This is a genomic window from Bradyrhizobium sp. URHC0002 (assembly GCF_054059515.1).
This window is the reverse complement of the sequence record NZ_JBSSCF010000001.1, coordinates 2,508,425-2,564,428: the sequence shown is the minus strand read 5'-3', so window position 1 is coordinate 2,564,428 and position 56,004 is coordinate 2,508,425. Positions and strand designations below refer to the sequence as shown.

The 56,004-nt window shown below is 62.4% G+C and carries 51 protein-coding genes, 1 tRNA gene and 3 pseudogenes (1 of these 55 running past the window's edge); 30 read left to right on the top strand and 25 right to left on the bottom strand.

Features of this window, described 5'->3' with window-relative positions:
- Window positions 1-14: 14 nt before the first annotated feature.
- Window positions 15-809, bottom strand: a complete 795-nt coding sequence (locus ACVWVY_RS12295) for a lytic murein transglycosylase (RefSeq protein WP_456626616.1) — start codon at window positions 807-809, stop codon at window positions 15-17.
- Between the two features lie 221 nt (window positions 810-1,030).
- Here ACVWVY_RS12295 and ACVWVY_RS12290 point away from each other — a divergent pair, with 221 nt between their 5' ends.
- The 3 genes from ACVWVY_RS12290 to ACVWVY_RS12280 all read left to right on the top strand — a co-directional run bounded on the left by ACVWVY_RS12290 (window position 1,031) and on the right by ACVWVY_RS12280 (window position 4,151).
- The gene (locus tag ACVWVY_RS12290) at window positions 1,031-1,975 is read left to right on the top strand and encodes an OmpA family protein (RefSeq protein ID WP_456626615.1); all 945 of its coding nucleotides are present in this window, start codon (window positions 1,031-1,033) and stop codon (window positions 1,973-1,975) included.
- A gap of 85 nt (window positions 1,976-2,060) precedes the next feature.
- Complete coding sequence (locus ACVWVY_RS12285) at window positions 2,061-2,510, top strand: SixA phosphatase family protein (protein WP_456626614.1); 450 nt, start codon at window positions 2,061-2,063, stop codon at window positions 2,508-2,510.
- A gap of 72 nt (window positions 2,511-2,582) precedes the next feature.
- Window positions 2,583-4,151 (top strand): hypothetical protein, encoded by a 1,569-nt coding sequence (locus ACVWVY_RS12280; protein WP_456626613.1) that lies wholly within the window; start codon window positions 2,583-2,585, stop codon window positions 4,149-4,151.
- Here ACVWVY_RS12280 and ACVWVY_RS12275 read toward each other — a convergent pair.
- Window positions 4,114-5,082 (bottom strand): DUF817 domain-containing protein, encoded by a 969-nt coding sequence (locus ACVWVY_RS12275; protein WP_456626612.1) that lies wholly within the window; start codon window positions 5,080-5,082, stop codon window positions 4,114-4,116. The two genes, ACVWVY_RS12280 and ACVWVY_RS12275, sit on opposite strands and share 38 nt — an antisense overlap.
- A 131-nt stretch (window positions 5,083-5,213) precedes the next feature.
- Here ACVWVY_RS12275 and ACVWVY_RS12270 point away from each other — a divergent pair, with 131 nt between their 5' ends.
- Window positions 5,214-5,450 (top strand): hypothetical protein, encoded by a 237-nt coding sequence (locus ACVWVY_RS12270; RefSeq protein ID WP_456626611.1) that lies wholly within the window; start codon window positions 5,214-5,216, stop codon window positions 5,448-5,450.
- Between the two features lie 210 nt (window positions 5,451-5,660).
- Here the strand turns inward: ACVWVY_RS12270 and rpoD are convergent, their stop codons facing one another.
- Window positions 5,661-7,790 carry an RNA polymerase sigma factor RpoD gene (gene rpoD / locus ACVWVY_RS12265; protein ID WP_456626610.1) on the bottom strand — a complete coding sequence of 710 codons (2,130 nt, stop codon included), beginning with the start codon at window positions 7,788-7,790 and terminating at the stop codon, window positions 5,661-5,663.
- Between the two features lie 394 nt (window positions 7,791-8,184).
- Window positions 8,185-10,194, bottom strand: a complete 2,010-nt coding sequence (gene dnaG, locus ACVWVY_RS12260; RefSeq protein ID WP_456626609.1) for a DNA primase — start codon at window positions 10,192-10,194, stop codon at window positions 8,185-8,187.
- 184 nt (window positions 10,195-10,378) lie between these two features.
- Between dnaG and ACVWVY_RS12255 the strand changes: the two genes are divergently transcribed.
- Window positions 10,379-10,945 (top strand): chlorite dismutase family protein, encoded by a 567-nt coding sequence (locus ACVWVY_RS12255; RefSeq protein WP_456626608.1) that lies wholly within the window; start codon window positions 10,379-10,381, stop codon window positions 10,943-10,945.
- Here the strand turns inward: ACVWVY_RS12255 and ACVWVY_RS12250 are convergent.
- A pseudogene (locus ACVWVY_RS12250) lies at window positions 10,942-11,113 on the bottom strand (transposase); the annotation flags it as partial. The gene ACVWVY_RS12255 and the pseudogene ACVWVY_RS12250 sit on opposite strands and share 4 nt — an antisense overlap.
- A gap of 366 nt (window positions 11,114-11,479) precedes the next feature.
- Here ACVWVY_RS12250 and ACVWVY_RS12245 point away from each other — a divergent pair.
- Both ACVWVY_RS12245 and ACVWVY_RS12240 read left to right on the top strand, forming a co-directional pair.
- Window positions 11,480-12,010, top strand: coding sequence for a TetR family transcriptional regulator C-terminal domain-containing protein (locus ACVWVY_RS12245; RefSeq protein WP_456626607.1), 531 nt, complete (start codon window positions 11,480-11,482; stop codon window positions 12,008-12,010).
- A 112-nt stretch (window positions 12,011-12,122) separates the two neighbouring features.
- Complete coding sequence (locus ACVWVY_RS12240; RefSeq protein ID WP_456626606.1) at window positions 12,123-12,941, top strand: alpha/beta fold hydrolase; 819 nt, start codon at window positions 12,123-12,125, stop codon at window positions 12,939-12,941.
- Window positions 12,942-13,253: 312 nt separating this feature from the next.
- Here the strand turns inward: ACVWVY_RS12240 and ACVWVY_RS12235 are convergent, their stop codons facing one another.
- A complete protein-coding gene (locus tag ACVWVY_RS12235) occupies window positions 13,254-14,807 on the bottom strand; it encodes a winged helix-turn-helix domain-containing protein (protein WP_456626605.1) in 1,554 nt (517 codons plus the stop codon).
- 176 nt (window positions 14,808-14,983) lie between these two features.
- Between ACVWVY_RS12235 and ACVWVY_RS12230 the strand changes: the two genes are divergently transcribed.
- Together ACVWVY_RS12230 and ACVWVY_RS12225 are read left to right on the top strand one after the other, a co-directional pair.
- Window positions 14,984-16,561, top strand: a complete 1,578-nt coding sequence (locus ACVWVY_RS12230; protein WP_456626604.1) for a tetratricopeptide repeat protein — start codon at window positions 14,984-14,986, stop codon at window positions 16,559-16,561.
- Window positions 16,562-16,592: 31 nt separating this feature from the next.
- Window positions 16,593-16,973 (top strand): hypothetical protein, encoded by a 381-nt coding sequence (locus ACVWVY_RS12225; protein ID WP_456626603.1) that lies wholly within the window; start codon window positions 16,593-16,595, stop codon window positions 16,971-16,973.
- A gap of 51 nt (window positions 16,974-17,024) precedes the next feature.
- Here the strand turns inward: ACVWVY_RS12225 and ACVWVY_RS12220 are convergent, their stop codons facing one another.
- The 3 genes from ACVWVY_RS12220 to ACVWVY_RS12210 form a co-directional block, all read right to left on the bottom strand.
- On the bottom strand, window positions 17,025-17,435 hold the full coding sequence (locus ACVWVY_RS12220; protein WP_456626602.1) for a gamma-glutamylcyclotransferase family protein: 411 nt from the start codon (window positions 17,433-17,435) through the stop codon (window positions 17,025-17,027).
- A gap of 127 nt (window positions 17,436-17,562) precedes the next feature.
- Window positions 17,563-18,375: a transglutaminase-like domain-containing protein gene (locus tag ACVWVY_RS12215; RefSeq protein WP_456626601.1), complete on the bottom strand. Its 813-nt coding sequence runs from the start codon at window positions 18,373-18,375 to the stop codon at window positions 17,563-17,565.
- Between the two features lie 2 nt (window positions 18,376-18,377).
- Window positions 18,378-19,289 carry a transglutaminase family protein gene (locus ACVWVY_RS12210; RefSeq protein WP_456626600.1) on the bottom strand — a complete coding sequence of 304 codons (912 nt, stop codon included), beginning with the start codon at window positions 19,287-19,289 and terminating at the stop codon, window positions 18,378-18,380.
- 102 nt (window positions 19,290-19,391) lie between these two features.
- On the opposite strand from ACVWVY_RS12210, the gene ACVWVY_RS12205 reads away from it, so the two are divergent.
- Window positions 19,392-20,189: an N-formylglutamate amidohydrolase gene (locus tag ACVWVY_RS12205; RefSeq protein WP_456626599.1), complete on the top strand. Its 798-nt coding sequence runs from the start codon at window positions 19,392-19,394 to the stop codon at window positions 20,187-20,189.
- 128 nt (window positions 20,190-20,317) lie between these two features.
- On the opposite strand, the gene ACVWVY_RS12200 is transcribed toward ACVWVY_RS12205, so the two are convergent.
- The 4 genes and pseudogenes from ACVWVY_RS12200 to ACVWVY_RS12185 all read right to left on the bottom strand — a co-directional run bounded on the left by ACVWVY_RS12200 (window position 20,318) and on the right by ACVWVY_RS12185 (window position 24,146).
- On the bottom strand, window positions 20,318-21,295 hold the full coding sequence (locus tag ACVWVY_RS12200) for a DUF3592 domain-containing protein (RefSeq protein ID WP_456626598.1): 978 nt from the start codon (window positions 21,293-21,295) through the stop codon (window positions 20,318-20,320).
- 69 nt (window positions 21,296-21,364) lie between these two features.
- Entirely contained in the window at window positions 21,365-21,982 is a 618-nt protein-coding gene (locus tag ACVWVY_RS12195) for a LysE family translocator (protein WP_456626597.1), read from the bottom strand.
- Between the two features lie 153 nt (window positions 21,983-22,135).
- Entirely contained in the window at window positions 22,136-22,690 is a 555-nt protein-coding gene (locus tag ACVWVY_RS12190; RefSeq protein WP_456626596.1) for a hypothetical protein, read from the bottom strand.
- An 11-nt stretch (window positions 22,691-22,701) separates the two neighbouring features.
- Window positions 22,702-24,146 (bottom strand): annotated as a pseudogene (locus ACVWVY_RS12185) (LVIVD repeat-containing protein).
- A gap of 120 nt (window positions 24,147-24,266) precedes the next feature.
- On the opposite strand from ACVWVY_RS12185, the gene ACVWVY_RS12180 reads away from it, so the two are divergent.
- The 3 genes from ACVWVY_RS12180 (at window position 24,267) to ACVWVY_RS12170 (ending at window position 27,968) form a co-directional block, all read left to right on the top strand.
- Entirely contained in the window at window positions 24,267-24,581 is a 315-nt protein-coding gene (locus tag ACVWVY_RS12180; RefSeq protein WP_456626595.1) for an ArsR/SmtB family transcription factor, read from the top strand.
- Window positions 24,574-25,104 carry an SRPBCC family protein gene (locus ACVWVY_RS12175; protein WP_456626594.1) on the top strand — a complete coding sequence of 177 codons (531 nt, stop codon included), beginning with the start codon at window positions 24,574-24,576 and terminating at the stop codon, window positions 25,102-25,104. The genes ACVWVY_RS12180 and ACVWVY_RS12175 overlap by 8 nt, the downstream gene beginning before the upstream one ends.
- A 635-nt stretch (window positions 25,105-25,739) precedes the next feature.
- Window positions 25,740-27,968: an ATP-binding protein gene (locus tag ACVWVY_RS12170; RefSeq protein ID WP_456626593.1), complete on the top strand. Its 2,229-nt coding sequence runs from the start codon at window positions 25,740-25,742 to the stop codon at window positions 27,966-27,968.
- Between the two features lie 223 nt (window positions 27,969-28,191).
- On the opposite strand, the gene ACVWVY_RS12165 is transcribed toward ACVWVY_RS12170, so the two are convergent.
- From ACVWVY_RS12165 to folE, 6 genes and pseudogenes are all read right to left on the bottom strand, one after another.
- The gene (locus ACVWVY_RS12165) at window positions 28,192-28,635 is read right to left on the bottom strand and encodes a hypothetical protein (RefSeq protein ID WP_456626592.1); all 444 of its coding nucleotides are present in this window, start codon (window positions 28,633-28,635) and stop codon (window positions 28,192-28,194) included.
- Window positions 28,636-28,637: 2 nt separating this feature from the next.
- Window positions 28,638-29,006 carry a nuclear transport factor 2 family protein gene (locus ACVWVY_RS12160; RefSeq protein ID WP_456626591.1) on the bottom strand — a complete coding sequence of 123 codons (369 nt, stop codon included), beginning with the start codon at window positions 29,004-29,006 and terminating at the stop codon, window positions 28,638-28,640.
- Between the two features lie 84 nt (window positions 29,007-29,090).
- A complete protein-coding gene (locus ACVWVY_RS12155; RefSeq protein WP_456626590.1) occupies window positions 29,091-29,561 on the bottom strand; it encodes a MarR family transcriptional regulator in 471 nt (156 codons plus the stop codon).
- An 18-nt stretch (window positions 29,562-29,579) separates the two neighbouring features.
- Window positions 29,580-31,190, bottom strand: coding sequence for an acyl-CoA synthetase (locus tag ACVWVY_RS12150; protein WP_456626589.1), 1,611 nt, complete (start codon window positions 31,188-31,190; stop codon window positions 29,580-29,582).
- Window positions 31,191-31,333: 143 nt separating this feature from the next.
- On the bottom strand, window positions 31,334-32,860 hold the full coding sequence (locus ACVWVY_RS12145; protein ID WP_456626588.1) for an FAD-dependent oxidoreductase: 1,527 nt from the start codon (window positions 32,858-32,860) through the stop codon (window positions 31,334-31,336).
- 37 nt (window positions 32,861-32,897) lie between these two features.
- A pseudogene (gene folE / locus ACVWVY_RS12140) lies at window positions 32,898-33,516 on the bottom strand (GTP cyclohydrolase I FolE).
- 317 nt (window positions 33,517-33,833) lie between these two features.
- On the opposite strand from folE, the gene ACVWVY_RS12135 reads away from it, so the two are divergent.
- The gene (locus tag ACVWVY_RS12135) at window positions 33,834-34,538 is read left to right on the top strand and encodes a protein-L-isoaspartate(D-aspartate) O-methyltransferase (protein WP_456632180.1); all 705 of its coding nucleotides are present in this window, start codon (window positions 33,834-33,836) and stop codon (window positions 34,536-34,538) included.
- A gap of 222 nt (window positions 34,539-34,760) precedes the next feature.
- A complete protein-coding gene (locus tag ACVWVY_RS12130; protein WP_456626587.1) occupies window positions 34,761-36,491 on the top strand; it encodes a SulP family inorganic anion transporter in 1,731 nt (576 codons plus the stop codon).
- Between the two features lie 209 nt (window positions 36,492-36,700).
- Here the strand turns inward: ACVWVY_RS12130 and ACVWVY_RS12125 are convergent, their stop codons facing one another.
- The gene (locus tag ACVWVY_RS12125; RefSeq protein ID WP_456626586.1) at window positions 36,701-37,156 is read right to left on the bottom strand and encodes a GatB/YqeY domain-containing protein; all 456 of its coding nucleotides are present in this window, start codon (window positions 37,154-37,156) and stop codon (window positions 36,701-36,703) included.
- 81 nt (window positions 37,157-37,237) lie between these two features.
- Between ACVWVY_RS12125 and ACVWVY_RS12120 the strand changes: the two genes are divergently transcribed.
- The 6 genes from ACVWVY_RS12120 to ACVWVY_RS12095 all read left to right on the top strand — a co-directional run bounded on the left by ACVWVY_RS12120 (window position 37,238) and on the right by ACVWVY_RS12095 (window position 42,067).
- Window positions 37,238-37,618 (top strand): hypothetical protein, encoded by a 381-nt coding sequence (locus ACVWVY_RS12120; protein WP_456626585.1) that lies wholly within the window; start codon window positions 37,238-37,240, stop codon window positions 37,616-37,618.
- A gap of 182 nt (window positions 37,619-37,800) precedes the next feature.
- Window positions 37,801-38,991, top strand: a complete 1,191-nt coding sequence (gene carA, locus ACVWVY_RS12115) for a glutamine-hydrolyzing carbamoyl-phosphate synthase small subunit (RefSeq protein WP_456626584.1) — start codon at window positions 37,801-37,803, stop codon at window positions 38,989-38,991.
- 186 nt (window positions 38,992-39,177) lie between these two features.
- A complete protein-coding gene (locus tag ACVWVY_RS12110) occupies window positions 39,178-39,678 on the top strand; it encodes a PaaI family thioesterase (RefSeq protein WP_456626583.1) in 501 nt (166 codons plus the stop codon).
- Between the two features lie 136 nt (window positions 39,679-39,814).
- A complete protein-coding gene (locus ACVWVY_RS12105) occupies window positions 39,815-40,342 on the top strand; it encodes a hypothetical protein (protein ID WP_456626582.1) in 528 nt (175 codons plus the stop codon).
- 142 nt (window positions 40,343-40,484) lie between these two features.
- Window positions 40,485-41,711 (top strand): M4 family metallopeptidase, encoded by a 1,227-nt coding sequence (locus ACVWVY_RS12100; RefSeq protein ID WP_456626581.1) that lies wholly within the window; start codon window positions 40,485-40,487, stop codon window positions 41,709-41,711.
- A 56-nt stretch (window positions 41,712-41,767) separates the two neighbouring features.
- The gene (locus ACVWVY_RS12095; RefSeq protein ID WP_456626580.1) at window positions 41,768-42,067 is read left to right on the top strand and encodes a protealysin inhibitor emfourin; all 300 of its coding nucleotides are present in this window, start codon (window positions 41,768-41,770) and stop codon (window positions 42,065-42,067) included.
- A 23-nt stretch (window positions 42,068-42,090) separates the two neighbouring features.
- Here the strand turns inward: ACVWVY_RS12095 and ACVWVY_RS12090 are convergent, their stop codons facing one another.
- Together ACVWVY_RS12090 and ACVWVY_RS12085 are read right to left on the bottom strand one after the other, a co-directional pair.
- Window positions 42,091-42,393 (bottom strand): hypothetical protein, encoded by a 303-nt coding sequence (locus ACVWVY_RS12090; RefSeq protein ID WP_456626579.1) that lies wholly within the window; start codon window positions 42,391-42,393, stop codon window positions 42,091-42,093.
- Between the two features lie 202 nt (window positions 42,394-42,595).
- Window positions 42,596-43,405 carry an HlyD family secretion protein gene (locus ACVWVY_RS12085; RefSeq protein ID WP_456626578.1) on the bottom strand — a complete coding sequence of 270 codons (810 nt, stop codon included), beginning with the start codon at window positions 43,403-43,405 and terminating at the stop codon, window positions 42,596-42,598.
- Window positions 43,406-43,931: 526 nt separating this feature from the next.
- Here ACVWVY_RS12085 and ACVWVY_RS12080 point away from each other — a divergent pair.
- The 3 genes from ACVWVY_RS12080 (at window position 43,932) to ACVWVY_RS12070 (ending at window position 47,323) form a co-directional block, all read left to right on the top strand.
- Window positions 43,932-45,395 (top strand): DUF1254 domain-containing protein, encoded by a 1,464-nt coding sequence (locus tag ACVWVY_RS12080; protein WP_456626577.1) that lies wholly within the window; start codon window positions 43,932-43,934, stop codon window positions 45,393-45,395.
- Window positions 45,396-45,737: 342 nt separating this feature from the next.
- Window positions 45,738-46,760 (top strand): SphA family protein, encoded by a 1,023-nt coding sequence (locus ACVWVY_RS12075; protein ID WP_456632179.1) that lies wholly within the window; start codon window positions 45,738-45,740, stop codon window positions 46,758-46,760.
- A gap of 128 nt (window positions 46,761-46,888) precedes the next feature.
- A complete protein-coding gene (locus tag ACVWVY_RS12070) occupies window positions 46,889-47,323 on the top strand; it encodes a DUF2721 domain-containing protein (RefSeq protein WP_456626576.1) in 435 nt (144 codons plus the stop codon).
- Between the two features lie 84 nt (window positions 47,324-47,407).
- Here ACVWVY_RS12070 and ACVWVY_RS12065 read toward each other — a convergent pair whose 3' ends face one another.
- The gene (locus ACVWVY_RS12065) at window positions 47,408-47,716 is read right to left on the bottom strand and encodes a hypothetical protein (protein WP_456626575.1); all 309 of its coding nucleotides are present in this window, start codon (window positions 47,714-47,716) and stop codon (window positions 47,408-47,410) included.
- A gap of 171 nt (window positions 47,717-47,887) precedes the next feature.
- Window positions 47,888-48,421, bottom strand: a complete 534-nt coding sequence (locus ACVWVY_RS12060) for a Dps family protein (protein ID WP_456626574.1) — start codon at window positions 48,419-48,421, stop codon at window positions 47,888-47,890.
- Between the two features lie 122 nt (window positions 48,422-48,543).
- On the opposite strand from ACVWVY_RS12060, the gene ACVWVY_RS12055 reads away from it, so the two are divergent.
- On the top strand, window positions 48,544-49,248 hold the full coding sequence (locus ACVWVY_RS12055) for a class I SAM-dependent methyltransferase (protein WP_456626573.1): 705 nt from the start codon (window positions 48,544-48,546) through the stop codon (window positions 49,246-49,248).
- 82 nt (window positions 49,249-49,330) lie between these two features.
- Window positions 49,331-49,406: transfer RNA gene (locus tag ACVWVY_RS12050), tRNA-OTHER, on the top strand.
- A gap of 143 nt (window positions 49,407-49,549) precedes the next feature.
- On the opposite strand, the gene ACVWVY_RS12045 is transcribed toward ACVWVY_RS12050, so the two are convergent.
- Window positions 49,550-49,918 (bottom strand): ArsR/SmtB family transcription factor, encoded by a 369-nt coding sequence (locus ACVWVY_RS12045; RefSeq protein ID WP_456632178.1) that lies wholly within the window; start codon window positions 49,916-49,918, stop codon window positions 49,550-49,552.
- Window positions 49,919-50,027: 109 nt separating this feature from the next.
- Here ACVWVY_RS12045 and ACVWVY_RS12040 point away from each other — a divergent pair, with 109 nt between their 5' ends.
- The 4 genes from ACVWVY_RS12040 to ACVWVY_RS12025 all read left to right on the top strand — a co-directional run.
- On the top strand, window positions 50,028-51,200 hold the full coding sequence (locus ACVWVY_RS12040; protein WP_456626572.1) for an MFS transporter: 1,173 nt from the start codon (window positions 50,028-50,030) through the stop codon (window positions 51,198-51,200).
- A 138-nt stretch (window positions 51,201-51,338) separates the two neighbouring features.
- Window positions 51,339-54,803: a carbamoyl-phosphate synthase large subunit gene (carB, locus tag ACVWVY_RS12035; RefSeq protein ID WP_456626571.1), complete on the top strand. Its 3,465-nt coding sequence runs from the start codon at window positions 51,339-51,341 to the stop codon at window positions 54,801-54,803.
- Between the two features lie 218 nt (window positions 54,804-55,021).
- Window positions 55,022-55,495, top strand: a complete 474-nt coding sequence (gene greA, locus ACVWVY_RS12030) for a transcription elongation factor GreA (RefSeq protein WP_456626570.1) — start codon at window positions 55,022-55,024, stop codon at window positions 55,493-55,495.
- 368 nt (window positions 55,496-55,863) lie between these two features.
- On the top strand, window positions 55,864-56,004 hold the beginning of the coding sequence (locus ACVWVY_RS12025; RefSeq protein ID WP_456626569.1) for a DoxX family protein. It continues 270 nt past the right edge of the window; the window shows 141 of its 411 coding nt (coding positions 1-141); it begins with the start codon at window positions 55,864-55,866; its stop codon lies off the right edge, out of view.

Sequence of the window (56,004 nt, the reverse complement as noted above, 5' to 3'; positions counted from 1 at the left end):
ATGCCGGAGCGCCCCTACTCGCTGCCGCCGTCGATCTGGCGGCCCATCAGCGCGATGGCCTTCTGATAAACGCCCGCCGCATTCCAGGCCTGGATGGCGGCGAAGTTCGGCTCGCCCGGCTGGTAGCCCGCGCCGGTGCGCCAGCCATGGGCTTTCAGAAAATTCGCGGTCGAGGTCAGCGCGTTGGCGGAATTTTCGAGATTGCCGGTGCCATAGGCCAGAATGGCTTTGGGCATGAACTGCGTCTGGCCGACTTCGCCATGCATCGAGCCGCGCTGGCTGGCAGAGAGCGCGCCGCGGTCGATCAACTGCAGCGCCGCGTAAAGGTGCTCGGTGAAATAGGCCGAGCGCCGGCAGTCATAGGCGAGCGTCGCGATCGAGGCGAGCATGTTCTGGTTGCCGCGCTGGCTGCCGAACCCGGTCTCCATGCCCCAGATGGCGAGCAGCGGCCCCGGCGGCACGCCGTAGCGTTGCTGGATCGAAGCGAACAGCGCGCCCTGCGACGCCTTCAGCGAGCGGCCACGCGAGACGATCGTTGTCGCCCCGCGCTTGGCGAGAAACTGATCGAGCGAGAGATTGAAACTGCGCTGGCCGCGGTCGGCATTGATGGTGGCTTGCGCGTAGTTCGTCGCCATTAGGGCCTGGATGGTCGAGGCACCGACGCCCTTGGCCCGCGCTTCGCCGGCGAACTCTTGTTTCCAGGCGGCAAAACCGGCGGACGAGCTGCCGCATTGGGCGGCGTGTGCCTGGAAGTTGAGGCATCCGAACGTTGCCAGGGCGGCGCTGAAAGCAAATGCGATGCGGAGCATGGAAAAGCCATTCCTTAAGGGAGCACTGCAAGTAAGCATCGGCTTCTAGCACGTCCCTGGCCGTGCTTCGAGGGTTGCCGCCAGCGCACAGGGGCAGAATCTCCCCGAAAACGGCCATGATTGCGGCTCATTTGAACCGGACGAACTCCCGCCGCGACCCCTACCTGTCGTATTTCGTCCCGCCCCTCCCCTCGATCGTTCCTCGAACGAATGGATTTCCCATGAGCATGCCGCGCACACTGTTCAGGCCGATCTTCCTGCTGCTTGCGTTGTCGCTTGGCGCGATGGCGAGCGCTTCCGCGCAGACGCGCGATGTGGCCGGCGCAAAAGATTATCCCGGCATCGGGCGGTTCGGCGGCAGCGTCATCACGGGATATCAGGTGAAGGATTTTGACGCCGCGCGAATGCAAGGGGCGGCGTTCAAGGACGGCAAGCCTGCCGACGCGCGGCGGCTGGAAGGCCGCATCACCCGCATCGCCTATCGCACCAATCCCGGCCCCTCGATCCTGGAAGTGTCGCGCAACTTCGAAACCCAACTGGCGAAGGCCGGATTCGAGACGCTGCTTGCCTGCGACGTCGATGTCTGCGGCGGCATTCCGTTCTCGGAGGCCGTCGACGCGCTGCCGATCCCGCAGATGTGGGTGGACGGGTTCAACTATCACTATTTTGCGGGGCGCAAGGTGGACGGCGGCCGCGAGACCTATGCCAGTATCATCGTCAGCGAAAACAACCGCGATATCTACACGCAACTCGTCGTCGCCGAACTCGGCGCGATCGAGAACAAGATGGTGGACGCGGCTGTCATGGCCAAGGGCCTCCGCGAGACCGGCCGCATCGCGCTCTACGGGATCTATTTCGATACCGACAGGGCCGAGGTGAAGCCCGAAAGCCGCCCCACCCTCGAGCAGATCGCGAAGCTGCTGACCTCCCAGGTCGGACTCAGCGTCTTCATCGTCGGCCATACTGACAACCAGGGGCCCTACGCCTATAATCTCGACCTGTCGCGACGCCGCGCCGAGGCGATCGCCGCCGAGCTGGTGAAGAACTACGGCATCGGTGCGCCGCGGCTGCGCACCGCGGGGGTCGGACTGCTGGCGCCGGCCGGCTCCAACGCCACCGAGGCCGGCCGCGCGCTGAACCGACGCGTGGAGCTGGTGGCACCGTAACGGGAGGATCGAAGGCCCGTCGCGCTGCCACCGAACCGCATCGGCGGTAGCGTCCGGAAACGCCGCCTGACCATGGAGAGCTCCGATGATTGTCTTCGCGCTTCGCCACGCCGACCGCACATCCGCCGATGATCTATCGCCCGCAGGGGTCGAGCGATCGGAGCTGCTGGCGCGGATGCTTGGGGAAAGCGGCGTCCGAACCGCCTATTGCAGCGATGCGATCCGGACGCAGCGAACAGTGGAGCCGCTGCAGAAGTTGTTGGGCGCTGACCTTACACGCGTGGATGTGGTGGCCGACCCACGCGACATCCCGGCCCACGTGAATCGGGTCGTGGAACACGTGAAAACTCTGCCGGACAACGCCGTTGCTGTTGTAGTCGGTCACAGCAACACCGTTGGTCCGATCATCAAAGGCCTCACCGGCCGCACGATCGACCGCATCGAGGACCACGAGTTCGACAAGCTATTCGCGTTGTCTGTTGCCGCGAACGGCGCCGCAACCGTTGCGCCGCTGCGATATGGGAAGGCTACTTGAGACCTGCTCTCGAGCTTTGAAGCCGCGCGCGGGTACAAGCGTCCACTTTGGCCCCTCCAAGGGACAATGGCCATGACCAGGTCCAGTGGCTTCAAAGTCGGAATGGGAATTGCGATCGCCGCGCTGGCGGGAAGCCAGCAGGCGGCAGCGCAAGGGCCGACGCTTTCCGTGGACCCTTCACGACTGCCCCGTCTCGCGACCATCGATGCGCGTTTTCAATCGTACAATCTGGAGATGGTCGAGGTCACTGGTGGACGGTTCTGGAAACCCTACAGGGCCAGTGTCGCAGCGCCGTCAGTTCGCGGCGCCGATAATTCGGGGAATATCCCAGCGGGTGCGAATCCGGAGCTCTACGCGTATCGGGAGCCCATCGACTTGTCGAACGCCCGACTGCGCAGATTGGCTGCCGCGCTGGCCCCGGCCTATATGCGCGTCAGCGGCACCTGGGCCAACACGACATATTTCGCCGAAAGCGATGATGCGCCCGCCACGCCGCCCGGCGGATTCCGCGCGGTGCTCAGCCGCGAACGCTGGAAAGCCGTCATCGACTTTGCCCGCGCCGCCGGCGCCGAGATCGTGACCTCGATGGCGACGAGTCCCGGTGCCCGGGACGCCACAGGCCGATGGCAGAGCGATCAGGCGCGTCGCTTCTTCGCCTACACCAGATCCGTCGGTGGCAGGATTGCCGCCGCCGAGTTCATGAATGAGCCGACGCTGGCCGCGATGGGCGGTGCACCCAAAGGCTACGACGCGGCAGCTTACGGGCGGGACTTCAAGGCCTTTGTTGCGTTCATGAGAGCGAGCGAACCGGATGTGATGGTTCTGGGCCCCGGTTCGATCGGCGAGACATCAGCCACGCAATCCAGCGCCGATTACATCAGCGCGCGGGATCTGCTTGCAGCATCCGGGTCCGGCATCGACGCTTTTTCCTATCATCACTACGGCGCGGTCTCGCAACGATGCGCTCCGGGTCAGACCACGGCCGAGGCCGCGCTTTCGGAAGCATGGCTGGCGAGCACGGGCCGGACGCTCGCGTTCTATCAATCGCTCAGGGACGAGTTTGCGCCTGACAAGCCGATGTGGCTGACCGAAACCGCCGAGGCAGCTTGCGGCGGCAATCCCTGGGCTTCCACGTTCCTCGATACGTTCCGATATCTCGATCAGCTTGGCCGGCTTGCCAGGGCCGGCGTCCAGATGGTTGCGCACAACACGCTGGCTGCAAGCGATTACGGCCTGCTTGACGAAAAGACATTGCGGCCGCGGCCAAACTACTGGGCGGCGCTGCTTTGGCGCAGGCTCATGGGCACAATTGTTCTCGACGCCGGCGTGCACGATGGGATGCATCTCTACGCGCATTGCCGACGAGGCGCGCGAGGGGCTGTCACGCTGCTGGCCATCAATACCGACAGGACGGCCGTCGCGACCTTGCGATTGCCCGCGTCCAGCGAGCGTTACACGCTGTCGGCGGACGATCTGCAGAGCGCCGAGGTGAAGCTGAATGGAACGGCTTTGGAGCCTGGTCCCAATGACGAGCTTCCGCGGTTTGCCGCGGCGACATCGCCACCGGGTTCGGTCGAGATCGCGCCGACCACGATCACCTTCCTCACGGTCGCGGATGCCCAAAATCCGGCATGCGATTGAATTTTTGCCGGACACCGGGCGTACGCCCGTCCCCGCGCCTCTCCCGCGGCGCGTTGACCAGGCTCACCAGCGTGTAGCTGATGATCAGCAGCAGGAACCAGGAGCCGAACTTGTCGACGGACACCATCGACCAGCCGTGCCGCTGTGACGGGTAGAGCCAGGTTTTCGTGAACGTGCCGATGTTTTCCGAGAACCATATGAAAAGCGACACCAGAGCGAGCCCGAGCAACAGCGGCATCGAGCGATGGTGGTGCCAAATCCTGAAATAGACGCGGGTGCGGAAGAACAGCCAGCCGGCAACAGCGAACAGCAGCCAGCGCAGGTCTGGCATGAAGTGGTGGCTGAAGAAATTGACGTAGATCGCGACGCTGAGCACGGCCAGGCCGCGGCGCCGCGGATGATGGGAGAACTCGAAATCGAACAGCCGCCACGCGCGGCAGATATAGCTGCCGATGCAGGCATACATGAAGCCGGAGAACAGCGGCACGCCACTGACGCGGAAGAAATTCGGCTCCGGGTAAATCCAGGAGCCGGCCTGCGTCTTGAATATCTCCATCGCCGTTCCGACGAAATGATAGATCAGGATCACCTTTGCCTCGTCCGATGTCTCCAGTTTCCCTGCGAGCAGCGCGACCTGAACCGTGATCATGCAGAGAAACAGAAAGTCGTAACGCGGAAGCCACGCTGCCGCCGGATAGAACCGCCAGGTGGCGATCATCAGGAAAACAGCGATCCCGCCGAACAGGCAGGCCCAAGCCTGTTTCACGCCGAAGCGGAAAAATTCGTAGAGCGCCGAGGTCCAGCGGCCTCTCGCCATGATGCGGCCGAGCCGGTATTCGCCGGCGATGAAGCGGCGCAGCGGCGGCCAGATGGCAGCGGCGCTCGGCTGGGGTTTTGATGTGTCGGGGTTGCGGTCCGGGGGGCAATGCATGCCATCGACGATGGCGGCGGAACGCGGTGCAAAATTGGCTAATATTTGCAGATTCCGCTTAGGCCATGCGCTGTTCTTGCGCACCGCTATTTTGCTTTGACAACGTCGCCCTGATCGAAGAAAAGCCGCCCATGGCCAAGAAACCCGGGACCAATCCCAAAGGCGAATTTGCCTTCTTCAACGTCGTCTATGAAGACGACTCGCAACGCTCCAACCGGCGCGTACCTTCCGAGCTGCTCGGCGGGCTCGACGGCGACGAGCCGGCGCGCGGGTTCATCATGGAACAGGACCGCGAGATCGCCGAGAAATCCGGCCGCACGCCGCTGGCGATCAAGAGCATCAGCCGGGTTGGCGCGAAGAAGAAGTAGACATTGCACTCGGCTCTCTTCGCGTCATTGCCTGCGACAAACGCCAAGCGTTTGCCCAAGGGAGCGATAGCGACGAAGCAATCCATGCCTTCGCTTGCGACACCATGGATTGCTTCGCTGCGCTCGCAATGACGGGTTAGAGCCGGAACCAAAACAAAAAACGGCGGGCTCTTGCCCGCCGTTTGCTTTTGGATGGATGCCCGGTCTGGATCAGTTATCCAGGAAGCTCCGCAGCTTCCGCGACCGCGACGGATGCTTCAGCTTGCGCAGCGCCTTCGCCTCGATCTGACGAATACGCTCGCGCGTCACGCTGAACTGCTGGCCGACTTCTTCCAGCGTGTGATCCGTGTTCATGCCGATACCGAAGCGCATGCGGAGCACGCGTTCTTCGCGGGGCGTGAGCGAGGCCAGCACCCGCGTGGTGGTTTCGCGCAGGTTGGACTGGATCGCGGCATCGATCGGCAGGATCGCGTTCTTGTCCTCGATGAAATCGCCGAGGTGTGAATCTTCCTCGTCGCCCACCGGGGTCTCCAGCGAGAGCGGCTCTTTCGCGATCTTGAGAACTTTTCGGACCTTCTCCAGGGGCATGCCGAGCTTTTCGGCGAGCTCTTCGGGGGTCGGCTCGCGGCCGATCTCGTTGAGCATCTGGCGGCTGGTGCGCACGATCTTGTTGATCGTCTCGATCATGTGCACGGGGATGCGGATGGTGCGCGCCTGGTCGGCGATCGAGCGCGTGATCGCCTGCCGGATCCACCACGTGGCGTAGGTCGAGAACTTGTAGCCGCGGCGGTACTCGAACTTGTCGACCGCCTTCATCAACCCGATGTTGCCTTCCTGGATCAGGTCGAGGAACTGCAGGCCGCGGTTGGTGTATTTCTTGGCGATCGAGATCACGAGACGCAAGTTCGCCTCGACCATTTCCTTCTTGGCCTGGCGCGCCTCGCGCTCGCCCTTCTGCACGCCGTGCACGATCTTGCGGAATTCGCCGATCTCGAGCCCGGTGAGCGCGGCCAGCGACTGGATCTCGTGGCGCAGGTCCTTGATGCGGTCCTTCTCGTGATGGACGAAATTCTTCCAGCCTTTGGCGGAGAGTTTCGAGACACGGTTGAGCCAGCGCGGATCGAGCTCCGAGCCCTGATAGTTGCGCAGGAAGTCTTCGCGCGCGACGCCGTGGCTGTCACCCAAACGAAGCAGGCGGCCTTCGAACGAGACCAGCTTCTTGTTGATGTCGTAGAGCTGCTCGACCAGTGAATCGATGCGGGCCTGGTTGAGGCGCAGCGACTTCACCTCGACGATGATTTCGTCCTTCAGCTTCTTGTACTTGCGCTCCTGCGAGGGCGACAGCGACTCGCTCTGCAGCTGGTTCGCAATGTCCTGCTCCTGCAGGCGGCGCAGCTTCTTGTATTCGGAAGCGATCTTGTCAAAGGTTTCGACGACCTTCGGCTTCAGCTCGGCCTCGATGGCGGCGAGCGACATCTGGTTTTCGAACTCGTCGTCGTCCATGTCGCCTTCGGCGGCGGACTCGGCCGGATCCTTTTCCTCAGTCTCGGCACCGCCGGCGGGCGTGGCACGGAACGGGGTCGGCGACGGCGGGGCAGCGGGGGGCGCGACATGTGCGGGCGCTGCGGCAGCCGCGCCGTTGGCTGCCGGCAGCGGCTGGCCGTCGGGGCCGACGGGTGCTGCCAGCATCGCCGGGTTCATGTTGTTCTTGGCGTCGGGGCCGGCATAGGTGGCTTCGAGATCGATGATGTCGCGGAGGAAGATCTTTCCTTCGTTGAGTTCATCGCGCCAGATGATGATGGCCTGGAAGGTCAGCGGGCTTTCGCACAAGCCTGCGATCATCGCCTCGCGGCCGGCCTCGATGCGTTTGGCAATGGCGATTTCGCCTTCGCGCGACAGCAGTTCCACCGTGCCCATCTCGCGCAGATACATGCGGACGGGATCGTCGGTGCGCTCGCCGGGCTCGGACTTCTTGACTTCGGTGACGGCCTTCTGCGTGACCTCGACAAGCTCGTTGTCGGTGTCGTCGGCCTCGTCTTCCTTTTCCTCGTCGGCGTCGGCCTCTTCGGCTTCGGAGACGTTGATGCCCATGTCCGAGAGCATCGACATGATGTCCTCGATCTGCTCGGGCGAGGTAGTGTCGGAGGGCAGCACTTCGTTGAGCTGATCGAAGGTCACGAAGCCGCGCTTCTTGGCCTGCTTGATCATCTTCTTGACCGCGGCATCCGAGAGGTCAAGCAACGGCGACGGCGCGTCGGGGCTATCCTTCTCAGGGGCGTCCGCTGCCTTGTCGTCTTTTTCCTTGTCTTTAACCTGCAGCGTCTTTGCCTTGGTGGCCATTCATCAAGCTCCCGAAACGCGCTCGTGCGGGATAGCGCGCAACGCCACCCGCCTCTGAATTACTGAAGTCGTCGGCGGGATGTCTTTTGTTTGAAAAGCCAACCCGCTAGATCCTTAGCTTAGCGCGTGATCGTTTCGGAAAACCGGATATCCACTTTTCCGGATCACGCTCGTGCCCCTTGAGTATTCGCATGCGTAGGACGCGCAAAGGGCGGCGCAGACCGTCGCCACCCCTGTAACCCGCCATCGCCGGTGTTATGCCAATAGCCCTTGGGCGCAGTTAACGTAACCTTCGGACTATTAAGCTTCGCTTAACCCTGTTTTTGCCGCCAAACCATGGATTTGGCGAGTCTTTTTGCGGGCACGGCCGCCGCCGTCCGCATCATTTTTTTTATCACACGCTCTTTCGGAACCGGCCCGAAAGCTCGCCAAAACCCTCGATCAGGGCCTCCGTGCCGTCGAGCGACTCCAGCCGGAGGCTCACGTCCTTCAGCCATGCCATATTGGCGTCGGTGGGCTCCTCGCCCAACGCCAGCTCGGCATCCTTCTTCTCCCTAAGTAGGGCGTGCGTTTTCTGATGCAAGACAACGAGTTGCTGCCAGGTGGCCAAAACGTCTTCCCGCGCCGCGCCGGGCTTGGTGCCCCACACCGCCGAGGTCGTGATCGCCCGTTCAACCCTTTGAAGAATCTCGCTTAATCCGCGCGCTTCGAGATCGGCCCGCATTTTCTCGGCCTGCTCCTCGACGTCAGGGGAATGGTGATGGTCGTTGGCGAAGGCCGCAATGATGCCGGCGCGGAGCTTGTTGGCCTCGGGATGGGCCAGTTCCAGGGCGGCCACCTCCTCGAGATGGTCGTGCAGCAGCCAGGGGTGATTGATCAGGGACTGCAAAATCAGCGCCTCGCGGCGGGACATGGCGCTGCGCTGGCCGCGCATGATCGGGCTGGTCGCGAGCTGAGGACTGGCCGCCTGGTAGGGGCCGGACGAGATAGCAGGCGCCCCGCCCGCTCCCGGTCCGCGCCCGCCCCGGGGGGCGAATCGGCCGGCCTGGCCCGCTCCGCGCGGGGCAAACGTGCGGGGTGATTCGCCCCGCCCGGTCCGGAAATTACCCCGGCCGTAGCCGCCGCCCCCACCTTGCGGCGCAAAGGCGCGCTGCAGGCGATCGGCGAGATCGTCGCGATAATAGCGACGCACCACCTCGTCGCGGATGCCCTTGCTGAGTTCATTGATGCGGGCCTCGAGCGCGGCGCGCCGCTCAGGCGTGGCAAAGCTGCCGCCCTCGACCTCGCGCGACCAGAGCATGTCGACCAGCGGCCGCGCGGCTGAAATCACTTCCTCGATCGCAACGCGGCCGCCGGAGCGCGCGAGGTCGTCGGGGTCCTGGCCTTCGGGCAGCAGCGCAAAGCGCAGGCTCTTTCCCGGCAGCAGCGCCGGCAGCGCCAGGTCGGCAGCGCGATACGCCGCTTTCTGGCCGGCGCGGTCGCCGTCGAAACAGAGAATCGGCTCGTCCGCCATCTTCCACAATAGCGCGAGCTGGTTTTCGGTGAGCGCCGTGCCGAGCGGGGCGACAGCGCCGCCGAACCCTGCCGTGACCATGGCGATGACGTCGACATAGCCTTCGACCACGATCAGCGGCGAGCCGTTATGCGTCGCCTGCCGCGCGGTCGAGAGGTTGTAGAGATTGTCGCCCTTGTGAAACAGCGGCGTCTCCGGCGAGTTCAGATATTTTGCCGGAACGTCCTTTTCCAGCGCGCGGCCGCCGAAGGCGATGACGCGGCCGCGAACATCCGTGATCGGAAACATCACCCGGTCGCGGAAGCGGTCGAAGGGAACGGGCTTGTCCTCGCCCGCCACCAGCAGGCCGCCTTCCACCATGTCCTCGGTCGAAATGCCATGCGCGCCGAGATGCTCCTTCAGCGCGAAACGATCCGGCGGCGCATAGCCCAATCGAAACTGCAGCTGCGTCGCCGGCGTAATGCCGCGGTCGCCGAGATAGCCGCGCGCCTTGGCGCCGTTACGCGAGGCCAGCGTGTCGGCAAAGAATTTCGCCGTGAGCTCCATCACGTCATGCAGCGTCTTGCGGCGCTGCTCGTGCCGCGCGGCGTCCGGGGTCGCCGCCGGCAGCGCCATGCCCGCCATCGACGCCAGGCGCTCGACGGCTTCGGTGAAGCCGACGCCCTCGGTCTCCATCAAAAACGAGATGATGTCGCCGTGCTTGCCGGAGGAGAAGTCGTGGTAAAAGCCCTTCTGGTCGTTGACCGTGAACGAGGGCGACTTCTCCTGCTGGAACGGCGACAGCCCCTTGAACTCGCGCCCTGCCTTCTTCAGCTTGACGCGGCGGCCCACGACTTCCGAGACCGGAAGCCGGGCGCGCAGCTCTTCGAGGAATTGGGGCGTGAAGCGCATAAGGTGATTTGGACCTTGAGTCGTGAGGCGATTGCCAACCGACCATGGATATAGGGACGGGCCGGTAAAATACGAAGGTTATTCGGCTTCTCGCCGCTATTCACAGCTCCCAGGAGCGTCATTGCGCACCGGAGAATGACGGAGAGAGCTTGAACCCATCCCGGTTCCGCGCTTCCATCCCCCGATGTTCACGATTTTCCGAGGTGGCCAGAGCGGGGCTTGGCGGGTGACGCGGTGCGGGCCGGTCAGGGGCGCATCGCTGGCGCCGACGCCGGCGCTGTCGGTGGTGCATTCGCTGTCGATCGCGCTGCCGATCACGCCCTCGCCGACCTCCTGGCGGCTGGCCGGCGTCGCCAGCCACCTGCGCTACACCGAGCGCGACGAAAAGAAACGGCTGGATGCCGTTCAAGCCGAGATCGGCCGCCCCGAGGCGAGCCATGCCGCGCTGATCCCGATCAAGAAATCGGCGACGTGGTGGGAGCTCACGCAGGAGGAGCGGCGGCAGATTTTTGAGGACCGATCGCACCACATTGCGGCGAGCCTGAAATATCTGCCGGCGATCGCCCGAAAGCTCTATCACTGCCGCGATCTCGACGAGCCCTTCGACTTCCTGACCTGGTTCGAATACGCGCCCACTGAAGCGGATGCGTTCGAGGAACTGGTCCGCACGCTGCGCGCCACCGAGGAATGGCGCTTTGTCGAGCGCGAGGTGGATATCCGCGTGGAGCGCGAGCGGCTGGATGCGGGCTAGGCGGCGTGGACAAATTTGAGCCAGTATCTGCCAGTGGCGAGATGGATCATTCCGAGGAAACTGCTGGCCAGTTGGTCGTAGCGGGGTGGCGATGGCGCGGTTGACCTTCAGGTGACCGAACATGCGTTCGATGCGATTGCGCTGCTTGTAGAGCGCGCGGTCATGCTTTCTGTCCATGATCGATGAAAATCGAGCCAGCCGTTCTCAAAAAATATGAACCACTTATCGTCCATATCCTGGGGACGTGCCCAAGCCTGATCCTCTCGCCCTCGGCGTCCGAATACCGCAATGCAAGGTCAATTCGATCTTGCTGCGCTGGGAGGGGAAGCGTTTTCCAACAGGAACGTGTGGCAGCTTGCATGCCTCGTCTATCCGGTAGTTTCAGCGGTTGGAAACGCAGTTCAACCGGACGAACCGGTGCCCACCCCAAAAAAATGCTTGACGATAACAAGACGACCGGTCATATATTAACTCATGCCTAGACCAGCCAATCCTGAAACGCGATCGCGCCTCCTTGAAAAAGGGGGAGACCTTGTGAGCACCCGCGGCTTCAACGCCACGGGCGTGCAGGAGATCACCGCGGCAGCCGGCGTGCCCAAGGGTTCGTTCTATAATTACTTCGACAGCAAGGAAGCCTTCGCCGTCGCCGTATTGACCGAATATTGGGAGGCGGTTGTCGCTGAGCATGGGGCCATTTTGAATCAACGCCGGACGCCGCCCTTGTCGCGCATCGCACGCTATTTCGCCGGGCTTGCCGAGTTTCATGAGCGCCGCCGTTACGCGGTCGGCTGCCTGATCGGGAACATGGCACTGGAGGTCACGCCGACGAGCGAGGATGTGCGGATCAAGCTTGCGGCGATCTATCGCGAGTGGTCGGCCGCGCTCGCCTCATGCTTGCGGGAAGCGCAGGAGAAAGGGGAATTATCGGCCGGAAAGGATCCAGGGCAGCTTGCCGTCGCGCTGATTGACACGTTCGAAGGGGCGGTCATGCGGGCCAAGGTCGAACGTAGCCGGGCGCCCTTCGACAGCTTCGAGCGCTTTGTTTTGCCCTCTCTGCTGAGTTAAACATTTTGACCAATTAATAGACGACCGGTCATCTAATTTACCGGGATCATCGCTGGAACGCCGCGCCAGCGAGCGATGACTCTCATCCGCGGCTAACTAAAGGAACTGAACAATGCCCACGATCACTACTACAGACGGCGTAAACATCTTCTACAAGGACTGGGGCTCAGGCCAGCCGATCGTTTTCAGCCACGGCTGGCCGCTGTCGGCGGACGACTGGGACGCCCAGATGACCTTCTTCCTTCGCCACGGCTACCGGGTGATCGCCCACGACCGGCGCGGCCACGGCCGGTCCGACCAGCCCAGCACCGGCAACGACATGGACCACTGGGTTGCCGACCTCGCGGCTCTTACTGAACATCTCAACCTGCGCGACGCGATCCACATCGGCCACTCCACAGGTGGCGGTGAGGTGGCTCGCTATGTCGCTCGCCACCAGGAGCGCGTCGCGAAGGCGGCGCTGGTCGCTTCACTGACGCCGAACATGTACCGGAGCGAGGACAACCCGTCCGGTCAGCCGCCGGAGTGGTTCGAAGCGATCCGGGCAGGCGTGCTGGGCAACCGGTCGGAGTTCTACCGTTTCGTCCCTGAGAATCCGTTCTACGGCTACAACCGAGATGGGGCGAAGCCTTCGGAGGCGATCATTGCGAACTGGTGGCGCCAAGGCATGGCCGGCGGTGCCCTCGCTCATTACGCAACCGTCGACTCTTGGCTCGAAGACTATACCGAAGACCTCAAGAAGATCACCGTGCCGGTGCTGGTGATGCATGGCGAGGCTGATCAAGTCGTCCCGTTCGCAAGTTCAGTGCCGCGTGCGGTCGGCCTGCTTAAGAACGGGTCGCTGAAGACTTATCCCGGCTATCCCCATGGCATGCTCACCACGCATGCGGATGTCCTCAACCCCGACCTGCTCTCGTTCATCAGGTCTTGACGACATCTCTCATCCATTATCGCCTATGGTAGAGATTTAGGGGTGTATATTGAGGAGGGTTCGGGTTTCGCCGTAGTGACGAAGGAACGAACAAGAAGCTCAAACCCTCCTCGAAAATTCATCGGCCAAGGTCCCGATCGAAGCGACGGCCTGGGCAGCGTTGCTCGGCCTGGAGGTCCACTCCGTCGTCGGCCTCGCGCCTTGCTCCCTGCCGGCCCAGGGGGCGCTTGGGGGCTACCGTGGTATGCGGAATTTGTCCACACCGCCTAGGCTGAGGCCGCGCCTGATGTCCACTTCCGATCCTTACCGGACTCAGGTCTCGTTCAATCCCGCCTTCCGCATGCCCTCCAGGAATCGCTCCATCAATTCCGGAGTCTGGTAGGGCACGCTTGCCCGGATCCAATCGACCGAAAGCTGCGGTTGCTCGCGACGTACCGTGACAAGAAACGATCGCGCTTCGTCGATGCGCCCGGTTTGGGCCAGGCTCGCACAGCACAGCCGCTGTGCACCCTGAAACCCCGGACGGGACCGCAGCGCTTCTTCGGTATGCCGCAGAGCGTCCGCGTATCGCCCGGCGCCATAGTGCGCGACCGCAATCGCGCCGAAAAACAGCGCCATGTCCGGATCCAGCGGGCTGAGCCTGATCGCGTGTTCCACCTGCGCAATCGCCTCGCGGTCGTGCCCGGCAAACGCCAGCGACCGTCCGAGATCGCCGTGGGCTTTGGCGGAATTCGGATTGAGTTCGACCGCGCGGCGATAGGCTGCGATCGACTCTTCGGTGCGCCGCTCCATCATTCCCAAATAGCCGAGCGCGATCTGGCCCCAGGAATCACAGTCATCCAGGGCGACGGCGCGAATGGCGTGCTGTCGGCCGACCAGCAAACCATATTCGCGATCGATCCATCCCATATGCGCTGCAAACAACAGGCAAAGCGCCAGACGACTTTGCGCAGGTGCGTAGTCCGGATAGATCTCGACAGCCTTTCCGAGCCCTTTGATCGCCACTGCGTAGTCCGCCCGCGTCAGGCGCCACAGATAGGTTTGAGCGCGCGCCACCCGCTCCCAGGCCCCGAGATCATCCGATGACCGCGAGAGGGTGCGAATGCCTTCCGCGGCCAGCAGGCGGGGTTCGATCGCAGCCACCACGCTACGCGTGATTTCGTCCTGCATGGCGAAGATATCGCCAAGTTCGCGGTCGTACCGCTCTGCCCAGTGATGACCGCCGGTCACGGCGTCGACAAGCTGCGCATTGATGCGAATCCGCTTTCCGGCCCGGCGCACGCTGCCTTCCAGCACGTAACGCACGCCAAGCTCGCGCGCGACCTGCTTAATGTCGACCGCGCGGTTCTTGTAAACAAAGGTTGAGTTGCGCGCGATGACGAACAGCCAGTGGATCCGGGACAGATCGGTGATCAGGTCTTCCGAGATGCCGTCGGCGAAGTGCTCCTGATCCGGATCTTCGCTCATATTGGCGAACGGCAACACCGCGATCGACGGACGGTTGGGCAGTGACAGTGCGCGGGCCTCACTGTCGATGGCAGCATCATGCGGGGCTACCGACGTTTTGCCGACAAACCGATAGCCCCGGCGATGCAATGTCTCGATAAAGCGGGGATGCCTTGCATCGTCCTTCAGCGCGCGGCGAAGTTCCTGGATACAGGTCACCAGCGCCGCGTCCCCCACGTTGACCTCAGGCCAGACCGCGCCGAATAGCTGATCCTTGGTGATCACCTCGCCGGGGCGGTCGGCAATAAAGCTCAGCAATGCAAGCGCCTTGGGCGTCAGGTGAACGTTTCGGCCTCCCGACATCAACCCGCTCTGGGGCTCAAGCCGGTAGCGTCCGAACGTAAGTGTCCGCTCTGACATGCGTTTCTCCAACTTCGAAGGTAGCACAAACCTCCCATAGAAATCCCGTTTCTCGCTTATGACTTCCTGCCTGCTGGTTCCTACCCTTCATGGTTAGATCCAGGATTTTGCTCCGAACTGATGGGGCAATTCTCGACGGGCGGCCTGCTTCGAGGCGGCCGACAGGGAGGAGCGCGATGAGAACAGCCCTTGCAATTGCGGCGACGCTTTCGACCGGCATCCTGTTGGCGCATGCGCAGACCGACGCCGAAAAACTCGGCACCGTGAGTTTCGAAACGTCCTGCAATCCCGCGGCGCAGAAACTCTTTAACCAGGCAATGCTGTATCAGCACTCGTTCTGGTACCGCGCGTCGCAAAACGTATTCGAGGACGTGTTGAAGGCCGATCCCCAATGCGGCATCGCCTATTGGGGAATCGCGCTTAGCATGCTCTGGAATCCCCACGTCCCGACGCCTGCGAAAAATCTCGCCGATGGTGCCGCCATGATCGCCAAGGGCAAGAGCCTTGGCGCCGGGACGCAGCGTGAGCGTGACTATCTGGATGCGCTGGGCGTCATGTATGCCGACTTTGACAAAGTCGATCACCGCACCCGTATCGTGGCCTACGCGAAAGCCATGGAGCAACTGGCGCAGCGCTACCCGAACGACGACGAAGCGCAGATTCATTACGCGCTTGCGCTGAATACTTCGGCTTCGGCCGCCGACAAGACCTATGCCAACCAGATCAAGGGCGCGGCGATTCTGGAACCGATCGCAAAACGCCAGCCGCAACATCCCGGTGTCGCGCACTATCTGATCCATTTGTATGATTACCCCTCGATCGCAGAGAAGGGTCTCGACGCGGCCAGGCGTTACGCCAAGATCGCACCCGCGGCCGCCCATGCCCAGCACATGCCCTCGCACATCTTCACGCGCGTCGGCTATTGGGATGAATCGATCTCATCAAATATCGCGGCGGCGCGCGCCGCGAAAGCGGCCAAGGACTACCACGACCAGCTGCACTCCATGGACTACCAGGTCTATGCCAATCTGCAGCTCGGGCAGGATACCAAGGCCAAGGCGTTGCTTGACGAGATGGCGGGGGTTACGGGCTTCACCGAGACATTCCTTGTCGGACCCTATGCGCTGGCTGCTTCACCGGCCCGCTATGCGCTGGAACGCGGCGACTGGAAGGCCGCAGCCCAACTTGAGGTCCGTCCCAGCCCGTTGCCTCATGTGCAGGCGATCACACATTTCGCACGGGCGCTCGGCGCCGCACGCTCGGGCAACCCTGAAGCCGCCAAGGCCGATATCGCCAGGCTCGGAGAACTGCGCGACAAGCTGCGTGACGCCAAGGACGCTTACTGGTCCGAGCAGGTTGATATCCAGTTGCAGGTCGCTTCCGCCGTGGTGATGTTTGATGAAGGCAAGCGCGACGATGCGCTCCAAGCCATGCGTAGCGCCGCCGCCGCCGAGGACAAGACCGAGAAGCATCCGGTGACGCCGGGCGTGCCCATACCGGCGCGCGAACTGTACGGCATCCTGTTGCTGGAGAACGGCATGGCCCAGGAGGCGCTGTCCGCCTTTGAGGCAACGCTGAAGAAGGAACCTAACCGGCTTGGCGCCTACGTAGGCGCGGCAAAGGCCGCCGAAAAGACCGGCGATAGCGCCAAGGCCCGGGAATACTACAAGAGAGTCGTTACGATCGCAGCCGATGCAGACAAAAGCCGGAGCGAGGTCGGCGAGGCGCGCGCGTTCCTGACAAAGAAGTCGTGAGACGTCGACGTCCATCATTCCGGAGGAGGTCGTGAGAGTACCCCTGCTCCTGTTCGCAATCGTTGCCCTTCCGGCGGCGGTGCAAGCTGAGCCCCGGCAATTGCTCGGCTATGCCGGCCCGCTCGGAGAGTGGGAGCTGATCGCGACCGTCAGCGAAAAAAAGCACTGGTGGAGCAAGGAGTTTTCCGGATCGTTCTCGATGAAGCACGTCGGCATCTGCACGCGGGATGGACCGGAGGAGAGAACCGGACAAATCCGTTTTCAAATATCGACACTGTCGTCGCGGCTGGATGCAACGTTGCTGATTGAAGGCCTGGAGTGCGCCTTCAGCGCACCGTCGTCGGACCCCTATGGTGGTGTGATTGCCTGCCCCGATCGGGAAACCATTCCGCTCAAGCTGTGGCTAAGATAGTTTGCCGGCCCTGGCCTGCTCGACCGCAGCACCCGGTCGCCGCCACGCGATTTATCGACGGCGCTCGTTCTCCAGAAACTTGCCCGAGGCGATCTGCGGCAGACCGGTGACCGGCCAGTTGTAGACATAGGTCCACGCCTCGCCGGCCGCGCCGTCTGCGTGCGTCACGGACAGCATACGCCGGACATATTCGGTCGGTTCCGGAAAACCTTCGCCGCAGGCCTCATACATGTCGAACTCGCCGAGCAGCGCGTCGCGGTCGCGCAGGCGGTACAGTTCGCCGAACACGATCTCATTGGGCTGATCCGACAGCACCAGCCCCGGATAATGCTTGATGAGGTAGAGCCGGCCGCGGCAGGTGGCTGCGCCCAGAAAATCCGCGCTGCGCGACAGAAGCTGCGCCATCGGATGATCGAAGCCGCGCATCAGCGTGCCGTAGACGAAGAGACGATCTGAAATCATGGAGTGTTCTATGTCATTGCGAGCGCAGCGAAGCAATCCATAGTGCGGCGGGCAGAGGCATGGATTGCTTCGCGGAGCCTGTCACCGGGCGCGCATTCGCGCGACCCGTTGGCTCGCAATGACCGGGTTACGCCGGCACGACCTCGTCGCTGATGACCAGAAACTTCACCAGATCCATCCGGCCGAAACTCGTGGTCAGCGCGACGTCGGCGGCGTCGCGGCCGGTGCCCATCAGGATGCGGCCGGCCCTGGGCACATTATGGCGGGCGTCGAAAGTGTACCATTGGCCGGACAGATAGGCCTGAAACCAGCCCGAAAAATCCATCGGCGCGGGATCGCGGGGTACGCCAATGTCGCCGAGATAGCCGGTGCAGTAGCGCGCCGGGATATTCATGCAGCGGCAGAGGGCCAGCGCCAGATGCGCAAAGTCGCGGCAGACGCCGGCGCGCTGCTCGTAGACGTCGTGCGCCGATTTCATGTGATGCGCATGCTCGTAACCAAACGTGACGTGGCCATGCACAAAGTCGACGATCGCCTGCACCCGCGCCCATCCCGGCGCTGAGTTGCCGAACAGCGACCAGGCGACATCGATGAGCTTGTCGGTCTCGCAATAGCGGCTCGGCATCAAATATTGCAGCACGTCATCAGGCAATTGATCGATCGGCAGTTGCTGCGCGGTCGGCACCACCGCATCAGGCAGGCCGGAATCGCGCACCAGCGCGTCGCCCCGCAGCGTCACGCCACCGGCGGGCGCCACCAGCCGGCCGCAGACATTGCCAAAGCCGTCGCGGTAGAAACCGATCGGCACATCGGGCCCGGCGGTGATCCGCTCGGTGCCGACGATGTCGGCAAAGCGCGACGGGTGGATCGACAGCATGATCACCATCGGCGTCGGCTGCACCGCCGCATACGAAATCTCGAAGCCGACCTTGATCTCCATGCTCAGACCTTTTCCGCCTGCGGCGCTTCGTGCGGCTCGTCGCCGACCGAAACTACCCTGATGTGGACCTCCATCCCCGCAAAGGCGTCGGGCGAACCCAGATAGGCGCCGTGCAGCGGGATGGCCTGACGTGGATCGCGCGCCACCGCCACCCGAATGAGATCACGGGTGCCGATGATGCCGTTGGTCGGATCGAACTCGATCCAGCCGGCGCTCGGCAGATAGACCTGCACCCAGGCATGGGTCGAGCCGCCGCCGACATAGCCATGCGCGCGGTCCCCGTGAATGAAGAGATAGCCGGACACGAAACGCGCGGCGATGCCAAGCCGGCGCAGCGCCTCGATCATGAACAGCGCATAGTCGCGGCAGGTGCCGGAGCCCGTCTGCAGCGTGTCGAGCGGATGCTGGGTGCCCTGCTCGTGGCGCTTGCGATAGCGGAACGCCTCGCGGATGCCATGGGTCATGCCGCTCAGGATGCTGAAGGTCGGCGTCGGCCCGTCGGGGTCGAGAAATTGCCGCGCCCAGCCCGACAGTTCGCCATTGGGATCGCCATATTGCGGCGTGATGAACTGCTGCAGGTCGGGAAACTCCTCGTCGTCGTAGAGGAACGGATAGAAATAGGCAGGATCGTCCGCGGTCAGCGCGAACTCGTCCTCCGGATTGTGCTCGACCGTGGCCGTCGAGGTGAACGACAAGGTCTCGGCGCGCTCGTCGAAGGTTGCTATCGCAACGCTGTTGCCGAACACATCGTGAATCCAGCGCAGCCGCATCGGCTGCGGCTCGATATCGAGGCTGCTGGACAGCACCCGCAGATCATGGCCGTCGCGCGGGCGCAGCATGATGCGGTGCTCGCCGAACGCGACCGGACGGCTGTAGTGATAAACGGTCTTGTGGTGGATGGTCAGGAGCGGCATCGTCAAACAATCATCGATTCTGGTACGTTTAATCTAGGCCGAATCCTGCTCAATTGTAGATCGGGGTGCCGCTTCGATAGGCACTGCAATAAGGAAAACGCCTTGGACGCCGCCGCCAACACAACCCTACTCCTCAGCGCCGAAGATGTTCCTCCGGTCCGCGAATTCAACGCCGGGGGACGGTCGCCGTTCCTGCTGACCTGCGACCATTACGGCAGGTTGATCCCGCGCGGGCTCGGCGACCTCGGCCTGCCCGAGAGCGAGATTGTGCGCCATATCGGCTGGGACATCGGCATTGCCGGCGTCGCGGAGGCGCTCTCAAGTGATCTTGACGCCCATCTGATCGTGCAGCGCTACTCGCGGCTCGTCATCGACTGCAACCGCCCGCCCCATGCCGCAAGCTCGATCCCGCGCATCAGCGAGGCCACCACGATCCCGGGCAACGAGGGCATTTCGCGCGAGGTAGCGGAGATGCGGCGCGCGCAGATCTTCGATCCCTACCACCGGCGCATCGACGAGATCATCGAGCAGCGCGGCAGCGCTGGCATGCCGACGGTACTGGTATCGCTGCACAGTTTCACGCCGGTCTATGCCGGCATCGCGCGGCCCTGGCACATCGGCACGCTCTATCACCGCGACACCCATCTTCCGCCGCTGCTGTTGGAGCTGCTGCGCGCCGAGGGCGATCTCGTGGTCGGCGACAACGAGCCTTATGCGGTCAGCGACGAGACCGACTACACCATCCCCGTGCACGGCGAAGCGCGCGGGTTGATGAACACGGGGATCGAAATCCGCCAGGATTTGATCGGCGATCCCGCCGGGGAGAAGGCATGGGCGGAGCGGCTGGCGCGGGTTCTTGGTGAGATTGAAGTGATGCTGCGTGAGCGGCAGTTGATTTAGCAGCGATTGCATTGACTCCGTAGGGTGGGCAAAGCGAAGCGTGCCCACCATTCCACAGCGCGTATTCGGGTAGAATGGTGGGCACGGCGCTGGCGCGCCTTTGCCCACCCTACGAAGCTGCTCTCCGTCTAGCCATGCACCGCCGCGTAATAGGCGACGCCCCAGACAAACGTGACCGACGCCCAGAGTATCCAGATGTGGCTCGCGCGAGGCTCCAGCACGGCTTCCGACGGATTAAGCGGATTGACGTAAACTTTGACTTTGGCGCCGTTGGGATATTTTCGGGCGAAGCGCTCCACCAGGCCCCTCGATGTCGACGAGACCTTGCCGCCGAGGCTGGCGTGCTGGCTGACATAATCGATGCCGTTGAAGCGATAAGCAAAGGAAACCTTGGACTGGAACGTGAGCTGGCTGCGTTCGGAGGGCTCCGACGGCGCCGACATGAATTGTTCAAGGCCCGATGACTTGATGGTGCCGGGTACGACCGGCCATTTCCTCGCCAGCGAAGCCTGACGGTGCAGCGCCAACCCGAACAGGGCAATCAGAAATCCGAACGCGCTCATGGCGACGACAAAAGGCGACACTTTGGGATTCGTGAGATGCTTCGATACGAATTCGGTCAGCTGATGCAGCCCGATGGCCGAGCCGAACACAATCGCCAGCACGATCGCCGTGCCGATGCCGAGGCAGCCCCAGAGGCCCTTTGGCAGGTCGCGCTCCAGCACCGCCTGGTCCGGATGCAGTGGATTGTAATAAACGGTGACGACGGCGCCGACCGGATATTTGGCGATGGTCTCGGCGACCTCGAAATTTCCGCGATCCTCGCCGATGCTGACACGGTTGTTGCGCAGCTTGCGGCCTGCGACGGAATATTCGTAGACGATGTCGGCGAAGTTGCGCTCCTCGAAGCGATGCCCCTCGGCCCGGTCGCTGTCGATCACCTTGACCTTGCGAACCTCGGTCTTCGACACCACCACCTTGCCCGCGGCCGACGGCCATTCGCGCGCGGCGCGGACCTGCAGTGTCTTGTAAACGGCAGCGCCGAGAAGCAGCCCGAGCGGGGCGAGCAACATCGCGTAGACGAACCACGGCAGATCAGGCAGCACGGATTGTTCCCCAGAGACGGCTTGCGATTAGACGCGATGTCGCCGCCGCGGGTTCAACCGCATGCGGATTTACTTTGCCCGTGTCAGCGCAAGCCAGATACCCCCGCCGATCATAAAACCACCGGAGACGCGTGACAGCAGCCGCGTCCGCTCCTTGGAGAAGAACAGCCGCGCCCGGCCGGCCAGCAGCGCGTAGACCGCGTCGGTCGAGGCGGCGATCACCATGAAGGTGATGCCGAGCAGCGCCACCTGCGGCAAGTGAGGTTTCTCCATATCCATGAACTGCGGAATGAACGCGCCGAAGAACACCAGCACCTTGGGGTTAGAGAGCAGCACCAGAAAGCCCTGCAGGAAGAACCCGCCACGCGGCGGAGGCGGCGGTTCATCGGCGTTGACCCCTTCGACCGGCGAACGGATCAGCTTGACGCCGAGCCAGATCAAGTAGGCCGCGCCGGCAAAGCGCACCCAGTCGAACCAGTAGCCCATGGTCGCCATCAGCGAGGTCAGTCCGACCGCAACGATGCCGATCACGATGGCGAGGCCGGTTTGCGCGCCGGCGCAATTGATCAGCGCCGCGCGGGTGCCATGCCGCAGGCCGTTGGCAATCAGCAGCGTCACCACCGGACCCGGCAACAGCGCCAGCGCGATGCAGGCGGCGACAAAGGCGAGATAGGCTTGAAGGGACATGGGAGAATCCGGTGGGAGGGACACGTCATGGCCGGGCTTGTCCCGTCCATCCACGTCTTATCGCAAAGCGCGACCGATAAAAAGACGTGGATGCGCGGAACATCCAGCGCGAAGACGCGCTTCGCGCTCTTGCCCGGGCATGACTGAGATGTTTCACCGCCCTTCCATCGCAGCCATCACCCAGCGCGTCATTTCGCTGCGCGCCAGAAAGTCCAGCGCCGCGCGCCGTATCTCGGGCGCGTCACCCGTGCCGTGCGCGATGGCGACGAGGAGATCGCAGCGGCGCGAGACCGCGACGCCGATCGCGGTGTGCCGTGAACCGTCGGACATTTTAAGGTCATAGGCACGGATGCGCCCGGGCATATCGGCGACCCGGACAACATCGCCCGGCGCGCGCGGCGCGAAATGCGCGCTCATCAGATCGAGATCGGCGACGCGATCGACCTCATCGTCGTCGGCGACACCACGGTCGCAATTGCAGAAACCCATCTTCGGCCGCACGTAAAGCACCACCTCGCCGCCGCACGCAGCCACGCCGCAGCGGAAGGCCTTGCCCGCCGGCCAGCCATCGCGGGAAAATGGCCAGGCGATCTCCTGCCACGCGCCGTTTCGTTCGTGATGGCGCGGCGTCACCTGTTGGTAGGCCGCAGCGCCTGACAACGCACCGAGCGCCACGGTGGCAAATGCAATGACCGGCCAGCGACGCATCGCTTGCGTCCTCACTGAATGCCGGCAACGGCGCGCGCCGGGCCGGTCAGTTCCAGAATGTGCAGGCCGGTGTTGGCGCGGTCGACGATGTAGATGTAGCCGCGCTCGTCGGTTTCGACATTGTTGGTCTGGATCGCGACCTTGCAGCGATCCTTGCCGTCGATCTTGACGCAGCGCTTGTCGGTCGCCGCCGTGATCGCCGGAATGAAATGGCCGACCTCGGTGGGGTGATAGGGATCGCGAATGTCGAGCGCGCGCACGCCCGCATTGAAGAAGGATATGAACGCCATCTTCTTGTAGTAGACCTGCGCCATGCTCTCGTTGGACGAATGCGCACCGAACCGCCCTCCCCGTTCGCAGAACGACCCGCTCGCCTCCGGCACCGTGTAGCTCGAGATCATCATCGGCCGGTTCTCGACCGTAATATCGGCAAACCACACCATCTGCCGCGGCTCGTTGCATTCGTTCAGAATCGCCTCGTCGACGATCATCACGATGTCGCGGGTTCTGCCGTCCTTGTCTTTGGCGAATTCCGCAATCGGCATGCCCGGCATCGGAAACGTGGTGTGGGCGCCGTTGAAGGCCGACATCGCCAGCCGCGCGATTTCCGGGATCCGCAGATTGTCCGGCGTCGGCTCCTTCGGGCCATTGAGCAGTTTTTCGCGATCGACGATCTGCAGGAAGCCGCCCTTGTTGGTGCCGTAGCCGAAATAGACCCGATTGCCGGAAGGGCCCGTCGAGATCGGCCCATGCAGTTCGGTCGGGACCGCGCCGGTCGAGCCGGGCTCCTGGCCGGGAAGGCCGAAATCGCGGATCTTCTGCGGATGCGCGGGATCGCTGAGATCATAGACCTGCGTCATGCGGCGCGTGCGCCAGTCCGGCGCGCCCGATACCAGGAAGGCAATGCCGGTGTCGCACTCCCACCAGTTCTTGTGCGTGTCCTTTAATCCGGCAATCCGCGTCACCAGCACGGGATTGGCGGGATCGGCGACGTTCCAGATTTCATGCGCCTCGCCACCAAAAGTCCTGAGCATGTAGACCGCGTTACGATCGCCCTTCGGCAAGGCCTTGCCGTCGCAGATCCGCACCATCTGCGCGCCGCCCGATTCATACTTGCCTTCCTGGCCCGGGAGGTGACGCAAATATCTGGGCTGCGCGGGATCGGTGACGTCGACGATCGACGTGCCGTTCGGCTCGGCCTTGCCGGTCTGCGGATTGACCGGCGCCGGGATATCATCGCTGCCGCCGTGATGGCCGATATAGGCGATCCACCGGTCGCCTTGATGATGGATGGTCGGCTGATAGCCGCTGCGGGCCTGCAGGTCGCTGGTTCCAACCAGCTCATGTTGAGGGCTTCGGGCGGCGCGCCGATCACTTGTTGCTGCGCGCAAGTGATGCCTGAGCCTGAGAGAAAAAGGATCGAGAACCCGGCTGCGAGTTTAAGGCGACGGCTCATGTTCCACCCCCACTGTTCAAGGCCAATCTGCGTTGGCTGACGATGACGATATCACAGCGCCCGGTTGCGCCCAATACATAGTCTTGACATGCAACCTTTTAGTTGCCTATTATCCCGCCCATGGATGAAGTCTTCAAAGCGCTTGCCGATGCATCGCGGCGCTCGCTGCTCGACCGGCTTCACGCCAGGAACGGACAGACGCTAAACGAACTCTGCGACGGCCTCGCGATGACGCGGCAGGCCGTCACAAAACACCTTGGGATTCTCGAAGCGGCCAACCTCGTCGGCACGCTGAAGCACGGCCGCGAGAAGCTGCACTACATCAATCCGGTTCCGATCCATCAGATCGGTGAACGCTGGATCAGGAAATTCGAGCGCGGGAAACTTGCCGCGCTCAGCGAGATGAAACGGCTGTTGGAGAAGCGTAATGAGTAAGCGTACGGAAATTGATGTTGGGAAATTCAAGCCGGCGATCGTTTATACGATCTACATCGGCGCCACGCCCGAACAAGTATGGAAGGCACTGACGACGGCGGAGTTCAGCCGCAACTATTTTTCCGGCTTTGCGATCGAGGCCGACCTCAAGGTCGGCGGCGCCTTCATCGCCCGCGCCCCCGATGGCTCGGAGCATATCAGCGGCGAGGTAATCGAATGCGATCCGCCGAAGAAGCTGACCGTTACCTGGAACGTCAACTGGCCGGCGCTGGTGGAAAAGCTCGGGCCGACGCTCGTGACCTACGAGATCGAGCCCGCGGGCGACGTGGTCAAGCTGACGATGCTGCAGTCCCACGACCGCGACATCAGCGATGACATCGTGTCCGGCGGCCGTGCCGGCTGGCCCGCTATCCTGTCGAGCCTGAAGAGCCTGCTGGAGACTGGCCATGCGCTGGCGATCAAGATGGCGCCGCCGGAACGGATGCTGGCCGCGCTGAAGGAAATGGGCATCGGGACGCCGTAGGCGCTCGAATACAGCCAGCCGTCGCAGCGGACCATCAAGTCCGCCGCCCGGTTCGTTGAAAATGGCGCCGCTACACTAGCGGCAGACGTATGTGCCATTCACCAAGACGCGCGCGCAACCGGCGACCGCACCGCCTACCACCGCACCTCCGACGACCGCCCGTCGCGTAGTCCGGCGTGCGACGCCGGCGACGCTGACCGGCGTCAACGGGCGCCCCACCCGCGCCTGCGCGCTTTCGACTGCGTAAGAAAGACCTTCGCTCGTCCAGTCGACTGAACCGGAAACTCCGCACACTACGATGGCCGCAGCCAACATTGCTCGCCTCAGATTGATCTTCTTCATTACTACCTCCAGTTTTTGCGCTTCCACCTTTGCGGCCTTAACCGACGGACCCTGCCCACCCTTGACCTGGATCAAGGCTTTCGCTGCTGCGGGCCGCACATGGGCCAAGCGGTAAAGCTCCGTCCGATCCAAAAAGCGGGAATCGAGAGTATTCCGGTGCAAAGCCATCCGAACCAGCGCTCCGGCCGGGTCGCAGCGGGCATTTCCGATCGCCCTATGGACTGACCGCCCGCAGGTGCCGCACATTATGTGATCGATGAAAATGCCCGATTCGAGCATGGAACGACCGACCGATGAGCCTGCGTACTCGGCTGCTGATACTTGTGATTGCGGCAATGTTGGTGCCGGCGATCCTGGTGGGACTGCGCTTCGTCCAGAACCGCACCGGCGAGATCGACGCCGCGCTGGCCAGCCTGTCGGCGACCGCCAACGATATCTTAAGCGATCTCGATGAGAAAATTCAGGGCACGGCCCAGCTTCACTATGGCCTCGCCCGCGCCCGCGATCTCGACACACGCGACAAGGAGGCCTGTTCGGCCTTCCTGTCGGCCGTGCGCGAAGAATACACGCGGTTTACCGGCATATTGACCATCAATCCGGACGGCAGCCTGTTCTGCGACTCGCTGCGAACCAACCGGACCCTCGATCTCAGGGATCGCGCCTACTTCAAGCAGGCCCTGGTTACGCACGGCGCCGTCACGCTTGAGCCCGTGTTCGGCCGGCTGACGGGGATCTCCGTGCTGCAGATCGCCTATCCCGTGCGCACGGAATCCGGCGAGCTGAAGTTCATCCTGCTCGCCTCGTTCAACCTGAAGAAATTCGCTGACGATCACGGCAAGCGCCTGCCGAACGACAGCGAGATTCTGCTCGTTGACGGGAAAGGCATGGTCCTGGTCGCGCCCGAGAGCAAGGGTTGGACCGAGCCCGCCGGCGCGTCGATTGCAAGTTCGGAGCTGTTCCGGTTTGCGACCTCGCCGAATCGCGAGCCATTCCGCGAAGTGGCCGGGCACGACGGTCGACCCCATGTCTGGGCCGCGGCGCGCTCCCCTCCGCTACGCGATGCCGGACTTCACATCATGGTCGGACGGCCCAAGGACGGACTGGTGGCCGCCGCCAACCGCCGCCTGTACGAGGATCTGGCGATGCTCGCGGTAGCCTCGCTGCTGCTGTTCGCAGGCGTATGGATCCTGGCTACCGTGAGCGTCGGCCGTCAGGTCGGACGCCTGGCGGCGATGGCGACGAAACTGGGCCTCGGCGATCTCAGCGCGCGGATTGCCCCGCCCCACCCCCGGGGCGAACTCGGCGGGCTGATGACGCTACTCAACGGCACTGCCGAGTCGCTCGAGCGCCAGCGCGCCGCGATCGATGAGCTCAACCAGAAGCTCACCCAATCCCAGAAAATGGAGGCGATGGGTCAGCTCACCGGCGGCGTCGCGCATGATTTCAACAATCTGCTGACCGTCATTCTGGGCAATGCGGAACACCTTGCCGAGAAACTGGCGGCACACAAGGAGCTGCACCACATCGCCGAGAGCATCGCGACCGCCGCCGAACGCGGATCGGACCTGACGCGGAGCCTGCTCGCGTTCGCGCGCAAGCAGCCATTGATGCCGCGAGACATCGATATCGGCCAGAAAATCGTCGGCATGGAGCAATTGCTGCGCCGGACGCTCGGCGAACATATCGAGTGCGAATTCCGGCTCGATGAAAAGCTGTGGCAGGCCAGCGTCGATCCCGGTCAACTGGCCTCCGCTTTGCTCAATCTGGTGCTCAACGCGCGCGACGCCATGCCGTCGGGCGGCAAGCTGACGGTCGAGGTGCAAAATACCTCGCTCGGTGAATCCGATGTGGACGTCAACGGCCAGGCGCGGCCCGGCGATTATGTCATGGTCGCCGTGACCGATACCGGCACCGGCATGACGGCGGAGGTCGCCGGCCGCGCCTTCGAGCCGTTCTTCACCACCAAGGAGGTGGGCAAAGGCACGGGCCTCGGTCTCAGCATGGTTTACGGATTCGTCCAGCAATCCGGCGGGTCGATGCAGATCCACTCCGAGCCGGGATTTGGCGCCGTCGTCAAGCTGTTCTTCCCCCGCGTCGCAACGCCCCAGGTGAACGCCGCCCCATCGGCCAGTCAGCTCGCCAAGCCCGCCGGCAGCGAAACCATTCTCGTTGTCGAGGACGACGACATGGTGCGCGCCTATGTCGAAGGCGAACTGAAGGCGCTCGGCTATCGCGTCATCGTGACGTCAAGCGCGCCCGCGGCACTCGCAAGATTGCGCGGGCCCGAGGAGATCCACCTTCTGTTCACGGATGTCGTGATGCCCGGCGGCATGTTCGGAACCGAGCTGGCGAAGGAGGCAGCCCGCCTGCGGCCGCACTTAAAGATCCTCCTGACCTCCGGCTACACCGAACATCCCGTCGAAGCGCTCGACGGGCTCGGCCGCCAGGTGCGGATCCTGAACAAGCCGTTCCGCCGGCACGATCTGGCGTCGATGTTGCGATCGGTGCTGAAGGCGGGCTGATCGGGCCGGCACGGTGCCTCAGGAGGTCGTCCCTGCCTAGTGCGCAATTGCGCACGGGCGCAGGGACCCATACTCCGCGGCCATAATTATTGGAAAGAAGGTGGATAACTACTAGCGCCCAAACAATTGCCGCCGGTGGTTATGGGTCGTCCCTGCGTTCGCAGCGACGACGGTGAGCTCAGCCCGCCCTGCTCTACAGAGACCGGCATACAGGATTGCGCTGTCAGGAACGGGACACGAGCAGGAGGGCGACAACAAGATTCGCTGCGAATAGCATCGCATCGATGGCAAAAATCCGAAGCATCGGGCCCTTCAACACGGGCCAATACGCCACCCCGACCCGTCCGCCCCGCATCAGGACCGGAAGGTTGTAGGCGAACTGACTGAAGTGACACGCCGCAAAGAAAAGGAACAACGCAAGCTGCGCGTCGTACACCGCAAAGAAGGGCGGCCGGAACACCAGGAGATACAATGACAGGAGACCGATCGGCAGATTGATCGCGCCCAGAAATGCCACGCTGGCCGACAAGGTCGGAGCGATCGGATTGCCGCGCTCCTCCCGGGGCACCAGTATCTTCAACGTATTGCCCTGCGCGATGCTGAACTGCATGAACGCACCGCCGAACCAGAGCGTGTTGAGGAGCAGAATAAAATCCGAAAATCGCATGGCTACTTTCCGTAGAAGGCTTCGCTGCGCACCACACGGCCGGCACCGTCGAAGTCCATGAACTCGCTGGCGCGGCTGTCGCCCAGCTGCCACCACACCGTCAGGCGCGCGATCGTGTCGTCCCAGCTCCAGTTCAGGATTTTCAGGTCCGCGCTCTCGATGTGGCCATAAGCCCTCTGCCAGTAGGCGCGGATGTTCCCGGCGCCTGCGACGACCGGGGATTCCGTCAATTTGAGCGCCAGCGGGCTGCGCATCTCGGCATTTTCGGCGAAGTGCGAAACGACCGCGTCGATATCGACCTTGCGCCAGTTCGCGCACCACGCCTCGACAAAGCGTCCGGCCGCCGCGCGGTCCATTGTCTGTCCGCTCATGCTTGCGCTCTCCCTCGGTACAACTGCCGGGAAGAGATGACACAGGGCAAGTCTCACGTCAACTACGTTGACCTGATAAAATGGTCAGTTGTTGTCGGCAATGACCCCCATGACGGCCATCCAGGCGGCAGCGCCGGGGGAGCCGACACGATCGAACGCCTCGCGCAGAACCTTGCGCTCATGGTCCGATGCCCGTTGCTCGATGCGTTTTCCTGCTTCCGTCAGCCGCAGCAATTTGGAGCGATGCTGCTCGGGCGACCGCTTCGATGCCAGGAGTTTACGCTGCAGCAACAGGTTTAGCGGCCGATTCGCGGCTTGCTTGGATATGCCGAGGATATCGATCAGCGCGCCGATCGAGATGTCGGGCTGTCGCGCAACGACATAGAGAATGCGGTGATGCGGGCGCGATAGGCCAAGCGTCGCAAGATACTGGTCGGCCATGAGCGTCATGCCGCGCCAGCCGTAATACATGAGCTCAAGCGCCGCGTCCAAATCGTGGAGCTTCGTGAGCGAGGCGCGATGCAAGCCCGCAGCGCGCTTGGCAGCTTTTTTCATTTGCCCCTCAAACCAATGCTAGCCCAGCGCCCGCAACTCGCGCCGCAACACCTTGCCCGTCGCCGTCATCGGCAGCGTCTCGGCGAACTGCACGAAGCGCGGGTATTCATGGGCGGCGAGCTGCACCTTGACGAACTCCTGGATCTCGCGCGCCAGTTCATCGCCCGCCGCAAAGCCCGGGCGCAGCACGATCCAGGCCTTGATGGATTCGGTGCGGATCGGATCGGGAATGCCGACCACCGCCGACATTGCCACCGCCGGATGCTTCATCAGCGTGTGCTCGATCTCGGAGGGACCGACGCGATAGCCGGCGGTGGTGATGACGTCGTCCTCGCGGCTGACGTACCAGAAATAGCCGTCCTCGTCCTGCACGCCGAGATCGCCGGTGAGCAGAAATTCGCCGGCGTATTTTTTGGCGGTCGCATCCCCATTCTTCCAATATTCGATCATGGTGCACGGGCACGGCTGGCGCACGCCGATGATGCCGCGCTCGCCGCGCGGCAATTCCTCGCCCCTGTCGTTGACGATGCGCACATCGAAGCCCGGCGTCGCCTTGCCCATCGCGCCGGGGCGGATCGGGAACAGGTTCGAATTGCTGCCGATCACGAGGTTGCATTCGGTCTGGCCGAACACTTCATGTGCATCGATGCCGAAGGTTTCGCGGACCCAGCCGAGCAGTTCGCCGCCAAGCGATTCACCGCCGGTAAAGATGCTGCGCAGTTTCACGCCGGGATTTTTCACGCCGGCCTGACGCATCAGTTTCAGCGCGGTCGGCGGCAGGAACGTGTTGCGGATGGAATGTTCGGCCATCATCGCCATCGCCGCCTGCGGTTCGAATTTGCGCGCGCGATGGCCGACCAGCGGAATGCCGTGATACCAGAACGCGAACACGGCGTTGATCAGCCCACCGATCCAGGCCCAGTCCGCCGGCGTCCACATCAGATCGCCGGGCTTGGGCAGGAAATTGTGGCACATCTCGACATTCGGCAGATGGCCGAGCACGACGCGATGCGCATGCAGCGCGCCCTTTGGATTTCCCGTGGTGCCCGAGGTGTAGATGATCAAGGCTGGATCGTCGGCCGAGGTGTCGACGGTCGTAAAATCCGGCGAGGCCGCCTTAAGCTGCGACCAGAATGGTTTGGCTCCGGCGGGCGCGCGGTCGCCGATCACGTAGATGCTGTTGAGCGCAGGAAGACGGTCGCGGATCTTCTTGAGCTTCTCCCAGCCGCTGCCGTCGGTGATAACAGCCTTGGCCTCCGAGTTCGACAGGCGGAATTCCAGCGCGTCCTCGCCGAACAGAGCAAACAGCGGGATCGAGATCATGCCCGAGCGAAACGCCGCCAGATGGGCGATCGGCAATTCCAGGGATTGCGACAGAAACACCGCGACGCGGTCGCCGCGCACCAGACCATCGGCTTTCAGCACGTTGGCAAATCGTCGCGAGGCTTCCGCGACCTCGTCGAACGAGGTGCGCGTGGTCGCGCCGTCCTCATCGACGTAGATCAGCGCCAGCCGGCCCGAGCCATCCGCATGACGGTCACAGCACGCGGTCGCCATGTTGAAGCGCGCCGGGATGTCCCAGCGGAAGTTGCGGTAGAGTTCGTCGTAGGTGGAGGCTTCGGTGAGCATGGCGGTCGGTCGTCGTCCCCGGTGTTTATTGTCATGGCCGGACTTGATCCGGCCATCCACGTTCTTGCTTATAGCTAGTTTTAAGGACGTGGATGCCCGGGACAAGCCCGGGCATGACGCGGGGAAAGGTTTTTCTTCCCGACTTAAGGGGACCGCGCCCTCTCCATCGCAACCTCGGCTTCGAGGCTTGCGATGTCGCGATAGATCGAGGCGATGGCGAGCACGCGGCCACGGCTCTTGTACTGGAGCAGGCAATCCTTAGCCGCGATATTGCCGTCCACGGTGATTTCGTCCCATTTCTCGGCGTGGCCGACATAATTGATCGGCACATCGTAATGCTGGCTCCAGAAGAACGGCACGGCATCGAACGGCTCGCGCTGCCCGAGCATGTTTCGTGCCGCGGTCTGGCCCTGGCGCTCCGCCACCACCCAATGTTCGACGCGGATGTTCTCGCGGGAATGCGGATCAGGCCAGCGCGCGATATCGCCCGCGGCATAGATGCCGGGCACGCTGGTTTCGAGATAGGCATTGACGGTGACACCCCGATCGATCGCCAGTCCCGCTCGCTCCGCCAACCCAAGGCGCGGGCGCACGCCGACCCCGATCACCACGATATCGGCCTCGATGGCGCTGCCGCTCTTAAGCGTTGCGCGTTTACCCTCGATCGCGGTGACGGTGTCGCCGAGATGAAAGATAACGCCATGCTCCTCATGCAGGGCGCGGACGAAGTCGCCCATCTCCGGCCCGAGCACGCGCTCCATCGGGCGCTGCTCCAGTCCGACGACGTGGACCTCGACATTTCTGGCGCGCAACGACGCTGCGGCCTCTAACCCGATAAAGCTCGCGCCGATCACAACCGCGCGCCGCGCGCCATCGGCCAAGGCAATGATGGCGCGGGAATCGGCCAGCGAGCGCAGCACGTGAACATGGGGCTGGTCGGCGCCGGGTATCGGCAGGCGCACCGGCTCCGCGCCGGTCGCCAGCAGCAGGCGGTCGTAAGCGACGGTCTCCCCGCCAGCAGTGACGACATGGCGCGCGTTGGTGTCAATTGAGGTGACCTCGGTGTTGAGCCGCAGATCGATCTTCGCCTCGACATAGAAATCATCCGGCCGCAACGGCAGCCAATCCTCCGGCGCGCTGCCGGCGAGATAATCCTTGGAGAGGTTCGGCCGGTCCACCGGCGCCGCAGTCTCGTTGCTGAACATCACGATGCTGCCGCGATAATCCTGCCGCCGCAGCATCTCGGCGGCGGCAAAACCCGCCGCGCCACCGCCGACGATCACGATCTGGCGGGGTGCATCGGCCGTGGGCCTCGCCTGCGGGCTCGGCTGTTCACGCTTTTCGCGAACGAAGATGCGACCGTCTTGCTGCTCGACCTTCCAGACTGCAATCGGACTGAGCGCCGGCGCCCGGGTGGCTTCGCCGGTGCGCAAGTCGAAACAGGCGTGATGCCAGGGACAACGGATGCCCTCGCCGGTAACGAGGCCTTCCGCGAGCGGCCCGTGGTAATGGCTGCAATGGGCGCCGATCGCAAAGATTTCGGCGCCCGAACGCACCAGCACAACTTCATCGTCGCCGACATGACCAAGCAGGGTCTCGCCCACGAATTCGGACAGTGGTACGCCGTTTGACAGATCGGGACCGGCGGGTGGCGCTTGCTGATCGGCCATCTCTTCCTCCGCTGTGTCTTCTTCCGCTCTCGTTGCTCTATGTCGCCATTCCCAAAAATTCCTGGCGGGTCAGCGCGTTGTCGCGAAAGCAGCCCAGCATGCGACTGGTCACGAGGTCGGTGTCCGGCTTGTGCACGCCGCGCGTCGTCATGCAGTGATGCGACGCCTTGATAATGACGCCGACCCCCTGCGGTTCCAGGACGTCATTGATGGTGTTGGCGATCTGCGCGGTCATCTTTTCCTGAATCTGCAGGCGGTTTGGCATAGACGTCGACGACGCGCGCCAGCTTGCTGATACCGACCACGCGGCCATTTGGAATGTAGGCCACCCAGGCCTGGCCGATGATCGGCGCCATGTGGTGTTCGCAATGGCTCTCGAAACGGATGCCGCGCAGCACGATCATCTCGTCATAGCCTTCGATTTCCTCGAAGGTCTTCTTCAGGATTCCAACGGGGTCTTGACCATAGCCCGAGAAGAATTCCTCGAACGCGCGGGTCACCCGCGCCGGCGTCTCGCGCAGGCCGTCCCGTTCGGGATCTTCGCCGGTCCATCGGATGATGGTGCGCACGGCCTGTTCGACCTCGGCCCTGCTCGGCCTCTGGATCTCGGACAGCGACGCCCTTGCGCGATCCAGTGCATGTACGTTCGGATTCATTGCGATGCCTTTCCACGACAATTGCCAGGGAGATTGAACCCATTGGATGTCGCGTCGGCGAAAAGGTTCCCGATGGTGGCGGTCTTCCCGCTTCAGCCGCGGCAATGTGTGCCGAGGGGTCAGCTTACCGGCCAGGTGCTGGCATGGTATCAAGACTTGCTGGAGGACCGCCTGAACGCATTGCGGTCATTCGCTGGACGCCGTGTTTCGCTTGAACGGCTGATCGGTCGAATTCTCTCGTTGCGCTCAGCGGTCGACGCGAAGCGTGGACCGACGGGAGCACAATCATGAAGACCATGCTGCTACTGGTGCTTTCCATGGCTGCCGCCGCGCGGGATGCGACCGCACAGGACGAACAATGCGTCCGCGAACGCGCCGCCATGGTCGAAACCATCAAGGACTACGCCCGGTCCCATGCCGTTGTTTCGGGACAGCAGGGTTTCTCGGAGCGGGTCCTCGAGGCCATGGGGCAAACGAAACGCCATCTGTTCATTCCCGAGCGATCCTGCTCGATCGCATACGCGGACATGCCGCTTCCGATCGGCCGCGGCCAGACCATATCGCAGCCATTCATCGTGGCCTTGATGACAGAGTTGGCCGTGGTCGCGCCCGATCACGTCGTGCTCGAAATTGGTACGGGTTCGGGCTACCAGGCCGCCATCCTTGCGCACCTGGCGCGAAAGGTCTGCACCATCGAGATTATCCCGCAATTGGCCGAGGCCGCCACGAAAACACTCAGAGACCTCGGGTATGACAATGTGAGCGTAAGGCTTGGCGACGGCTATGTTGGCTGGCCCGAATGCGGTCCCTTTGACGCCGTCGTGGTGACCGCCGCGCTTGGACAGATACCGCCGCCGCTGATCGAGCAGCTCAAAGTGGGTGGTCGGCTCGTCATGCCGGTGGGAGCCGAGTATGGCATTCAGCACCTCACGGTCGTCGAGAAGACCGCCCCTGACAAGACGACAACTCGCGCCGTCGCCCCCGTGCGCTTCGTGCCCTTCACGCGTTCACAAAACCGGTAGCGGTCCGGTTCTTGAGAAGCGGGACTCGAGAGGTCGCCGAGGTGGCTGGAGCCTTGCGGAAATGCACGTTTGCAACGGCGGCAATTGCCACGAATGCGAAGTAACGACGACGGTCGCGCGGATGCTCGCATTAAGCGGAAGTGCGAAACTCCGTACAGCGATCAGCGAGCGCAAATTCGATATAGGTAGCGTTTCAAAACTGGATTCGAGGAGTGACGACCAATGGCCGGACGAATCGACTGGTTACGCTGGCTGCCAGGGTTGCGCACTCTGCATCAATACAATGCTGCGTGGCTGCAGCAGGATCTATTTGCCGGGCTCGTGCTGGCGTCGATGCTGGTGCCCGTCGGTATTGCCTACGCTGTGGCCTCTGGCTTGCCGGGAATATATGGGCTCTACGCAACGATCATACCGCTGCTGGCCTATGCTCTGTTCGGCCCCAGCCGCATCCTGGTCCTGGGACCGGACTCAGCCCTAGCCGCCATCATCCTCAGTGTCGTGCTTTCATTGTCCGGTGGAGACGCCCGACGTGCTGTCGTGTTGGCCAGCATGATGGCTATCGTTTCGGGGACGATGTGCATCCTGGCAGGCGTGGCGCGCCTCGGCTTCGTTACCGAACTTCTTTCAAAGCCCATACGGTACGGCTACATGAACGGAATTGCGTTGACGGTATTGATCAGCCAACTCCCCAAGTTGTTCGGCTTCTCCGTTGAAAGCGACGGACCGATCAGAAGCCTATGGGCCATCGCTCAGGCGATATTTGAGGGAAAGACGAACTGGACAGCGCTTCTGATAGGAACGGGCACGCTGGCCGTGATCCTGCTGCTGAAGGGCAGCAAGCGGTTACCGGGAATTCTAATTGCGGTCGTCGCGGCAACCGCCATCGTTGCAGCGCTGGACCTCGCTTCGCGCAGCGACGTCGCGGTTCTGGGTCCCCTTCCGCAGGGTCTACCGTCGTTCGCGGTCCCCTGGATTGTCCAGACCGACATCTTCCCAGTGCTGATCGGAGGTGGCGCCGTTGCCCTGGTGTCGTTCGCCGACACGAGCGTGCTCTCGCGGGCTTTCGCCGCACGAACTGGCTCTAAGGTCGATCCCAACCAGGAGCTGATAGGACTCGGAGCCGCCAATTTGGCCACAGGATTTTTTCAGGGCTTCCCGGTCAGTAGCAGCAGTTCACGCACTCCTGTGGCCGAAGCCGCCGGTGCCCGCACGCAATTGACCTGCGTCGTCGGCGCCCTGGCCATTACCCTTCTGCTATTGGTGGCGCCAAACCTTCTTCAGCATTTGCCCACGACAGCGTTGGCCGCAGTTGTGATAGCTGCGGCGATCGGTTTGATCGAAACTGCTGACCTGGGCCGGATCTATCGCATCCAACGATGGGAGTTCTGGCTCTCTGTCGTGTGTTTCGCTGGCGTGGCCGTGCTCGGCGTCATCCCGGGAATAGGTCTGGCCATCGCCATCGCAATCATCGAGTTCCTGTGGGATGGCTGGCGCCCGTACTCTGCAGTGTTGGGCCGGGCTTATGGTGTCGAGGGCTATCATGACATCACGCGGTTTCCGAATGCCCGCCGGATTCCTGGCCTGGTTCTGTTTCGATGGGACGCGCCGTTGTTCTTCGCGAATGCCGAACTGTTCAAAGAGCGCGTCCTGGATGCGGTGGCGCAATCGCCTACGTCTGTGCGTTGGTTTGTCGTGGCAGCGGAACCCGTAACCAGCGTAGATGTAACCTCCGCTGATGTGCTCGCCGAGTTGCACGAAACGCTGCACGACAAGGGCATAGAATTGCGTTTTGCCGAGCTCAAAGATCCAGTCAAAGACAAGCTGAAACGATTCGAACTGTTCGCACGTTTTGGCGAACAGTCGTTCTTCCCGACCATTGACGCAGCCGTCGCTCGCTACCTCGAAGCACATCACGTCGATTGGGTCGACTGGAAGGACGAAACGAAGGCGTGAGATAGTTCGCAAGCGCCGGAGGCAGCCAGCTTGTCATCCGTCCAGCTGCACGTCCGCTCCTGGCAGGCACTTTCGGTTCTCGCGCCACGTCTGCTTTCAGTCCGATGCGCGACCCAAAGCGGACGCGTGCAAACATTGTCCGCGGGAACACTAAATTCGCAACTTAAACGGGCGCCAGGCGAAGATCTGAGGGCTCGTCCAGAAAAAACTCACCCCGCAAGCGCCGCCTTCACCATCCCGCTGGCTTTTCCGAAATCCATCTGGCCGGCGAATTTTGCGCGCAGCACGCCGATCACCTTGCCCATGTCCTTCATGCCGGCGGCGCCGGTCTCGGCGATCGCGGCCGATATCGCCGCCTTCATCTCATCCTCCGACATCTGTTTGGGCAGGTAGGCGGAAATGATGGCGATCTCCTCGCGCTCCTGCGCGGCGAGTTCGGCGCGGCCGCCCTTGTCGTAGAGCTCGACCGATTCCTGGCGCTGCTTGATCATTTTCTGAAATACGCCAAGCAGATCGGCGTCTGTCAGCGGCGGCTTGCCCTCCCCGCGCGCGGCAATGTCGGCGTTCTTGATGGTCGAATTGACCATGCGCAGCGTGGAGAGCTTGCGCTCGTCCTTTGCCTTCATGGCGTCCTTGACCGCGTTGTTGATGTCGTCGCGCAGCATGATTTCCTCGCTGAGAATGCTGAGAATTAGTTCTCGCCCAGAGACGCTCGGTTAATCCTCCCGGCCTATATAAGGACTGGCATGAAGGTCGAAAAGCAGTTTGCTGCGCTGGTATTGTGTCTTGTGGTGCTTTGGGCAAGCCGGTTTGCCCCGTATTCGTGCGAAGCTCTTGGCGACCATCGCGTTGAAGCCGCATCGTCGTGGCTGGCGATCGCCGCAGCGGGAGGACTCCTGACCCTTTTTATGTATCCGCTCGCCTACGACGTGGTTTCTTTCCTGACATACCGGCTGGGTTGGGAGGCAAGTTTCGATCATCTCGAGGTCTATCCGGGCGACCCTCCTGCGCCGAACGCGCGGCCCACGTCCCTGAAGACCAAGTTGCTCCTATTCTACCCGCTTGATCTTGCTGCCGTGATCTTCTTCCTGCTGCCTTTGTGGACAAAAGTCGCCTACTGCGGCTAGGGAACGCGCAGCACCGGCTCGAATTGGTCAAGCCGGATGACCCGATTCAGGCCGATTTGGCCCAAACCGGCCGAGACCGCCGGAACCGGCGGTCAAATATGCAGCAAACGCATGTGAATCGCGCTGTTTTCTGGCCTTCCGGCTTTGACGGGCGGGGGCGCTTGCGACTATGAAGTGCGCTCATGACAACATCTGAAAACGCTTCAGCCTGGCCGGACCACAAACCGACCGCGCTCCTCGTGCTGGCCGACGGTACCGTGCTGGCGGGCTTTGGCCTCGGCGCGGAAGGCCACGCCGTCGGCGAGGTCTGCTTCAACACCGCGATGACCGGATACGAGGAGATCCTCACCGATCCCTCCTATGCCGGGCAGCTCATCACCTTCACCTTCCCGCATATCGGCAATGTCGGCACCAACGATGAAGACATCGAGACGGTGAACATGGCCGCGACGCCGGGCGCGCGCGGTGTGATCCTGCGCTCGGCCATATCAGATCCCTCGAACTACCGCGCCACAAAACATCTCGACCAGTGGCTGCGCGCCCGCGGCATCATCGGCCTGTCCGGCATCGACACCCGCGCGCTCACCGCGCTGATCCGCACCAAGGGCATGCCGAATGCGGTGATCGTCCATTCGAAGACCGGCGAGTTCGATCTGCACGGCCTGAAGGAAGAGGCGCGCGAATGGCCGGGCCTCGAAGGCATGGACCTGGTGCCGATGGTCACATCAGCCCAGCGCTTCACCTGGGACGAGACGCCATGGGCCTGGGAAAAGGGTTTTGGCCGGCAGAGCGAGCCGGAGTTCAACGTGGTCGCGATCGACTACGGCATCAAGCGCAACATTTTGCGGCTCTTGGCCGGTGAAGGCTGCAAGGTCACGGTGGTGCCGGCGACGACCTCGGCCGAAGACATTCTGGCGATGAAGCCGGACGGCGTTTTCCTGAGCAACGGCCCGGGCGATCCGGCCGCGACAGGCAAATACGCGGTGCCTGTGATCCAGCAGGTGATTGCGTCGGGCACGCCGACCTTCGGCATCTGCCTCGGTCACCAGATGCTGGGGCTGGCCGTCGGCGCCAAGACCATGAAGATGCATCAGGGCCATCACGGCGCCAACCATCCGGTCAAGGACGAGACCACCGGCAAGGTGGAGATCACCTCCATGAACCACGGCTTTGCCGTGGATCAGGCGACGCTGCCGGAGGGCGCGACGCAGACCCACATCTCGCTGTTCGACGGCTCCAATTGCGGCATCGAGCTCAAGGGCAAGCCGGTATTCTCGGTGCAGTACCACCCCGAGGCCTCGCCGGGCCCGCGCGACTCGCACTATCTGTTCAAGCGGTTCGCCGACCTGATGCGGGCGAACAAGCGGGCGTAAGCGCCCTCCACCACCATTGCGAGCCAACGGGTCGTGCGAACGCGCGCCCGATGGCTTCAGCACGATTCAACGTCAACGCATGAGTGGATCAAATCCGGAGCATGATGCGATATCATGTGACGAACGCACCGGTTTGGTGATATTGCCTTTGTATGATGATCGTAATTATAACGACAGGAATACTACATGGATCATAGAACCCCCGCCCCGACGGTCGAATACGGCGTGACGCCGACGCATGTAATGGCGTCGATGTCGGGCCTCGATTTCGTCCGCGCCATCTTTGACGGCCGATTGCCGGCGCCGCCGATCATGCAGAACGTCGAGCCGTTCGATTCCACCGCCGAGACCGGCCACGTGGTGTTCCACAGCGTGCCGGGCTTCCGGCACTACAACCCGATCGGCTCGGTGCATGGCGGCTATGCCGCGATCCTTTTGGATTCCGCGATGGGGCTGGCGGTCCAAACCGCGCTTCCCGCCGGCACCGGTTACACCACGCTCGAATTCAAGATTTCCTTCATCAAGGGCATGACCAAGGATACCGGCCCCGTACGCACCGAAGGCAAGACGTTCAGCGTCGGCCGCCGCGCCGCCACCGCCGAGGCGCGCATCACCGACGCCAAAGGCCGGCTGCTCGCGCATGCGACGACGACGTGTCTGGTGTTCGAGATTCCAAAGGGAACGTAAGCGGCGTACAACAGTTTGAAGTTGTAGAATCGTAGGGTGGGCAAAGCGAAGCGTGCCCACCATCTGGCACACAGCAAGATAATGGTGGGCACGTCGCTAGGGCTCCTTTGCCCACCCTGCGATTCCGGAGACAACCATGCCCGTCGTCAGCGCCGACATCGAGCCCCTCACCTTCGTCTTCGAGGACGACGGCCTCGTGCCCAACAATCCCCTGCCGTTCCTGGTCTACAAGCGCGCGGTGGATGTCGCCAACGATCACCCGGAAAAGACCATCGAGGGCCTGTTCGGCACCAATGGCTGGGGCGCGATGTGGCGCAACGGCGTCTACGATTACCTGCACTACCATTCGACCGTGCATGAGGCGCTCGGCGTCGCGCGTGGGCATGCGCGCGTGCAGTTCGGCGGTGACCACGGCAAGGCACTCGATATCGCTGCCGGCGACGTTGCGATCCTGCCCGCGGGGACTGGCCACCAGTTGATATCGGCCAGCGCAGATTTCTGCGTGGTCGGCGCCTATCCGCCGGGACCATCGATGCAGATCACGCGGCCGACGCCGGAGAACCACGCGAAGGCGCTGAAGACCATCCCGGAAGTAAAGCTGCCGAACACCGATCCGGTGCGCGGAGCGCAAGGCCCGTTGACGCGGTTGTGGAAACAAGACTGACCCTTCGTTCAATTATTTTTGTGAGCTCGTGTATGCTAGCGGGCTTGACGCTCTCTACCTCGGGTAGATAGTCGAGCGATCGTTTAGACTGCATGCGTATCTCATTCATTTCTACCTTAGGTAATTTTGATGGAGGGTTCTCATGTTCACGAACCAATGTCGCTGCATCAACTGCATTACACCGCCCCACATCCTCAACAAGCTGCTCGAAAATCCGGACAAGAGGATTAGCGACGCAGCGTTGCAAACACTGCTGACGACCTCACGCCTGCGCGGCGAGCGAGCCGTAAGGGGCCTCCTTACGCCCGCCGTAGCGGCCTCCGCACACGGCCGACGTACGGTCTTCGACTGCGCCAACAGCACCATTCTTGCGTCGGCGGCAATTGAACGCCCCGAGGATGGTCCCGCCTCGGCGGACGAGTCGGTGAACCGCGCATTCGAAGGCCTCGGACGCACCCGCGATTTCTACAAGGACGTGTTCGACCGGGACTCGCTGGACGGACAAGGCATGCGCCTGAACGGCTACGTTCACTACGATGCAGACTTCAACAATGCCTTCTGGGACGGCAGCCAGATGGTTTTCGGCGATGGCGACGGCGTGCTGTTCACCGACTTTACCAAGTCGCTCGACGTCATTGCCCACGAATTGACGCACGGCGTCACCGAGTTCACGGCCGGACTCGAATATCACAATCAGCCAGGTGCGCTGAACGAGTCGATGTCCGACGTCTTCGGCTCGCTCGTCAAGCAATGGGCCCGCAAGGAGACAGCCGACCAGGCCGACTGGCTGATCGGCGCGGAGATCTTCACGCCCGAGATCGACGCGGATGCCCTCCGGTCGATGAAGGCGCCGGGCAAGGCCTACAACAACGAGCAGTTCGGACGGGATCCGCAGCCCGACCATATGAGCAAGTTTGCGCAGTTGCCTGACACCCGACGGGGCGATTGGGGTGGCGTGCACATCAATTCCGGGATTCCGAACCGGGCGTTCTATCTCACCGCGGTCGGAATCGGCGGAAGCGCCTGGGAAGCGCCTGGACACATCTGGTATGCTGCACTTCAGGCCTCGAAGCCATTGATGCAATTCCAGGAATTCGCCGACATGACGCACGTCAAGGCAGGCGAGCTCTACGGGTCGCAGAGCGCGGAGCAGCAGGCCGTGGTGGCCGCCTGGAAAGAGGTCGGCATCCGCATCAGCGGCGCCCTGACACTGGCTGCAACAACCAGCCGGATGCGCTACCAACCGGCCGCGGCAGCCGGCAATGGACACCACGATGATGCGGAGATGATGCGCAAGATCGAGCAGATGTCGAGCCAGCTATCGAAGCTGTCAAAGGAGGTCGCCAGCCTGAAATCCAAGCCGCATTAGTTCGAGTCGAGACACGAACATCGTGTCAATCCTGACCACCGCCTGGATGGGTGGACATGAAAGTTACGCTTTCCAAACACGGCGGCCAGGCGGCGGGCATCAATCTGCAGCGCCCGCCCCTGGTCGTGGATTCAGCCGCCCTGGACGATTCCGCGGCTTCCGAGCTCAAGAAGCTCGCGGCATCGGCCGTTTCAGCGGCCGTGCCCGAGAGCTCGGGGCGAGCGCGGGATGAAATGAGCTACACCATCACCATCGAGGATGACGGAAGCGAAACCGAGCTGTCGCAGTCCGACACTGCGATGTCGGCCGATTTCGGCAAGCTGCTGGCCTGGCTGCGGCGCCATTCCGGCAAATAGCGCCTGCAGCGCTTTGCATCGGGTCAGCCGCGGCTGGCGATCGGCAAGTTCGGGTTGACTGAAACATCCGCTGCCTGTTCGCCGGAAGACAGCCGCATCGCGGCAACCCGGGCGACAAAAAGCCCGATGACGAGATTAGCCCGTTCAGTCTCCAGTTTGTCGCGGATCGGCCCGGTCGGCTCGGTCGCGCACATGGTCTTGATGCAATCGAGGGTACGGGCCAATGAATCGACGACGGCCAATATCGGTTCCATGGACGGCGGCGCCGCCAGCGGCTCCGGCGACGCTTCAGACTTCGGGCCACGAAGTTCAACTACTTTCTGCATCGCTCGATCCCAAAATCCGAACAGCCTGTAATGCACGGCACGGGCCCGGTTGCGTCCGCGGCAACTGCGCGGACTGATCGGGCGGCTTTCATCATAGCCAAGCCTCCCACAGGCTCGCTTAAATTGATTATCGGAATCTTGCAGCACAATCTAAAGACGCGCGCTTTTTTTGCGCATTTCGGACCATTTTGCGTCCAACCGGCTAAAGATATGCCGTGCAGGAGCCCACCCACACCAGAATCGACGCCAGAAGACCGATCACCCCCGCGTTGCCGGCAAACGCGGTGGCGCTGCCGGACATCCCCAGACGAAGCTGATCGCGGTTCATCCCGTCCGATATTACGGCCGGAAATACTGTCGCCCCGCCGAGCACGTTGGTGCGCGCCAGCGTCCCTGACACGGCGACCTGCCCCTGGCCGATGCCCTTCGGAATCGCCGTGATCCTGGCGTGATAGATGCGGCCGGGAGCGTTGTCGAAAACGATATCGACGGCCGTGCCCTCCTTGATGGTCTGAAAGCCGTTCTGCGAAAACATTCCGACCAGCGTGATCTCGTTCTCGACGATGAACGACATCGCCGAGTGCATCTGCAGCGCCCGATCCCCGACAGTCACTGTCACGAGCGTTACGTAACCGTCCGCCGGAGCGCGAATCGTTGCCTGCGACAATTCCCAACTCGCGTGATCGAGCTGCGCCTGAAGCTGCGCGACCTTGTATTGAAACGGCGCCGGGTCGATTTGAAACAGCACGTCGCTGGCCTTCGCCGGCACGTTCGGCTTGACCGGGATCGCGACAATTTGTCCCGTCACATTCGGCGTCACTTCCACCACGCGGCCGGTCACCGTCACGCGCCCCGACGGCGTCAGATAATTAAAAAGCGCGAGAAATGTCGCGAGAATAAATCCGCCGATGAGCAGCGAGACGGTCCCCGACAACCAACCCCATCGAACCAGTTTGAATTTCGAGAACACGGCCCACAGCGCGACGACATAGAGGCACAGAATAATGATCATGGCTGGCCCTCATTATTCGTTTGTGCTATCCTTCTTCCCGTGGAGCAGTTGAAGTCGCCCTTCGAAGTGATTCACAACAACAAAATTTATAGCATCGAAATTAAAGCTATCCTGTTTCGATTCTGCAGACGCCATACGGCGTTAGATGCAGCAGACGCTGCATATTCAGCTGCACGTTCGCTCGCGCGCCCCAAGCGCGAGTGCTTCAAGTCGTTCCGTGGTTTTTTGTACAAGGAATGATGTCATGCGCATCACAACACCGAACCCGATTTTCGGAATGCTCGCCGTAACCGCGACGTTGCGCGGTACCGAGCCATCACCCGATCAGAATTATCCTTATCCGCACTGTTACTGAGACGAGACGCGGGGAGTCGCGACGCCGGTCGACCAAGGCCGGTGATATGATGCCGATCAGTTAACCGAAAGAAGCAGCGCACGCACCATCAGGAGATGCCGGGACGTTGGACAAGGAGAATTGAACGAAGTCGTAAATCAAAATTGAACAATTCAGAAAAGGAGGTTCGACATGTTTCGAGGAATCCTGCCAATAACATTGTCTCTCTGCCTTGGTGCGGCGACAGCATCCTCGGCGCTGGCCCAATCGGCGGCGCCGATCACCGAACAGGAGGCGCACGCCATCGCGGTCGACGCCTATGTTTATTTCTACCCCCTCTTGTCGATGGACGTGTCCCGTAAGCAATTCACAAACGTCGAACAGGGCAAGGAATCCTTCAAGGGCCCGATGAATACGTTCGTAAACGTGCCCGAATACCCGCCGGCAGACTTCAAGGGTGTCGTGCGCTCCAACTTCGATACGTTGTATTCCGTCTCCTGGCTGGACATGACCAAGGAGCCCGTCGTCATTTCGGTTCCCGAGACTGACGGACGCTACTACCTGTTGCCGATGCTCGACATGTGGACCGATGTGTTTGCTTCGCCGGGCTGGCGAACAACGGGCACCCAAGCGGGGACCTTCCTGGTGGCGCCCACGGGCTGGAGGCCAGATCTGCGTGAAAGGTTCGCCGAGGAGTTCAAGCTTCCGAAGGATACCCAGCGGATCGATGCGCCAACGCCTTACGTCTGGGTGATTGGCCGCACCAAGACGGACGGCCCGGCCGACTACGCTGCAGTCCGCAAGATCCAGGCTGGCTACAAGGTCGCCCTGCTTTCGGAATATGGCAGGACGCCGAAGCCGATCGAGGTCAAGATCGACCCAAGCGTCGACATGAAGACGCCGCCAAAGACCCAGGTCGATACCATGACGGCGGGCGTGTATTTCGCCAATGCCGCCGAGTTACTCAAGCTTCATCCGCCGCATATCACCGACGAGCCGATCATCGCGCAGATGAAGAAGATCGGCATCGAGCCCGGCAAGAGCTTCGACATCGGCAAGCTCAATCCAGCCGTGCAACGGGCGCTGGAGACCGCGCCACAGGACGGGCAAAAGCTGATGGCCTGGAAGGTGCCGACGCTGGCGCGAGTCGCCAACAACTGGTCGATGAACACTGACACGATGGGCGTTTACGGCAACTACTACCTGAAGCGGGCGATCGTCGCTCAGGTCGGACTCGGTGCGAACCTGCCCGAGGACGCCATCTATCCGCTCAATCTCGGCGACGAGTCCGGCAAGCCGCTCGATGGCGCAAACAAGTACACCATCACGTTCGAGAAAGGCGCTGCCCCGCCGGTCAATGCCTTCTGGTCGATCACCCTTTACGATCCTGAAGGGTTCCAGGTCGGCAATGCGCTGAACCGCTTCGCGGTCTCCAGCTGGATGCCGTTCAAGCAAAATGCCGACGGCTCCCTTGACCTCTACATTCAGAACGCAAATCCCGGCAAGGACATGGAAGCCAACTGGCTTCCGGCGCCGAAGGGAGCCTTCAACCTGACCATGCGACTCTACAGTCCGAAGTCGGAAGCGCTGACCGGCAAATGGAATCCGCCGCCGGTCGTGAAGTCGCAAACAACGGTGGGCATTTCGGCCCAATGAAAGTTGACGGCCCGCCGGCGCTTCGGCGCCGGCGCAGCCTGCGCGACCCCATGCACGCCATATGCATCGTCCCGCGACCGATCCACTGCCGTCACACTCTCGCAATGCCCGCTAGAGTGAATAGGCGGCGATTTCTCGCGGCTTTAGCGCAACAGTCGCGATGGAATTTCGATCTGAATCATTTCAGCACGCCAATAGCTTACGACGAGACCTTCAATCCATGTCAATCTCGGATCGATCACTGTGATCTCAGGGCATTGGGAGCAGCAGATGGCGCACAAGTCATTCAATCGGGGACTCAACGGCCTTCTCAAATATGCAGGTGCCGGCCTGTCGATTGCGATGCTGGCGGCCCTTCCCGGCGTGGCACACGCCGATGAAAACGGCATCAGCTTCTGGGTTCCCGGTTTCTTTGGAAGCCTGGCGGCCACGCCGCAGCAGCCGGGTTGGTCGCTGGCGACGGTCTACTACCACACCTCCGTCTCCGCGGGCGCCGACGTCGCGCGTGCGCGCGAATTCTCGCTCGGCAGGGTTCCGGGCAACCTTACCGTCAACGCAAATCTGAATTTGAGCGTCAGCGGCACCGGCAATCTTGGCTTTGTGATCCCAACCTATGTATTCGCGACGCCGGTGCTCGGCGGCCAGGCGTCGGTGTCCATGGTAGCAGCCTATGGCGTCGTCGGCACCAGCCTGGCGGGGACCTTGTCAGGCGTGGTCACGGGCCCGCAGGGCAACAGCATCCCGTTCTCGCGGTCCGACAGCATCAGCGACACGACGTGGGGCTTTGGGGATCTGGTGCCACAACTCGCATTGCGCTGGAACGCCGGCGTTCACAACTACATGACCTATGTCACCGGCGACATCCCGGTTGGCGCTTACCAATCCGACCGCCTGTCAAATCTGGGCATCGGACACGGCGCGATCGACGGCGGCGGCGGCTATACCTATTTCAATCCGCAGACCGGCCACGAATTCTCCGGCGTGCTCGGCTTCACCTACAATTTCAAGAATACCTCGACGCAATATCAAAGCGGCGTCGATATGCACTTCGACTGGGGTGCATCGCAATTCCTGTCGAAGCAGGTCATGGTCGGCCTCGTGGGCTATGTCTACAAGGGGATCGGCTGCGACAGCGGTTCCGGCGACCGTGTCGGCTGCTTCCAGTCCCAGGTGGTTGGCGTCGGTCCCCAGATCGGATTCCTTTTTCCGGTCGGTGACATGCAGGGCTATCTCAATTTCAAGGCTTACGGAGAGTTTGCCGCAGAGAATCGTCCCAGTGGCTGGAATGCCTGGGTCACCTTCGCCATCTCGCCGCCGGCGCCCGGCGCGCCTCCGACAACAAAACCCATCGTCAGAAAATATTAGGATCAGGGTGGCCGGAATGTCTGGCTGACGTTCGCGATCTCGCCAATGGCTCCCACCAGCACCGTGACGCCGAGGCGCCGGGTCGTGACCTGCGGCCCTATTTTGCAAGCATCGCGGGCACAGATCCAATGATTCCAGATACGCCGTCCGTCAGCCAGCTATCGCAGGTGATTTCGCAGGCGGCAGCCCCCGCGTTCCTGCTGGGTGCACTGGCAGCCTTCATCGCCGTGCTGATTTCCCGCCTGAACCGAATCATCGACCGCACCGTTGTCCTGAACGGGATACCGGATCACGACACCGTCCGATCCCGGCTCAAGGTCGATCTACCACGCCTGATGCGGCGGGCGGCGATGCTGAACCGGGCGATCTTCTGGGCGGTGATCGCCAGCATTTCGGTGACGCTTCTTGTTATCGTGGCGTTTATAACCGCGTTCTTTCAGCTCCAGCATGAGCGGGGGGTGGCCATCTTCTTTATGATTTCGCTGGGCGCTTTCACAATCTCGCTGGTCGATTTTGCCCGCGAGGTGCGCATCGCGCTGAGCGAGTTCGATCATTACGCCTGACGCGGTGACGCGTTCGTCGCAGCATCACCCCTTTGGCCGGAGGCAGCCCGCGCCGATTGCCTGAGTGAAACCAGCCCAGAACAGCTAACGGCTCCACTGCCCCATCTGCAGGCATGTCAGCAAACTGACGTAACTTGGCGTGCCGCCGACGCTTTCTTGCGAGGTGCAACTTGCCCGGCCTGACGCGGGGAATTTCGACCACTGGCTTGCGAGCTGCTGCTTCGCCTTCTGTTCATCGTTCATGCAGCTCTTCATCGACTGGTCAACGGAAAGGCCGGTGGTGGCGGCGACATCGAGCTTGCAATTCCGCGCAATGTCGAAGTTCGGCACGCCGTCTGCCACCGCAACGACCATCTGCGAGCTCAAAACGATCATCGGAAAAGAGATAGGCATTTCCCGCCTCCTTCGGATCGCAGCAAAAGCTCCGGGCCGCCGCCCTTCGAAGCCACAGCACAGCCTACCGCAAAACCGGCCTGGACGCGACGGGAATGTCCTGCAGGCAGCCGCCGCAGGCGGCAGGGATGGCAAGGCCGCCCCTGCGGGCCTGCTCGAGCGCACCCGCGCTCAGGCCGCGTTGGCGCCTTCCTGACGGCTGGCCTCGAACAGGAACCAGGTACGGCGCTCGGTCTCGTCGATGAAGACTTCGAGCAGGCTTGCGCTGCCGGAATCCTCGTGATCGTCGCAAAGCTTGTGGGCTTTGCGCATGGCCGCCGCCATCTTCTTGTTGTCTTCCATCAATTCGCGCAGCATCTCGCGCGGCGGCACATAGGCGTCGTTGTTGTCCTGGATGGTCTGCAGCTTGGCGATCTGTCCGATCGAGCGGATCGTGATGCCGCCGAGCTTGCGCACCCGTTCGGCGAGCTGGTCGGTAGTGGCGAAGATCGCCTCCGACTGCTGGTCCAGCATCAGATGATAGTCGTTGAAATGCCGCCCGCTGACATGCCAGTGGAAGTTCTTCGTCTTCAAATAGAGGGCGAACGCATCCGCCAGCAACGTATTGAGCGACGCGGAGATCTTCTCCACCGCGGCCTGCGGCAGGTCGGTAGGCGTATCGAGTTCGGGGGATACTTTGTCGGATTTGTTGTTGGTTTTGCTCACGTTGCACCTTCCTGTTAGGAACCGGCTCTAGCGGCGGTGGACATTGGCCGTCGGACGACCTAACGCATCACTTTCAGGCTGGTTCCGCTGCCCGGAACCCGATGATTTTACCGGACGCGCGCATGGACGAATGGATCGACTATTACGATTCCACGCATACGATTTATGCGAGCAAGCTGCATCGCGACCTGCATTTCCAGATCATCGCGCGCGACATCATCGGCTACATCTCTTCGCCCGACTCCGTCGTGCTGGACTATGCCTGCGGCGAGGCGCTGTCCGCCGCCAGGGTAGCCGACGCCTGTGCCCAGCTCTATCTGGCCGAGCCCGCCCCCGGTGTCCGCGGCCGGCTGATCGCGCGCTTTGCGCCGAACACCAGAATCCGCGTCCGCTCGCTCGAAGATCTCACGCGCATGACGGAAAGCTCGATCGATCTCGTCGTCATGAATTCGGTCGCGCAATACATGACGCCGGACGAACTGGATTCGGCGCTGGCCGTCACCCGACGGCTGCTGAAGCCCAACGGTCGCCTGGTGCTGGGCGACATCCTGCGGCCCGAAGTCGGCATGGGCAGAGACGTGCTGGCGCTGTTGAAATTCGCACGCACCCACGGCTTCCTGAAAGACGCCCTGTATGGGCTGGCGAGCACGGCCCTGTCGGACTACCGGCAACTGCGCACCCGCGTCGGGCTGCAACGCTACGGCGAAGACAAGATGTTCGAGAAACTCGCCGCCGCCGGCTTTACCGCCTCGCGCGCGCATCAGAACATCGGCCACAACCCCTGGCGGATGACCTTTGTGGCGCGGCACGCTTTCCAGCGCACCTAAGTTCTGATCGCGCGCTAAGGTTGTTAACCCTAAGACGCGGTAAGGGGTGGTTCACCGCGCCGTGATAAGCAATGATTGCCTCGGCCCGGTGGCGGAAGCGACGACGCGGGAGCAGTGCAATGCTCCTTATCCTGGTTCAAATCCAGGCCGGGCCTCCAGCCTTCGCTGCTGACGCAGCTTCGGCTCGGCAAGCCCTATCGTAGCGAAGGCTGCCTCGGCGTAGCCCAAAGGGCGAAGCCGGGCCTCGGCAATACGGGCTCCGCCTGGCGCAGCCGCGCCGTAGCTCGAAGGCGGGCTCTAATCAACCGGCCCGAACCACTTCGCACTCGGGAAGCTGCAGCCGGCCTGCATCACGGGAAGCGGATTTGATGACCGCATCCATCAGGCCCGGAAAGCGCGCATCAAGATCCTTGCGGCGCAATTTCACGTAGCGTGCCGTACCGACCTGCCGAACCTGGACCAGGCCGGCCTCGCGCAGCCGCGCAAAATGATAAGCCAGATTCGACTTGGCGCCGAACGCGTTGAAATCGCCACAGCGCAGTTCGACGCCGGCGCGATCGTATTTTTCCAGTCCGCAAATGATCCCAAGCCGCGTCGGATCGCTCAGGCAATCCAGCACCATCGGCAGTTCGATCTGCTCGCGCGTCGGATGCAATGGGGAACGGCTCATGTGCCCGAGGCTAGCAGCAACGGGCCTAATGTTCAATAATAATTGAACCATTTGACAAGCGCACATTGGCTGATCCATAGTTCAATAACTATTGAACATAGGTGTCGCGATGAGTATTTTCTGGATTGCGCTTGCGGCGTTTGCGTTCGGCACCGAAGCCTTTGTGATTGTGGGGCTTCTTCCCGTGATCGCGGCTGACCTGCAGATTTCCCTGGCGGCAACGGGACAGCTGGTTACCACCTATGCCATTGCCTACGCGGTCGGCTCGCCGATCCTGGCGGTGACGTTCAATAATTTTGATCGCAAGACCGTTCTCATGCTTGCGCTCAGCTGCTTCATCGCCGGCAATCTGCTGGCGGTCGCAGCCACGTCGTTTCCGGCACTGCTGATATCCCGCATATTCATGGCCCTCGGTGCGGGCCTGTGCGCGCCCACCGGCCTCGCCATCGCCGTTGCTATTGCATCTCCCGGGCGCCGCGGCCGCGCCATCGCGCTGGTCTCCTCCGGTACCACGGTCGCGACCGTCCTCGGCGCGCCGATCGGCACGCTGATCGGCAATGCGTTTGGTTGGCGGTCAGCCTTCATTCTCGTGGCCCTGCTCGGTGCAATCGCACTGGCCGGCCTCTCGTTCGGATTGCCACGCGGCCTGCCGCGCACCACCGCCACGCTGGGCGAGCGGCTGGCGGTCGCGAAACGGGGCGCCGTGCTGCATGCACTTGCCATCACCGTATTTTGGGCGATCTCGGGCTTCACTGTGTTCACCTATCTATCGGCGCCGCTCCGCACGCTTGGATTTAGCTCCGCTGAAATCAGTTTCGGACTGCTGATCTTCGGTTCGGCAGCGGCGATCGGCAACCTCTTGGGCGGCGCACTGGCAGACCGGCTCGGCGCGGTCCCGACCGCGACGCTGAGCCTTGTCGCCTTGATGATCGTGCTCACGCTGCAATCGGTCGCACTGAAATTCGTCCCACCCGAATATGCGCGGAGCGCCTTCGTTGGCCTGCTGTTCTGTTGGGGGTTCGCCGGATGGTCGTTCTATCCAGCCCAGGTCGCAAATCTGCTCACCATTGAAACCGGCGCTTCGACAATTGCGCTGTCGCTGAACATGTCGGCCATGTATTTCGGCTTTGCTGCCGGCGGCGCCTTGGGGGGAGTTGTGCTAGCGGCGCTCACGCCAAGCGACCTCGGCTGGGTTGGGGGATGCGCCGTGGCCGTGGCGCTCGTCTTGATCCTGTCAGGGGCCCGCCAGGAAGCTCACAAATTGGGTAAAATTGCCGGTTGATGGGGGGTTTTGGGGGTTTCGCGGGTGCGGAATCTGGTCTAAAGACCACCCGCGCGCGAGGGTGACCCGCGCTCTTGGCTTAGGGGACGCGCGGTATGCGCGCCCTTTTTTTGTGCCCAAAATCCAGTCTGAGAGCTGATGCCCAAAAGAACAGATATCTCCACCATCCTGATCATCGGCGCCGGTCCCATCGTGATCGGCCAGGCCTGCGAATTCGACTATTCGGGCACCCAGGCGGTGAAGACGCTGAAGGAAGAGGGCTACCGCATCGTCCTCGTCAATTCCAATCCGGCCACCATCATGACCGATCCGGAATTGGCCGATGCCACCTATATCGAGCCGATCACCCCCGAAATCGTCGCCAAGATCATCGAGAAGGAACGCCACGTCATCCCGGGCGGCTTTGCGCTGCTGCCGACCATGGGCGGCCAGACCGCGCTGAACTGCGCGCTGTCGCTGCGCCGCCAGGGCACGCTCGACAAATTCGATGTCGAGATGATCGGCGCCACCGCCGACGCGATCGACAAGGCCGAGGATCGCCAGCTCTTCCGCGAGGCCATGACCAAGATCGGGCTTGAGACACCGAAGTCGCGGCTCGCCAACGCCTCCGCCCTGAAGAAATCCTATCGCGACAAATATCACGCCGAACGCGAGAAGCTGTCCGGTGCCGCGCTCGAAGAGCTCGAACGGCAATGGACGCTGGGTGAGAGCGAGCGCCGCAAGCGCTACCAGGAGCATGCGCTCGGCCAGGCGCTGATGGCGCTGTCCGAAATCGGGCTGCCCGCGATCATCCGCCCCTCCTTCACGATGGGCGGCACCGGCGGTGGCATCGCCTACAACAAGGAAGAATTCCTCGACATCATCGAACGCGGCCTCGACGCCTCCCCGACCAACGAAGTGCTGATCGAAGAATCCGTGCTCGGCTGGAAAGAGTTCGAGATGGAGGTGGTGCGCGACAAGAAGGACAATTGCATCATCGTCTGCTCGATCGAGAACCTCGATCCGATGGGCGTGCACACCGGCGATTCCATCACGGTGGCGCCGGCGCTGACGCTGACCGACAAGGAATACCAGATCATGCGCGACGCCTCGCTGGCGGTGTTGCGGGAGATCGGCGTGGAAACCGGCGGGTCCAACGTGCAGTTCGGCGTCAACCCCGACGACGGCCGCATGGTGGTGATCGAGATGAACCCGCGGGTGTCGCGCTCCTCGGCGCTGGCCTCGAAAGCCACCGGCTTTCCGATCGCAAAGGTCGCCGCCAAGCTCGCGGTCGGCTACACGCTCGATGAAATCGCCAACGACATCACCGGCGGCGCGACGCCCGCCTCGTTCGAGCCGACGATCGATTACGTCGTCACCAAGGTTCCCCGCTTCGCGTTCGAGAAATTTCCCGGCGCCTCCACCACGCTGACGACGTCGATGAAGTCGGTCGGCGAAGTCATGGCGATCGGCCGCACCTTCCAGGAGAGCCTGCAGAAGGCGCTGCGCGGGCTCGAGACCGGTCTCACCGGCCTCGACGAGATCGAGATCGAGGGGCTCGGCCGCGACGACGACAAGAACGCGATCCGCGCAGCGCTTGGCACGCCGACCCCGGACCGTCTCCTGCAGGTGGCGCAGGCGATGCGGCTCGGCTGGTCGAACGAAGAGATCTTCAACTCCTGCAAGATCGATCCGTGGTTCCTCAGCGAGATGCGCGGCATCGTCGACATGGAAGAGAAGGTCCGCAAGAACGGCTTGCCGGGCAACGCCTTCGGCATGCGCTCGCTCAAGACGATGGGTTTCTCCGACGCGCGGCTTGCCGTGCTCGCGGAGACGACGGAGGCCGCTGTGACGGCGAAGCGCCACGCGCTCGACGTTCGCCCGGTTTACAAGCGTATCGACACCTGTGCGGCCGAATTCGCCTCTCCGACAGCCTATATGTATTCGACCTATGAAGCGCCGTTCGCGGGCGCGCCGGCGGACGAGAGCACGCCATCGGACAAGAAGAAGGTCATCATCCTCGGCGGCGGGCCGAACCGCATCGGCCAGGGCATCGAGTTCGATTATTGCTGCTGTCACGCCTGCTTCGCGCTGCATGACGCCGGCTACGAATCCATCATGGTCAACTGCAACCCGGAAACGGTGTCGACCGACTACGACACCGCCGACCGCCTCTATTTTGAGCCGCTCACCGCCGAGGACGTGCTGGAAATCATCGCCACCGAACGGAAGAACGGCACGCTGCACGGCGTGATCGTGCAGTTCGGCGGCCAGACCCCGCTAAAGCTGGCGCGCGCGCTGGAAGCCGCCGATGTGCCGATCCTCGGCACCTCGCCCGACGCCATCGACCTCGCCGAGGACCGCGACCGCTTCAAGCGCGTGCTCGACAAGCTGCGGCTGAAGCAGCCAAAGAACGGCATCGCCTATTCGGTCGAGCAGGCGCGGCTGGTGGCGGCCGATCTCGGCCTGCCGCTGGTGGTGCGCCCGTCCTATGTGCTGGGCGGCCGCGCGATGCAGATCATCCGCGAAGAGAACCAGCTCAACGATTATCTGCTCGGCACGCTGCCCGAACTGGTGCCCGGCGACGTCAAGGCGCGCTACCCGAACGACAAGACCGGCCAGATCAATACCGTGCTCGGCACCAATCCGCTGCTGTTCGACCGTTATCTGTCCGACGCCACCGAGATCGACGTCGACTGCCTGTGCGACGGCAAGGACACCTTCATCGTCGGCATCATGGAGCATATCGAGGAAGCCGGCATTCATTCCGGCGATTCTGCCTGCTCGCTGCCGCCGCATTCGCTGGATGCGAAGATGATCGAGGAGCTCGAGCGGCAAACCCGCGAGCTCGCGCTCGGCCTCGACGTCGTCGGCCTGATGAACGTGCAATATGCCATCAAGGACAGCGAGATCCACGTGCTCGAGGTCAATCCGCGGGCGTCGCGTACCGTGCCGTTCGTCGCCAAGGTGGTCGGCACGCCGGTGGCGAAAATCGCCGCCCGGATCATGGCCGGCGAGAAGCTTGCGGATTTCAAGCTGAAGAAGAAGCAGCTCGGCCATGTCGGCGTGAAGGAGTCTGTCTTCCCCTTCGCGCGTTTCCCCGGCGTCGACACCGTGCTCGGTCCGGAGATGCGATCGACCGGCGAGGTCATGGGCATCGACCGCTCCTTCGAGGTGGCGTTCGCAAAAAGCCAGCTCGGCGGCGGCACCCGCGTGCCGCGCAAGGGCACCGTGTTCGTCTCGGTGCGCGAGAGCGACAAGCACCGCATCGCCGAAGCGGTGCGGCTGCTGTACTCGCTCGGCTTCAGGGTAATGGGCACCTCGGGCACCCAGCGCTTCCTCGCCGATAACGGCATTCCGACCGAGAAGGTTAACAAGGTGCTGGAAGGCCGGCCGCATATCGTCGACGCCATCACCAATGGCGACATCCAGCTCGTTTTCAATACCACCGAAGGGCCGCAGGCGCTGGCCGACAGCCGTTCGTTGCGGCGGGCTGCCCTCTTGCATAAAGTGCCGTATTACACCACTCTTTCGGGTGCTGTGGCCGCCGCTCAGGGCATCCGCGCCTATCTGGGCGGGGACCTTGAGGTCCGTACCCTGCAGAGTTACTTTTCCGAAAACTGATCGTTAGTCGGGCTGAAATGCCCGCTAAACGATTGGCAATAAAGCCGTATGGCTGGAACTCACCGCTCGTTTGGATGTTGAGTAGGCCTTTGAACGGGCCGAGAATTAATAGGCTGGCGGGCCCGTGTTGGGCCACGAAAGCCCGAATCGAAATCTAAAAAGTGCCTCGTGCGCGCAACGCCCCGGGCGGCTCGCACGACGGAAGGACGGAAGAGATGATGGAAAAGGTACCGATGACCGCTGGCGGCTATGCCGCCCTCGAGGTCGAGTTGAAGAAGCGCCAGTCGGAAGACCGCCCGCGCATCATCGAGCATATCGCCGAGGCGCGCTCGCATGGGGACCTTTCGGAAAACGCGGAATATCACGCCGCGAAGGAAGAGCAGTCGCACAATGAAGGCCGCATCGCCGAGCTCGAAGACAAGCTCGCGCGCGCCGACATTATCGACATCTCGAAGCTCTCGGGCGACACCGTCAAATTCGGCGCCACCGTCACGCTGGTCGACGAAGACACCGAAAAGAAGACGGTGTGGCAGATCGTCGGCGAACCGGAAGCCGACGCCAAGAAGGGCCGTATCTCGATCACCTCGCCACTGGCCCGCGCCCTGATCGGCAAGAAGAAAGGCTCGACGGTGGAGGTCGTGGCGCCGGGCGGCGCCAAGGCCTATGAGATCACCAAGGTCGAGTGGCGATAGTCACCCGCAAGTTACTGTTGCGACAAAGCCGCGTTTCGACGCGGCTTTTTTATTGCCGCCGCGCTGACAGGATTGTGAGTGGCGATGCGGCAGATTCCATAATAATCCGATTCCGGACAATGCTTATAAATCATAACTAAATGGCCGCGGCGCCGACGCTGCAGGTCTTGCCGTTTTCGCCGCGAGGCGCGCGCGGTGAGCGGCAGGCTCCGGTGCTGCGTCTTGTTGCGCTGCAATCGCGAAGCGATGACGTGCGAGGGGAATGATTCAATTTCAGGGGTGTTGTTCCGGCATCACACGGGATCGGCCAACACCGTGTAATGTTGCGACGCTAAGCTTCTAGTGTGCCAAACAAGGGGGACGACGATATGGACCAATTCGACAAGATGCTCGCGAAATGGCAGCCGACTGCGCTGAGCCTGTTTCGCTTTATCACCGGGCTTCTGCTGCTTCAGTACGGCATCGCCAAGATCTTCAAGTTTCCGGTACTGCCCTATTTCGCCAACATC

Coding starts and splice junctions, on each gene's coding strand:
- rpoD (WP_456626610.1), bottom strand. CDS start 7,790: ATGGCCACCAAGGCAAAGACGCTGCAGGTTAAAGACAAGGAAAAAGAC.
- ACVWVY_RS12055 (WP_456626573.1), top strand. CDS start 48,544: ATGGACGAATGGATCGACTATTACGATTCCACGCATACGATTTATGCG.
- ACVWVY_RS12255 (WP_456626608.1), top strand. CDS start 10,379: ATGTTCACGATTTTCCGAGGTGGCCAGAGCGGGGCTTGGCGGGTGACG.
- ACVWVY_RS12235 (WP_456626605.1), bottom strand. CDS start 14,807: ATGTCAGAGCGGACACTTACGTTCGGACGCTACCGGCTTGAGCCCCAG.
- ACVWVY_RS12080 (WP_456626577.1), top strand. CDS start 43,932: ATGTTTCGAGGAATCCTGCCAATAACATTGTCTCTCTGCCTTGGTGCG.
- ACVWVY_RS12155 (WP_456626590.1), bottom strand. CDS start 29,561: ATGAAAAAAGCTGCCAAGCGCGCTGCGGGCTTGCATCGCGCCTCGCTC.
- ACVWVY_RS12120 (WP_456626585.1), top strand. CDS start 37,238: ATGAAGGTCGAAAAGCAGTTTGCTGCGCTGGTATTGTGTCTTGTGGTG.
- ACVWVY_RS12110 (WP_456626583.1), top strand. CDS start 39,178: ATGGATCATAGAACCCCCGCCCCGACGGTCGAATACGGCGTGACGCCG.
- ACVWVY_RS12180 (WP_456626595.1), top strand. CDS start 24,267: ATGGATGAAGTCTTCAAAGCGCTTGCCGATGCATCGCGGCGCTCGCTG.
- ACVWVY_RS12295 (WP_456626616.1), bottom strand. CDS start 809: ATGCTCCGCATCGCATTTGCTTTCAGCGCCGCCCTGGCAACGTTCGGA.
- carA (WP_456626584.1), top strand. CDS start 37,801: ATGACAACATCTGAAAACGCTTCAGCCTGGCCGGACCACAAACCGACC.
- ACVWVY_RS12280 (WP_456626613.1), top strand. CDS start 2,583: ATGACCAGGTCCAGTGGCTTCAAAGTCGGAATGGGAATTGCGATCGCC.
- ACVWVY_RS12065 (WP_456626575.1), bottom strand. CDS start 47,716: ATGCCTATCTCTTTTCCGATGATCGTTTTGAGCTCGCAGATGGTCGTT.
- ACVWVY_RS12105 (WP_456626582.1), top strand. CDS start 39,815: ATGCCCGTCGTCAGCGCCGACATCGAGCCCCTCACCTTCGTCTTCGAG.
- ACVWVY_RS12290 (WP_456626615.1), top strand. CDS start 1,031: ATGAGCATGCCGCGCACACTGTTCAGGCCGATCTTCCTGCTGCTTGCG.
- ACVWVY_RS12240 (WP_456626606.1), top strand. CDS start 12,123: ATGCCCACGATCACTACTACAGACGGCGTAAACATCTTCTACAAGGAC.
- ACVWVY_RS12150 (WP_456626589.1), bottom strand. CDS start 31,190: ATGCTCACCGAAGCCTCCACCTACGACGAACTCTACCGCAACTTCCGC.
- ACVWVY_RS12190 (WP_456626596.1), bottom strand. CDS start 22,690: ATGCGTCGCTGGCCGGTCATTGCATTTGCCACCGTGGCGCTCGGTGCG.
- ACVWVY_RS12135 (WP_456632180.1), top strand. CDS start 33,834: ATGGCTGCCGCCGCGCGGGATGCGACCGCACAGGACGAACAATGCGTC.
- ACVWVY_RS12085 (WP_456626578.1), bottom strand. CDS start 43,405: ATGATCATTATTCTGTGCCTCTATGTCGTCGCGCTGTGGGCCGTGTTC.
- dnaG (WP_456626609.1), bottom strand. CDS start 10,194: ATGCGCTTCACGCCCCAATTCCTCGAAGAGCTGCGCGCCCGGCTTCCG.
- greA (WP_456626570.1), top strand. CDS start 55,022: ATGGAAAAGGTACCGATGACCGCTGGCGGCTATGCCGCCCTCGAGGTC.
- ACVWVY_RS12045 (WP_456632178.1), bottom strand. CDS start 49,918: ATGAGCCGTTCCCCATTGCATCCGACGCGCGAGCAGATCGAACTGCCG.
- ACVWVY_RS12230 (WP_456626604.1), top strand. CDS start 14,984: ATGAGAACAGCCCTTGCAATTGCGGCGACGCTTTCGACCGGCATCCTG.
- ACVWVY_RS12285 (WP_456626614.1), top strand. CDS start 2,061: ATGATTGTCTTCGCGCTTCGCCACGCCGACCGCACATCCGCCGATGAT.
- ACVWVY_RS12270 (WP_456626611.1), top strand. CDS start 5,214: ATGGCCAAGAAACCCGGGACCAATCCCAAAGGCGAATTTGCCTTCTTC.
- ACVWVY_RS12130 (WP_456626587.1), top strand. CDS start 34,761: ATGGCCGGACGAATCGACTGGTTACGCTGGCTGCCAGGGTTGCGCACT.
- ACVWVY_RS12275 (WP_456626612.1), bottom strand. CDS start 5,082: ATGCATTGCCCCCCGGACCGCAACCCCGACACATCAAAACCCCAGCCG.
- ACVWVY_RS12075 (WP_456632179.1), top strand. CDS start 45,738: ATGCTGGCGGCCCTTCCCGGCGTGGCACACGCCGATGAAAACGGCATC.
- ACVWVY_RS12100 (WP_456626581.1), top strand. CDS start 40,485: ATGTTCACGAACCAATGTCGCTGCATCAACTGCATTACACCGCCCCAC.
- ACVWVY_RS12210 (WP_456626600.1), bottom strand. CDS start 19,289: ATGCCGCTCCTGACCATCCACCACAAGACCGTTTATCACTACAGCCGT.
- ACVWVY_RS12175 (WP_456626594.1), top strand. CDS start 24,574: ATGAGTAAGCGTACGGAAATTGATGTTGGGAAATTCAAGCCGGCGATC.
- ACVWVY_RS12195 (WP_456626597.1), bottom strand. CDS start 21,982: ATGTCCCTTCAAGCCTATCTCGCCTTTGTCGCCGCCTGCATCGCGCTG.
- ACVWVY_RS12095 (WP_456626580.1), top strand. CDS start 41,768: ATGAAAGTTACGCTTTCCAAACACGGCGGCCAGGCGGCGGGCATCAAT.
- ACVWVY_RS12215 (WP_456626601.1), bottom strand. CDS start 18,375: ATGGAGATCAAGGTCGGCTTCGAGATTTCGTATGCGGCGGTGCAGCCG.
- ACVWVY_RS12040 (WP_456626572.1), top strand. CDS start 50,028: ATGAGTATTTTCTGGATTGCGCTTGCGGCGTTTGCGTTCGGCACCGAA.
- carB (WP_456626571.1), top strand. CDS start 51,339: ATGCCCAAAAGAACAGATATCTCCACCATCCTGATCATCGGCGCCGGT.
- ACVWVY_RS12165 (WP_456626592.1), bottom strand. CDS start 28,635: ATGCGATTTTCGGATTTTATTCTGCTCCTCAACACGCTCTGGTTCGGC.
- ACVWVY_RS12160 (WP_456626591.1), bottom strand. CDS start 29,006: ATGAGCGGACAGACAATGGACCGCGCGGCGGCCGGACGCTTTGTCGAG.
- ACVWVY_RS12145 (WP_456626588.1), bottom strand. CDS start 32,860: ATGGCCGATCAGCAAGCGCCACCCGCCGGTCCCGATCTGTCAAACGGC.
- ACVWVY_RS12220 (WP_456626602.1), bottom strand. CDS start 17,435: ATGATTTCAGATCGTCTCTTCGTCTACGGCACGCTGATGCGCGGCTTC.
- ACVWVY_RS12090 (WP_456626579.1), bottom strand. CDS start 42,393: ATGCAGAAAGTAGTTGAACTTCGTGGCCCGAAGTCTGAAGCGTCGCCG.
- ACVWVY_RS12070 (WP_456626576.1), top strand. CDS start 46,889: ATGATTCCAGATACGCCGTCCGTCAGCCAGCTATCGCAGGTGATTTCG.
- ACVWVY_RS12125 (WP_456626586.1), bottom strand. CDS start 37,156: ATGCTGCGCGACGACATCAACAACGCGGTCAAGGACGCCATGAAGGCA.
- ACVWVY_RS12170 (WP_456626593.1), top strand. CDS start 25,740: ATGAGCCTGCGTACTCGGCTGCTGATACTTGTGATTGCGGCAATGTTG.